Genomic DNA, 57671 nt, shown 5'->3' with positions numbered 1-57671 from the left:
GCGGGCTACACCCGCACGGTCCCGGTGCGGGACGATCTGCATTTCGGGAAGGGACCGGTTTCCGAGGGACCCGCGCGCCCCGGGCCGGATCCGGTTAGGCTCTGGATCTACGCGATCGCCGTCGTCCTCGGCCTGGGCGGCTTCGCCGCCGGCGCCGTGGCGCTCAGCCGACGGTGATCACATGTTGGCCGCCATTTGGCCGCGTTTCGGCTGCGGTCCCAGGGATGTTCCGGTTTCCTGTGACAGGACGGGGTCAAGTTTCGCTAAGGTCCCGCCTCATGGGGTACGAGCTGCGCGTAGAGCGGGAAGCACCGCTCGCCTACGCCGAACTCGCGAGCGTGGTTTCGGCGGAGGCCGGATTCGAGCTGCGCGGGTCGCACGAGGCCGGCGAGGTTGTCGCGCGGCACGGCGACTCCGTGCACCACGTCGCGACCTGGTCGGGACGGCTGATCGGTCAGCCGGGATCGGACTGGCAGGTGGCCCAGCTCGCCCGCCTCACCGATCTGATGGGCGCGCGGCTGGTCGGCGAGGACGGCGAGGCCTACGGGATCAGGAACGGCGTCGTCGAGCAGATAAACGGCTCGGCGAGCTACGAGTTCGGCAAGCTGGAAGAGATCATCGAGGCCGGGCCCTCCGAGTGGAGCACCTGAGAGCCACGCCGTTCGCGCGCGGATCTGAGAGCCACGTCCCGAATGGACACGCCTGAATGGGGCAGCGCGCCCATCGCGAGCCGACGCCGTATGCCGAGCGGGTGCTCGGCGTGGTCGAGCGCATCCCGCCGGGCAGGGTCATGTCCTACGGGGACGTGGCGGAGTACCTCGGCGAGGGCGGCCCCCGGCAGGTCGGCCGGGTGATGTCCCTGTGGGGCGGCGGCGTGCCCTGGTGGCGCGTGATCCGGGCCGACGGAAGTCCCGCACCTGGCCTGGAAACCGAGTGTCTCGCCAGGTGGCGCCAGGAAGGAACCCCCGTGAAAAGGGGCCGGGCGGACATGCGTGCGGCTCGATGGGACGGGCGGACCCTGTGACCGGCATTACCATTTCTAGAACACCGGTCTCCGAAGGGTGGTGCCTCCCTTATGACACCCGCACGCACGAGCGACGCCGTCGCCGACCGATTGCGGGCTGTCCAGGAGCTTTATGACCGGGGCGAGCCCATCGAAGCCCTGGTCGCACTGGTCCGCGAAGGCGGCCTGACCGGGGCGGAGCGTCGCGAGGTCGACCGGGAGGCGCTCGCCGGATCGCTCGGGCTCCGGCTCGACGCGGCGGCCAAGCGCGGCCCCGGGCGGCGCCGCCAGGCGATCGACTCCCTCCGGCCGTATCTCGCGGAAGTGGATCCCAAGGTCAAGCGCGACCTCCCGGTCGGCCGCCGGGTCGCCTTCCACCTGATCGAGACCCGTGATCCCGAGGAGCTCGCCGAAAGCGACGTGCTGGCCAAGCTGGCCGCCGCCGCCGCGGAGCCGTCCCGCCGGGTGCGCAAGGGCCTGCGGTGGTATGCCGACCTGCCCGTGGAGGTGGAGCCCGAGCTGCTGCGCCTCCGGGCGGCCGACCTCGTGCCGGTCACCCAGATCGACGACATCACGTGGGCGGACGGCCGCCTGCGGATCACGGGCCATGCCTACCTCGCCGGGCTGTCCGTCCGGAGCGGCCGCTTCAACCGCGCCACGGTCGTGCTGCGCGGCCCCCGGTGGCTGCCCCCGGTGACGCTCAAGACCAAGCGAATCTATCGGCCCGAGGCGACGCACGACGCCAAGGAGCCTGGCTGCAACTACGACTGGGCCGGGTTCACCGCCGAGCTGAACCCGCTCTCGCTCCGCTGGCGCGCCGGGCTGCGGGCCGTCGTGCGTGGAGGGAAGCGGCTGCTCCGGCGCCGCCACACCGTCCAGGACACCACGACCTGGCGGGCCGAGATCGTCATCTGGAGCCGTGCCGCGCGGGCCAGGGGTCCCCTCCGGGGTCCCGCGATCGGCCGCACGGAGCGCCCGGCCGGGCTGCGGGTCCGGTCGCGGTGGTGGGTGCGTCCTGTGTGGACCTCCGACAAGGCCCTCCAGGTGGTGCTCCAGCCGACCCGGGCCGAGCTGACCGGTGTCCGGCTGGACGGCCCCATGGTCGAGCTGACCGGATTCCTCCCCGGCAGACCCGTCACAAAGGGCAAGGCCCGGGTGGGCGGCCACCGCATGTCGGCGGACTTCACCCCGGCCGACGGCGGCACCCGCTTCTCGCTGGCCGTCGCCGTGCAGACCATGCTGACCTGGGATGCCCGGCGGCTGTGGGTCGAGCCCAAGGGCGACCCCGCCGCGGCGGTGATGCTGGAGGGCGCCGACGAGACGCGGCTGATCGTCGGCGACCGCGAGATCACCGTCCAGGGCGACCGCCGCGACCGGGTGGTGATCTCCGGCCACAAGATCCTGCCGGTCATCACCTCGGCCGAGTGGCGCGACGACTCCCTGACGCTCACCGGGCGGTACCCCGACGCCGACCCCGGGCCGCGTGACCTCGTGCTGCGGCACCGCGGCGGGCTCACGATCCGGGTGCCCGCCGAGCGTGACGGCGACCGGTTCTCCGTACGGCTCTCGCCCGGCGCGATGCCGCGCTTCGGGTCGAGCGTGCCGCTCTCCGAGGGCACCTGGAACCTGTCCGTGGCGCCTCCGGATCGGTACGGCCCGGCCATGGTGCCGGTCCGGTTCGACCACGCCGCGCTGGACGGGCTCGACGAGAGCCCCCGGACGATCTCGGGCCGGGTGTACCGGTTCGTCGCCACCCGGTTCGACGTGCCCGTGCTCGTGGCGGCCGAGGACCGGCCCGGCGACGAGCGGAGCGCGGCGGGCGTCTGGGCGCTCAGCCGCACCTTCTACCCGGCGGAGCGGGCCCGCCCGCTGCGCGAGGCCACCGTCTACGCCTCCTTCGACGGCCGGTCCTACTCCGACAATCCGCGTGCGATCTACGAGGAGCGCCTGCGGCGCGGCGACGAGGGCGAGCACATCTGGGTCGTCCGCGACGGAGCCTTCGTGCCGCCGGGCTCGCGGGAGCTCGGCCTTGGCGACGGCATCGTCCCGACGGTCGTCCGCGACGGCAGCCGCGAGCACTACGAGGCGCTCGCCCGCTCGCGCTACGTCGTGACCAACGGCTTCCTCCCGGCGTGGTTCCGCACCCGGGACGACCAGGTCTGCGTGCAGACCTGGCACGGCACGCCGGTCAAGCACATCGGGCGCGACCAGGCGCACATGAAGCGGGAGCCGCGGCCGCCCGTCTGGCACCGGCAGGCCGCCGAGGTGCGCGGCTGGGACGTGCTGCTCTCCCAGAGCGGCTGGGCCTCCGACGTGCTGCGGAAGGCGTTCGGCTACGAGGGCCAGATCCTGGAGTTCGGCTATCCCCGCAACGACGTGCTGGCCGCGGCCGAGCGCGGGCCGGCGGCCGCCGAGATCAGGCGGCGCGTCGGCGTTCCGGAGGGCAAGCGCGTCGTCCTCTACGCGCCGACCTTCCGCGACTACGACCGCAGGAACGCCTCGGTCCGGCTCGACCTGGTGGACGCCAAGCGGGTCCTCGGCGAGGATCACGTCGTGCTGGTGCGCGGCCACGCCATGCAGGCGTTCCCGCACGTGTTGCCTCATGAGGGCTTCGCCATCGACGTCACGACATATCCGGACATGGCCGATCTGCTGCTGATCGCCGACGTGCTGGTCACCGACTACTCGTCCTCGCTATTCGACTTCGTGGCGACGGGACGGCCGGTCGTGCTGTTCACTCCGGACCTCGCGAAATACCGCTCCACCCGCGGGTTGTACCTCGATCTGGAGTCGCAGCGGCCCGGCCCGCGGCTGGAGACCTCGGCCGAGGTGGTCGAGGTCCTGCGGACGATCGACACGGTCGCGGCGAAGCTGGCCGACCGCTACGCCGCGTTCGCCCGGACCTACGCCCCCCACGACAACGGCAAGGCCGCGGCACGCCTGGTGGATCACGTCTTCTCGTCCTGAGCCGTGCCCCATCCGGATTGCCCGCGATTACACCGAGGTCAGACCAGATCCGCTGGTGATGGCTCGGCGTGTCGTGCCGTTTGTTGAGACCACAGCACGCTGTACTGGTCATTCGGGCACGATCTACCCCAGGGTTCTGGTGGAATTCTGAGTTGTGAGTGGTCAGAACTACCGGCTGGTGCGCCGGGGCGGCGTGGGACGGCGTGCCGTTCCCGTGCTGGACGAGCACCAACGCGCCGTCGTCGAGCACGAGAGCGGTCCCCTGCTCGTGCTGGCGGGACCCGGCACGGGCAAGACCACCACGATCGTGGAGACCGTGGTCGACCGGATCGAGCGGCGCGGCGTCGATCCGGAGCGGGTCCTCGTGCTCACCTTCAGCCGCAAGGCCGCGGGCGAGTTGCGCGAGCGCATCACGGGACGGATGCGCAGGACTACCAGGACGCCTCTCGCCCTCACCTTCCACAGCTACGCGTACGCGCTGCTGCGCCGCGAGGCCGTACAGGCCGGAGAGCCGCCGCCCAGGCTGCTGACCGGCCCCGAGCAGCTTCTGGAGATCCGGCGGCTGCTCCACGGCGAGCTGGAGGACGGCGCGCGGCACTGGCCCGACCGGATGCGCGAGGTGCTGAAGACGCGCGGGTTCGCCGAGGAACTGCGCGACTTCCTGTCCCGGGCGGCCGAGCGCGGGCTGGACGGCGACGCGCTCGTCCATCTGGGCCGTGAGCACGGCCGGCCCGACTGGGAGGCCGCCGGGCTGTTCTCCGGCCGCTACCAGGACCGCTTCGACCTCGACCCGGTGCCCTCGCTCGACTACGCCGAGCTGATCCGCGAGGCCGCCGGGCTGCTGACCGACGGCGACATACGGCGGCGCGAGCGGGACGCCTACGACGTCGTGCTCGTGGACGAGTATCAGGACACCGATCCGGCCCAGGAGTTCCTGCTCCAGCAGCTCGCGGGGGAGGGCCGCGACCTGATCGCCGTGGGGGACCCCGACCAGTCGATCTACGGCTTCCGCGGCGCGGACGTGCAGGGGATCCTGCGGTTTCCCGACAGGTTCCGGACGCTGGACGGGCGGGAGGCCCCGGTCGTCGCCCTGCGCGTCTGCCGCCGCAGCGGCCCGGAGCTGCTCGAAGCCTCCCGCCGCGTCGCGTCCCGCCTGCCCGTGGCCCCTTCCCCGGGCGGCGGGGGCCGGTCGGCGCGCGGCGGCCACCGGGATCTGATGCCGGCCGATGACGCCGAACCGGGCGAGGTCAGGGTGCTGCTGGCCGACAGCGAGAGCCAGGAGGCCGCCGTCGTGGCGGACACCCTGCGCCGGGCCCACCTGCTCGACGGCGTGCCCTGGTCGCGGATGGCCGTGCTGGTGCGCAGCGCCACGCGGCAGGTGCCCCTGCTGCGAAGGGCCCTCATCACGGCAGGGGTGCCGGTCGTGGTCGCGGGCGACGAGGTGCCGCTGGTGCAGGAGCCCGGCGTCCGCCCGCTGATCACCCTGCTCAAGGCCGCCGCCCGGCCGTCCACCCTCGACGTCCCGACGGCGGAGGAACTGCTGACCGGCCCGCTGGGCGGCACGGACATGATCGGAGTGCGCCGCCTGCGCCGCGCGCTCCGGGTCGCCGAGCACGAGGCCGCGGCGGCGTCGAACGCCGCGGACGCGTCCGGCCCAGGCGAGCAGCCGGCCCTGCCGTTCACTCCGCGGTCGTCCGACGAGATGCTGGTGGCCGCTCTCCGCGACGCCCGCGAGCTCATCCCCGTCGAGCCGCACGTGGCCGCCCCCGCCGAACGGGTGGCCCGGCTACTGAAGCTCGCCCGCGCCGCCGTACGGCACGGCCGTGGCGCCGAGGACGTGCTGTGGGAGATCTGGCAGGCCAGCGGCCTCGCCGAGCGGTGGGCCGACGCCAGCCTGTCCGGCGGGTCCAGGGGAGCGCAGGCCGACCGCGACATGGACGGGGTCGTGGCGCTGTTCGACCACGCTGCCCGCTTCGCCGACCGGCTGCCCAAGGCGGGCGTGGAGGTCTTCCTCGACGACCTGACCTCCCAGGAGATCGCGGGCGACTCCCTCGCGGAGCACGCGCCCGAGGGCGACGCCGTACGGATCCTGACGGCCCACCGGTCCAAGGGGCTGGAATGGGACGTCGTCGTGGTCGCGGGCGTCCAGGAGGGCGTCTGGCCCGACCTGCGGCTCCGGGGATCGCTGCTCGGCGCGGAGGCGCTCGTCGAGCTCTCCGCGGGGACGGCGCTGGACACGACCCAGGTGGCGACGGCCGCACTGGCGTCCAAGCTCCTCGCCGAGGAACGGCGGCTGTTCTACGTCGCCGCGACCCGGGCCCGCCGCAGTCTGGTGGTGACCGCCGTCGGCGGCGAGGACACCGACGAGCGGCCGTCGCGGTTCCTCACCGAGCTGCTGCCCGGCGGGGTCGAGGGGGCCACTGTGGACGACCGGGCGCGGTGGCTCAGCATGCCCGCGCTCGTGGCGGACCTGCGGGCGGCCGTGTGCGACACGACCCGGCCCGAGTCTCTGCGCCGCGAGGCGGCCGGCCACCTCGCCCGGCTCGCCAGGGCCGGAGTGCCCGGCGCCGGCCCGCGCGAGTGGTACGCCATGACGCCCATCTCCGACGACCGGCCCCTCGGCTGGCCCGACGACATCGTGCGGATCTCCCCCTCGGCCGTGGAGAGCTTCACCAAGTGCGGGCTCCGCTGGGTGCTGGAGACGGCGGTCGGCGCGGGCGGCACCAGCGTCACCCAGAGCCTCGGCACGGTCATCCACGCGATAGCCGTACTGGCCACGGAGGACGGCGCCGACCTTGGGCGCCGGCTCGACGACATCTGGGACCAGCTCGACTTCGGCGGCATCTGGTTCAACCGCAAGCAGCGCAAGGTCGCCGAGCAGATGGTCGAGCGGTTCGTACGGTGGCACCAGGAGAACCCGCGCGAGCTCGTGGCGCTGGAGGAGGCGTTCACGGCGGTGGTCGCCGACGGCGTGCACATCAAGGGCCGGGTGGACCGGGTCGAGCGCGACGGCGACGGCAGGGCCGTGATCATCGACATCAAGACCGGCAGCTCCAAGCCGAAGGACGACGAACTCGACCGGCACCCGCAGCTCGGGGTGTATCAGCTCGCCACGCTGCTCGGCGCGTTCAAGCGGCATGGCCTGGTGGAGCCGGGAGGCGCGTCGCTCGTCCAGGTCGGCAAGGCGGCGGGCACGTCCGGAGGGGCCAAGGAGCAGGCCCAGCGCGCGCTCGGCGAGGACTCGGAGCCCGAATGGGCGCAGGAGCTCGTCGAGACCGTCGCCGCCGGGATGTCGGCGAAGGTCTTCGTGGCGAAGGTGAACGACGGCTGCCGCACGTGCGCGGCCAAGGTAGCCTGCCCGGTCAACGACAACGGAGGCCAGGTGTGCTGACCCCGCGCGAACCAGCGGACCCGTCCATGCGAACCATCGGAACCATGCGAACCATCGGAACCACGCGGGCCGTCCGCGTACCGCTGGGCCGGGCCGTCCGTGCGGGGATGGCGTCATGGTGAGCCCCGCGTTGAACCCGGTGGACCTCGCCGGCAAGCTCGGCGTCCTTCCGCCCACGCCGGAGCAGGCGGCGGTCATCGAGGCGCCGCTGGAGCCGGCCGTCGTCGTGGCCGGCGCGGGATCGGGCAAGAGCGAGACGATGGCGGGGCGGGTCGTCTGGCTGGTGGCCAACGGCCTCGCCCGGCCCGAGCAGATCCTCGGCCTCACCTTCACCCGGAAGGCCGCCGCCGAGCTGGCCGAGCGCGTGCGCAAGCGGCTGGCCGGGCTGGCGGCCGCCGGCCTGGTCGAGGCCGAACTGCTCGACACGGAGCCGGCCATCTCCACCTATCACGCGTACGCCGCCCGGCTGGTCACCGATCACGCGCTCCGCGAGGGGCTGGAGCCGACCATGCGGCTGGTGACGCCCGCCGTCGCCTGGCAGATGGCGGCCCGGGTCGTGGGGCAGTACGACGGCCCGATGGACAAGGTGGATCTCGGGCCGCCGAGCGTCACCGCCGCCGTGCTGGAGCTGGCCGGGGAGATGGCCGAGCATCTGCGCGGCCCCGATGAGGTGCGCGAGGTCGGCGACTGGCTGCGGGACCGCCTGGCCGCGCTCCCCGGACGGACGATCCTGGCCCAGCAGAAACCGGTCAAGACCCAGGCCGTCAGGGAGCAGTTCCTCCCGCTGGTCGAGGCGTACGAGCGCCTGAAGCGGAGCAGGGAGGTCATCGACTACGGCGACCAGATGGCCCTGGCCGCGCGGATCGCGTCCCGGCACCCCGAGGTGGGCATGTCGGAGCGGTCCAGGTTCTCGGTCGTGCTGCTCGACGAGTATCAGGACACCAGCCACGCCCAGCTCGTGCTGCTCCGGGCTCTCTACAGCGGAGGCCATCCCGTCACGGCCGTGGGCGACCCCTGCCAGTCGATCTACGGCTGGCGCGGCGCGTCGGCGGGCAACCTGTCGCGGTTCCCGCAGGACTTCCCGACGGCGACGGGCGATCCGGCGCCCGTGCGTCAACTCTCGGTGAGCTTCCGCAACGGGGAGCGGGTGCTGGGGGTCGCGGCCGCCCTGCAGGGCCCGCTGCGACGGGAGGCCCGTCAGGTGCCGGTGCTGGTACCCGGCGACAACCGGGCCGGGCGGGGGCGCGTGGTGTGCGCCTTCCACGAAACGGCCGAGGACGAGGCCGAGTGGATCGCCGAGGGCGTCGCGAGGACACTCGGCCTCGACAGCGCTCCCGACGGGCTCCCCTGGGGCGAAGGGGAGCGTGGCGGCAAACGGGGGAATGCCCTGCAACCGCAAGACGTGGCCATCCTCGCCCGCAAGCGGTCGCAGTTCCCGGCACTGAGGCGGGCGCTCGAGGCCAGGGACGTCCCGGTCGAGGTGGTGGGCCTCGGCGGCCTGCTCACGGTGCCCGAGGTGGCCGACATCGTGGCGACGTTGCGGACGCTGTACGACCCGACGGCGGGGGACGCGCTGGTGCGTCTGCTCGCCGGACCGCGCTGGCGGATCGGCCCGGCCGATCTGAAGATCCTGGGCGACTACGCCCGTGAGCTCAACCGCGAGACTCGGCGAGGGCCGAAGGAAGAGGACCCCCTCGAACAGGTCGTGGCCGACTTGGCCGAGGAGCGCGGCAGCCTGGTCGACGCGCTCGACGAGGTTCCGGATCGGCCGGAATGGCTGGAAGCCTTCTCACCGCTGGCCCGTGTCCGGCTGCCCGCACTCGCCCTGGAGTTGCGCCTGCTTCGCTCCCATTCCGGGCAGCCCCTGCCGGATCTGATCAGCGAGGTGGAGCGGCGGCTCGGGCTCGACGTCGAGGTGGCGGCCCGGGGCGGCAGCCCGCTCGCCGCCCGTGCCGACCTCGACGCGTTCCTCGACGCGGCCTCCCGGTTCGCCGGCGACTCGGAGGACCCCACGCTGGGCGCGTTCCTCGCCTACCTCAAGGCCGCCGAGACCGAGGAGTTCGGGCTGGAGGCCGGGCGGGTCGGCGACACCAACAGCGTCAAGCTGATGACGGTCCACGCGTCCAAGGGGCTGGAATGGCCGGTCGTCGTCGTTCCGGGCCTCTCCCAGCTCACCACCCAGAAGGGCGGGCTGGCCAAGGGCAGCGTGTTCCCCGCCACCCCTGTGACGAACTCGCGCTGGACGGAGAACCCGCGCAAGCTGCCCTACCCCCTTCGTGGTGACAAGGCCGACCTGCCGGTGCTGGCGGGGCTGGACAAGGAGGCCCTGGCCGACTTCGACGAGCGCTGCCGCGACCGCGATCTCCTGGAGGAACGGCGGCTGGCCTACGTCGCCGTGACGAGGGCCCACTACCTGCTGATCGCCTCGGGCTACCGGTGGGGCACGGCATCGAAGGCGCTGGAGCCGTCGGACTTCCTCACCGAGATCCGCGACGCGGGTGCCCAGGTCGCCAAGTGGGAGCTGGGCGAGAGCGAGGAGAACCCGCTCCTCGCCGATCCCCCCGAGGCGCTGTGGCCGTCGGTGTCGGTGCGCGAGTCCGTGCTGGACGGCGCCCGACTGGTTGAGGACGCCCTGGCGGGCTTCGCCGACGCTGGTCCGGTCGGGTCCGATGTTGCTGGTCCGGTCGGCTACGCCGAGGGGGCTGCGGGGGGCGAGAGCCGTACGGACCTGAAGGACTGGGAGCTGGAGCGGATGCGGGCCTGGGCGCGGGACACCGACCTGCTGCTCAGGGAGCGCGAGGCGAACCGGCATCGGGCCGGGGCCGTCGTGGAGCTGCCCGCGCGCCTCACGGTGTCGTCCCTCGTGACGCTGGCCACCGATCCGTCGGCGTTCGCGCGGCAGGTGCGGCGCCCGGTGCCGAGAAAGCCCGCGCCGCTTGCCCGCCGGGGCACGGCGTTCCACCGCTGGCTGGAGTCACGCTGGGGCCAGCAGCGGCTCATCGACGATCTGGAGCTGCCGGGGGCCTCCGACGAGCTCTCGGAGGCCGATGTGCACCTCGCGGAGCTGCAGGAGCGGTTCGAGGAGAGCGAGTGGGCCGGGCTGGAGCCGGTCGATCTCGAGGTGCCGTTCGAGACGATGATCGCTGACCGGCTGCTGCGGGGCCGGATGGACGCGGTGTTCCGTGAGGGAGACGGCTACGTCGTGGTCGACTGGAAGACGGGCGAGCGGCCCACCGGCAAAGCGGCCGACACCGCCTCGATCCAGCTCGCGGCCTACCGGATGGCCTGGGCGGCCCTGGCCGGGGTGCCGCTGGAGAAGGTGGGGGCGGCGTTCCACTACGTCCGGTCGAACGACACCGTCCGCCCCGTCGACCTCCTCGACGCCGACGGCCTCACCGCCCTGATCCACCAGATCCCATCAGTCGAATAGCTCTCCGGTGTCGAGTTTGATTCATCCAGGGGCTCACGACGACCTGGCCCCAGGAGATCTCCGCGGTGTAGCCGGCGTCGTTGAGCTCCTGGCAGAGCTGCTGGATCTCGTCCTCCTCGTCGAGCGGCTCGGGCTCGATGTCCGGTGGTCGGGGAGCGGGGGTGTGCTGGTGCCTTCCGTGCCGGGTGGGCTTTGTGAGCGCCATGTCGCCGCCATCCTCTCGGGCTCCCTACATGTCCGATGGTACGTGCTGTCGCTGAGGCGCAACGGAACGTAACAGCAAGTGGAAGGCGGGCCGTACCGGCGGCGAAACGGCCAGGGTGGAGGGAACCCGGCCCTCGGGTGCGGAGTTCTGCTCCCGGAGAGCAAAAGACCTGACCCTGAACCTGATCGGAGATGACGACGTGACCGTCGCGACGCCCGCGCAAGCGTCCATCTGGGAGCCGGCTCACGCCGCTGGCCTGCCCGCCTACGTGTACGACCTGGTGGGTCTGGACGCCCACGCGGCGGCCGTACGGGAGGCCCTGGGTGACGTGGAGCTCTACTACGCGGTCAAGGCCAACCCCGACCCGGAGCTGCTGCGGGCGCTGGCCCCGCACGTCGACGGCTTCGAGGTCTCCTCCGGAGGGGAGTTGGCGCACGTGCGGGGCCTGTTCCCAGGTGTCGCGGTCGCGCTCGGCGGGCCGGGGAAGACGGACGGCGAGCTCTTCGCGGACGTCACCCGGCTGCACATCGAGAGCCCCACGGAGCTGCGCCGCCTGCTCGCGCCCGGGCGCCCGGCCGACGTGCTGCTCCGGGTCAATCTGGACGTCCCGATTGACGGGGCTTCCCTGGCCATGGGCGGCGGCGCGACGCCGTTCGGCATGGATCCGCAGGGGATCGCCGAGTGCGTCCGGCTGCTTGAGAAGCAGGACGTCGTACGGCTGCGTGGCGTCCACGCCCACCTGGCCAGCGGGCTCGACGCGCCGCGGCTGCTGGAGCTGGCCGCCGTGGTGCTCGACTACGCGAGGGGCCTGGGCGCCACCGAGATCAATCTCGGCGGGGGCATGGCGGTGTCCTATGCCGACCCGGAGGCGCTGTTCGACTGGCGGTCGTACGGCGAGGGCCTGGCGAGGCTCCGCCGTCCCGGCGAGGTGCTCCGAATCGAGCCGGGACGGGCGCTGACGGTCTACTGCGGGCGGTACGTCACCCGGGTGATCGACGTGAAGCGCGTGCACGGCGAGCTGTTCGCGGTGGTCGCCGGGGGCACCCACCACCTGCGGACCCCGGCGACCAAAGGCCACGACCAGCCGCTGGCAGGGCGCGGACGGGTCGCCGGTGAGCCCGTCACCATCGTCGGCCAGCTCTGCACGCCGAAGGACGTGCTCGCCCGCGACGTGCCCGTGCGCCTCGAAGTGGGCGACGTGATCGAGTTCGCGATGGCCGGGGCGTACGCCTGGAACATCTCCCACCACGACTTCCTGATGCACCCGAAACCCGCCTTCCACTACATCCGCGAGGCGGTGTAGCGGTCCAACACGCGGGCGGCGTCACGGCTGCGTGTCAAATGTGTTGACTTCGGTTGACGGTTTGTGTCCAGGCCCCTATGTTCTCCAATACATCCGATCTCTTGGATGAAAGCGATGCGGGAGCGGCCCTCAATTACGCGACGGAACTGGGTAATCGACGTCCCACAGTCCCGACCGTTGCGGTAAACACCCAAGGTCTGTCCGCTCCTCCCCCCAACCGGCAGCTCACTAGGAGGCAGCCGTGAACGACATGTCCCCATCAGAAGTCGGACGCCGGAGAGTGCTGGCGATGGGAGCGGGCGCGCTCGGCGCGCTCGCGGCCGGAGCCCTGCCCGCCGCCCTGCCCGCCGCCGCACAGCCGGCCGTCGCTGGCACGCGGTCGAAACTGATCGCCGCCGCCCCGTCCTGGGTGCTCAAGTGGAGCCCGAGCCCGTCGTCGGACGGGTTGAACGCCTTCGAGGGACTAGAGGACGACCGGTCGGACTCGCATCCCGGCGTCAAGCACATCTACGTCGAGGGCGACCACTGGCGGTTCGACATGCACACCCGCGACCGCGACGGCTCCGACCGCCAGCGCAACGAGGTCAAGGGGATGCGCACGGGAAGCACCCTGCACAAGATCGAAAAAGACACCACCTGGCGGATCACCTACCAGGCCTACTGGCCGTCCTCGCTCACCGCCACGAGCAAGTTCACGCACATCATGCAGATGAAGGTGCAGGACGTCGGCGGTCCGCTGTGGACCCTGACCCCGCGCCTCAGGAGCGGCAAGCCCACGCTCACCGTGCTGACCCTCAAGGACGACGACTCCAACACCGAGCACGTCCTGACGGCGTACGCGCCGCTGCAGAACAAGTGGATCGACGTCGAGTGGGAGTTCAAGGCGTCCAACAGCGGCGGCTACCTGGCCTGGACGCTGCGCGACGGCTCCACAGTGGTCGCGAGCGGGCGGACCACCGCCGTCGACCTGTGGCGGGACAAGAACTACCTGCGTCCCAAGTGGGGCATCTACCGCAGCATCGAGAGCAGCGGGCTGCAGAACACCTACCAGCTCATCCGCGATTTCAAGGCCTACCAGCTCCAGTAGCCCGCGAGGGGGTTGGCGACCGGGACGTATCCCGCCGCGCTGTCCGCTGAACGGGCCCACCTCACGGCGAGGTTGGCCTTGGCGGGGAGGGGCGCGCCGGCGAGCAGGCCCGCCAGGGGAACCGGCCGGCCGTGCTCGCCGGCGTAGCCCGCCAGCACTTCCCTCGCCACCTCCCACAGCCGATCGAGAAGCGAGGCTGGTTTCGCGGCCGGCTCGGCGACGGTCGCCGCGACCTCGGCCAGGTGGTTGACCACGAGGCAGTAGACGACCCGGTCCCAGCCGTGTCCGGCCTCGTAGGTCACCGCCTCAGCCACCCGTCCGGGCAATCCGGACAGGTCGTGGCGGCCGGCGACCAGCTTGGTGCCCTCCAGGTCACGAAATATCGCCTCAACGGGGAGTCCGTCGTCGTCGACCCCGATGAGGACGTTCTGCACGTGGGGTTCGAGCACCACCCCATGGGTGAAGTAGGCGTCCAGCACCGGAGGCGCGACCCGTTCGACGTAGGCCTTCCACCAGGTCAGCGGGTCTCCCGCCCGGCGCGCGCGGACAGCGTCCGGCACCCCGGCCGCCGTCGCCGCGTCCCCCTCCGCCATGCCGTACGGCGGGGCCGCGAGCGCCGCGGCGAGGATGGGGGTGACGCCGGGGCCGCACACCGCCCAGGGGCCCGATCGAACGATGACTCCGAGTCCCTCAAGCAGCCGGGTGCCGAGGGCCGCCGAACGATAACCGGGCTCGGGGAGCCAACGAGTGCCGGGGAAGGCGTCGGCCAGCCGTTCGAAGACCGGGTGCAGGCGCTCGGTCAGCTCGACCGCCCCGGTCAGCTCGTACCACGCGTTCTTCCGGACGCAGTTGGTGATCCGGACGTCCAGGCTGAACTTCAGGCAGGTCCCCGTGCCGGGCTCGTACACCGTCCGCACCGACGAGGTCGGGATCACGGGGCGGGAGCCGTACCCGAGATCGATCAGCCGCCCGTCGCCGAGCGGTTCGCGCAGCTCGCCGGCCAGCAGGTCGAGCTGCCACGGGTGCGCCGGGAGGAGCGCGTAGCCGGGCGGCGCCGTGCCCAGCCGGTCGAGCGCGCCGGCGTCACCCTGCCCCGCCACGAGATTTGACCGGACGCCGAGCAGCCGCAGCGGGAACTCGGCGTGCGCCTCGGGCGCGTAGAGGGGCCACTGTGAGCCGGTCCGCGCCTTCGGGGAGGGATGGAACGGATGCCCGTACACAAGGGCCTGCTCGGACGCCAGCCAGGGATCCTGTGGCGGACGGGAGGCCCGTGCGGTGCCTTCGGCGGCTTCGGCACGGGCCGAGAGAATCGTCGCGATCGCGTCCCGGCTGGAGACCACCTGCGCCGCGAACTCGTCGTTGACACCCTCAAGCCCGCGTCCGACGACCTCACGTTGGTCCGCCACGCGTTGATCCAGCCCGCGTGTGGCGCGCTGCGGTCGGACGGGCCGCTGTTGAAGGGGCTGCTGGGCGAACTCCTGTTGAGCGAGTTCCCTCTGGAGGAGGTCGAGGAGCAGGCCGGAGGTCAGCGGGAGCCAGGATCCGTCCGCCAGCCATTCCGGCGGGCCGTCGAAGCGCAGCGCGATCCCCCCTTGGGCGCGGACGCGGAGAAGCGTCCCCGCGACGCGCAGCATGACGTACGGCTCGGCCGCCCAGACCTGGCCGCGCGGGCCGCACACCTCGCGGGCGCAGCAGCGCAGCAGTGCGGCGAGCGTCGCCCCCTCGGCCAGGGCGGTGTGCGGGTCGAGCAGGAGGCGGTCCATATGCGAAATGCCCTTTGCATGGTCACGGATGGAAAAAGGCCAGGTCGGGCGGGGGTTCGGGGAAGCCATGCATGATCGCGCGCGAGGTTGTGGCAGGTCGGAGGGGATGCGCGGGAAGCTGTGCATGATCACGGCGAGGGGTGGGGGCGGAGGTAGTTGGGGCCCGTCGTGCCGTAGAACTTGTTGATGTCGCGGGCCCCGGACCGTCGCTTGTCCACCAAGGTCCCGGCGATGACCATCGACTTGCCGGCCAGCCGATCGGCGTCCAGGGTGCGGGCGCGGAGCAGCCTCGCCATCGGGTCGTCGCCGAAGGGCTCCAGGGCCGCCGACAGCTCCTCACGGAGGAGATTCGCCGCCGTGCCGTCCCGCACGACGTCGCGCAGCGCGGGGAAGGTGATCGCGGCGGCGGCCAGGTGGAGGGTGATCGTCACGAAGACGTCGGCCAGCGCATGGGGGTCGTTCGTGAGCATGCGGTCGTCACCGAAGTCCGGCACGCCGAGCCCGGCCGCGCGCAGCCGGTCGGGAGAGGCGAGCAGGCCGTCGTTGTCCTTGACGAGCAGCCGCATCGGCCCGTCGCCGAACACGAGGGCCAGGTTCTGCTGATGGGCCTCCAGGGCGATGCCGTACCGGACGAACAGCCTCACGTTCCACGCGAACAACGTCGCGAGATAGTCCCGCAGCAGAGCTTTCACGTCGCCGCCGGAGAAGCGATCCGCGAGCTCGTGCAGCACCAGCCAGGTCTCCCGCTCCGGAGCGGCATCCTCCGGCCACGGGCCCAAGTCCTGGAGCCGCCGGGTCCAACCCTCCGGCCGCCGGGACAACTGCTCAGAGTGTCGGATGGCGTGCTCCGGCCACGGGGCGAGAAGCGCCGCGACGGGGACGATTTCGCCCTCGGGGACGCGGCGGATCAGCCAGCCCAGATACTCGTGCCCGGCGTGCCCGTAGGACTGCTCGTCCGCCAGCGACACCCGCATCCGGGGTTCCCGTTCGAGCACCTCCCGCAGGAGCGACTCGGCGAGCGCGCCGTCCCGCAGCGTGCCCGGCTTGATCGATCTCCGGTTGCGCAGGCCGAGCGTGCTCGTCGCGAGGGGCAGCTTGAGGTGCGTCCGCTCCTCGACCTCCACTGTCCGCATGGAGAGCGTCGGACGGACCATCAGGTACGGCTTCCGCCCCACGATCACGCCGGGCACCTCGGCAAGCTGCGGCACGGTGAGCGGGTGGACGGGGAACAAGACGTGCGTTCCGGCGAGCCGGTGCGACAGTCCGACGTCGCCCGGCCGCGGCCACCACGAGGGCTGCCAGGACGCCCCGGCCCCGACCTCCGCACCCACGTCGGCATTGGCCCCGGCGTCGGCGTCCGCGCGGTCGCCGGCTTCCGTCCCGGCGACCACTTCCGCGCCGGCGTCTGCTCCGGCCCCGGCTTCCGCCGCGGCTTCGGCCGGGGGCCGCGTGACGTGTGCCAGGGGGACGGCTGCCCAGGCCAGTTCGAAGCTCGGGGCGAACTCCGGAGCGTGTGCCAGCAGTTCGTCGGCCGAGACCCCGAGGCGGCAGCGGGCCGTCGGATAAAGCGGGTGATCGACCCCCGCCGCCAGCGTCTCATAGAAGATCAGGCTGAACCCCGAACCCATGCGAGCTTCCCCGTCTTCGTCGGCCAGGCCGCCCGCCTCGGCTCCCTGGGCTATGCGCTCCTGGCGGAGGAGGCGGGCGATGGCCTCCTCGTGGTGGCGCTCGTGGAGATCCAGGGCGGCGAGGGTTTCGTGGCACTCGGTCGTGAAGGCGGCCACTCCCTCGGCGTCCGCCAGGTCGGCGACCGCTTCCAGCGTCCGGAGGACCTCCACCAGGCCGAAGTCCGCCGATGCCGCTCTCCCTCGCTTCGCGGCGTTTGGTGCGGCCACGGCGAAATCCTGGAACGGGGAGCCGGGGCAGAGCCGTACTCTCCTGCCGGAGGCCAGGACCAGGGCGACGCCGTCCTTGTCGCTGGTCAGGCGCGAGGAGATGCCGGCGTAGTCCTCGCGGAGCAGCGCGTTGAGCACCCTCACCGCCAGATAGCGCTCCTGGGTGGACACGTCGGTCACGCGATCACCCAGGGGTGGAGCTCGCGGAAGGACTCGATGGCGGCGTCGACGCTGAGGCGGTCCGGCCCGATCGCGCGGACGATGCCGAGATAGTCGCGGTTCGTGTGGGTCAGCTCTATCCGGTCGCCGACCGCTCGTAGCGGCCGATGCCAGAGGCGGACGCCGTCGGCCGCGACCGCTGACAGGTCCGCCGGAGCGGCAGTGATCACGCCCGAAGCCCCGGCGACGAGGCTCACCGCCGCCCCGAAGCGTCTCGCGCTCTCATCCGAAACGCCCAGGCCGGAGACGCTTTCACCCGACACGACTCCGCCAGAGGTGCTCTCGCCGGCGACGCTCGCGACAGACCCGGAGCCGAGCGCGTCGAGAGGCTCTCCCGCGTGCACCCGGAGGATCCACGCGAACAGCGGCGCACCGATCAGATCGGCCAGCAGGAAGTCGCAGTTGTCGCCGATCAGCCGGTAGTTCGTCTCGATGATCCGTGGCCCGTCCCGGGTGACGACGAACTCGGTGTGGCAGACCCCGAAGCCCACTCCGAGCGCGTCGAGAGCGGCGGTCACGTGGCGCAGGTGCTCCTCGGGCGGTTCGGGGTTCCAGTCCAGGCGTTCCTCGACGAAGTGCGGGAGCGGGCCCAGTGTGGTGCGGAATCCGCCGAGGACGCGGGTCGTCCGGCCGTCGCCCAGCGTCTCCAGCGTGTGGAGCGGCCCGACGAGGAACTCCTCCACGACCAGCACGTCGCTGGGCCGCCGCGTTCTGATCCCGGCGACGGCCTCGGCCAGCTCTCCGGCGCCCGCCGCCAGCATGACGTCCTCGCTCGCCACCCCCGCCGCCGGTTTCACCACGACGGGGTACGGCAAGCCCGGCGGAAGGTCCGCCCCGGGCGGGAGCCGTACGGACCGGACGGACTCCACGGGAGCGAGGCGGCGGCGCATGAGGGCCTTGTTCTTGGCGGTCACGCAGGCGCGCCAGTCCTTGGCCGGCAGCCCGAAGTATCCGGCCGCCAGGGCGGTCTCGGCCTGGAGGTGGTCGGAGTTCGAGAAGACGACGTCCGGCCGGTGGTGCCCGGCGATGGCGTCGATCATCGCTCGCGTGTCGCGCACGTCTGTCTCGATGACCTCGTGGCCGGGGTAGCCGTCCGGTTGGTTCGTGAGGACGGTGACGTCCCAGCCCAGTGACGCGGCCGCGGGGAGGAAGCCGCCCATGACGGAGTCCGTCGGGTTGAGCGCCGTGAGGTAGAGCCGCACGCGGAGCCTCCATAGGTAAGGCTTACCTAACCTACGACATCCTAGCCTCCTGGACATCGGTCCGCGCGCCGGAATCCCCACGGGCGGCCACGTGTTGCCGGAAGAACTCCCCGAAGAACTCCCGGAAGAACTCCCGGAAGAACTCCCGGAAGAACTCATGGAAGGATGACGCCGTGGAAATCTCGGAAGGTCTGCTCGGGCCCCTGCTCCTGGCGCGGAGCGCCATCGACCGTTCGGCGGCGCTCAGGGGCGACGGGGAGTGGCTGGAGCGGGCCTGGGCCGACGAGAAGACGCGGGTCCTGATCGTGAACGACGGCCAGACCCTGATTCGCCGGTTCAGCGAGGACGCGGCCCTCGTGCTCATGTCCCCGCTGGAGGCTCCCGAGGGCCCCCGCTACCTGCTCGGGGTGGACGCGGACGGCGTGCCGTACTTCGCGGTCAAGGCCCCGCTCCCGCCCGGCGAGGCGGCGGGGCTGCGGCAGGCCGGGGCGCTGCTCGACGACCGTGACGCGGGGCTGCTCGTCTACGCCGTCGCCCTTGAGGCATGGCACGACACCCACGAGTTCTGCCCGCGCTGCGGGAGCCGTACGGACATCACCGCCTCGGGCCACATGCGGATCTGCCCGAAGGACGGCAGCCAGCATTTCCCTCGGGTCGATCCAGCGGTGATCATGCTGGTCCTCGACGACGACGACCGCGTCCTGCTCGCCCGCGGCCCGGAATGGCCGGAAGGCCGGATGTCGGTCCTGGCGGGTTTCGTCGAGCCGGGGGAGTCGCTGGAGCACGCGGTGATGCGCGAGGTCCTGGAGGAGGTCGGCGTCACCGTCACCGCTCCCCGCTACATGGGGAGCCAGCCGTGGCCGTTCCCGCGCAGCCTGATGCTCGGCTTCGTCGCCCGCGCCACCACGACGGAGCTCCGGCCCGACCGCGAGGAGATCGCCGAGGCGCGCTGGCTGTCCAGGGCGGAGCTGGCCGCCCAGGTCGAGTCGGGAGAGCTGGCCCTGCCGGGCCAGGTCTCGATCGCGCGGAGGCTCATCGAGACCTGGTACGGCTCGGCCATCCCGGGCGAGTGGTGAGCCGGGGGACGACCGCTCAGCAGGCGCTCAGCAGGCGCCCTGGAGGTGCCGCTTGACTTCCGAGACGGACGGGTTGGTCATCGTGTGGCAGTCGGCCACCACCGTCGGGACGACCTGGTTGCCGTTGTTGACACTCATGACGAACTGGGCGGCGTCGGGGTGCCGCTCGATGTCGACCTCGCTGTAGGCGATGCCCTCGCGGGTCAGCTGGCTCTTGAGCCGCTTACAGGGGCCGCACCAACTCGTGGTGTAGACCGTGAGCGCCATGATCGTCCCTTCCGGTGCGCGAACGCGAGCGTCATTGGCAACACGGCCCGCCATCGTCCTGTTCCCGCTCAAACCGGGCTTTCAGCGCCTTCCTGAAGGGACTTCTAGCGAGCGAGCCTCGCGGCGATCCACGCCTGGACGGTCTCAGCGACTCCGGGCTCCCGGTAGAGCGGCGCGCTGTGCTCGGTGCCCGGCATGGTCTTGATGGTCATGGGCACGCCCACCGCGCCCAGCGCCTGCCTGAGCATCTCGCTCTGGTACGGCGGGACGAACTCGTCCGCGGAGTGCACGGTCAGGACGGGGGCGTCCCCGGCCGTCGCGTGGAACGGAACCTCCATGCTCGACCAGGTCTTCGGGCACTCGGCCGGGTCACAGCCACCGGCCAGGACGATGGCCGCCCGGCGGAGCTTGCGCTGCTCGGCGTCGCCGCCCTTGTCCCCGTCGGTGTACGCCGTGAGCGGCGAGACGACGGGGGAGACGCCGACGACCCCGCGGAGCCCGGGAAGGCCGTCGCCGTACGTGCCGATCGCGGCGGCGATGTGGCCGCCTGCGGAGAAGCCGACGATGACGTAGCGGTCCGGGTCGGTGTTGAACAGGGCGGCGTGCCTGCGCACGGTCGCGATCACGTCGATCGCGTCGGTCCGCTGCGCCGGCCAGACCGCGTCCCCCGAGAGCCGGTAGTCGAGGTTGACGACGGTGTAGCCGAGCTGGGCATAGCTGCGGCTGACCTCAGTCATGTACTTCTTGTCGCCGCCAGACCACCAGCCGCCGTGGATGACGAAGACCGCGGGACGCCGCGCGCCGGTCGTGTGCCACCAGACGTCCATCCGCTGCCGGACGTGCGGGCCGTACGAGAAGGTCCGGATCTTGATATCGGAGGGCGCCGAGGCCGTCGGGGTCGGGGTCGGGGTCGGGGTCGGGGTCGGCGTGGAAGTGGGGCTGGGGCTGGGCGTCGGAGTGACGGTGGGAGCCGGCTCCGCCCTGGTTCCCGCTGTGGTTCCCGCTGTGGTTCCCGCTGTGGCGTTCGCCACCGTCGAGGCCCCGGCATGGGTCGGTGCGAGCAGAACGGCGGCGAGGGCGAGCGCTCCGGCACCTACTACCGCTGTTCCCACCCTTGTCCTCACGGCTGTGTCCTCCCCGCTGCGGCCGTCGTAGTGCCGCCGTAACGCATTGGTACGCCTTGGTGTCGCCGTCTTGCCGACCCGGTCCGGGGACACGCCCGGTCCGCTGCTGGAAGGATGATGCCAGTACATCCGTCCGCATCGCATGTTGGGAGCCCTACTTGGACATCCTGGAGGGTCTGGACCCCGAGCAGCGCGAGGTCGCCCAGGCGGTGCGCGGTCCTGTGTGCGTTCTCGCGGGGGCCGGCACGGGAAAGACGCGGGCCATCACGCACCGGATCGCCTACGCGGTGCAGAGCGGGGTCGTGGAGCCGCAGGGCGTGCTCGCGGTGACGTTCACCACTCGGGCGGCGGCCGAGCTGAAGCAGCGGCTGCGCCGCCTCGGGGCGTCCGGCGTCCAGGCGCGCACGTTCCACGCCGCCGCGCTGCGCCAGCTCACCTACTTCTGGCCGCGTGTGATCGGCGGCGACCCGCCGCGAGTGGTGGAGTCGAAGCTGCCGTTGCTGATCGAGGCCTGCCGGCACCTCCGGAGGAACCCCGACCGCGGCGAGCTGAGGGACGTCGCCAGTGAGATCGAATGGGCCAAGGTCACCCAGATCGGCCCGGAGGACTACCCGGCCGCGGCGGCGAAGGCCCGGCGCACCCCGCCGATCGCGCCGGAGGAGGTCGCGCGGCTCTACGACGCCTACGAGGGCCTCCGCCGCCAGCGCAACCTGATCGACTTCGAGACGATCCTGGAGCTGACGGCAGCCGTCATGACGGAGCACCACGAGGTGGCCGGCCAGATCCGCCAGCAGTACCGCTACTTCGTGGTCGACGAGTTCCAGGACGTCAACCCCCTGCAGAAGCTGCTGCTCGACACCTGGCTCGGCGGGCGTGACGATCTTTGCGTGGTCGGCGATCCGAACCAGACGATCTACTCCTTCACGGGGGCGACTCCGCACTACCTGACCAACTTCGCCGTCGAGCACCCCTCGGCCAACGTGATCAGGCTCGTCCGTGACTACCGCTCGACCCCGCAGGTCGTGTCGCTGGCCAACCGGGTGATCGCCCGGTCGGTCCACCGGCTGGAGCTGGTCGCCCAGCGGCCCGACGGCCCCGAGCCGGTCTTCACCGAATACGACGACGAGCCCGCCGAGGCGATGGGCGTCGCGCTGACGGTCAAAAAGCTCATGGCCGACGGCGTGCCCACCCGGGAGATCGCCGTGCTCTTCCGGATCAACGCCCAGTCGGAGGCCTACGAGCAGGCCTTCACCGAGGCCGGCGTGCCCTACCTGCTGCGCGGCGCGGAGCGGTTCTTCGAGCGGCCCGAGGTGCGGCAGGCCGTCGTCCTGCTGCGGGGGGCCGCCCGCTCGGCCAACGACGAGGAGCCGCTCGCCCCCGAAGTCCACGCGATCCTGTCCGGCATCGGGCTCACCCCCGAGCCGCCGGGCGGCGGCAAGGCCAGGGAGAAGTGGGAGTCGCTGAAGGCGCTCGCCGATCTCGCCGAGGACATGGCGACAGAGGGCGCCAACCTGGCGGGCTTCGTCACCGAGCTGGAGCGACGGGCGATGGAGCAGCACGCGCCGCCCGTCGAGGGTGTGACGCTCGCCTCGCTGCACGCGGCCAAGGGCCTGGAGTGGGACGCCGTCTTCCTCATCGGCCTCACAGAGGGCATGCTTCCGATCATCTACGCCGAGACCCCCGACCAGGTCGAGGAGGAGCGCCGGCTGCTGTACGTCGGCATCACGCGGGCCCGCGAGCACCTCCACCTGTCGTGGGCGCTGGCCCGCTCTCCCGGCGGCCGCCGGTCACGCCGTCCGTCACGGTTCCTCGACGGGCTCTCGCCGCGCACCGCGAGCGTGAGCCGTACGGAACGGCCCGCCGGAGGCGGCAAGAAGCCCGCGGCGCCGTTGCACTGCCGGATCTGCGGCAGGACGCTGGCCGCGGCCGCCGAGCAGAAGCTGGGCCGCTGCTCGACCTGTCCCGCCGACTACGACGAGGAACTGCTGGAGAAGCTCAAGTCCTGGCGTACGGCCGTCGCCAAGGAGGCGAAGGTCCCCGCTTACGTGGTCTTCACCGACGTGACCCTCCAGGCCATCGCGGAGCGCGTGCCGACCTCCGAGGAGGGCCTTCTCGCCATCGCCGGAATCGGACGCGTCAAACTTGACCGGTACGGCGAAGCGGTGCTCGACCTGTGCCGCGCCGCGACTAGTGTTACTGGTCAGTAATAACCCCCGCTTGATGGAGGCCCCCGTGAACTCGGCTCTCAAGGAGCTGCTGGATCTGCTCGACCTGGAGCAGATCGAGCTCGACATCTTCCGGGGACGCAGCCCCGAGGAGCGCTTCCAGCGGGTGTTCGGCGGCCAGGTCGCGGCGCAGGCCCTCGTGGCAGCGGGCCGCACGGTGCCGTCCGACCGTATGGTCCACTCCCTGCACGCCTACTTCATCAGGCCGGGCGACCCGGCGATCCCGATCGTCTTCAACGTCGAGCGGGTCCGGGACGGGCGCTCGTTCACGACCCGGCGGGTGGTGGCCATCCAGCACGGCAGGGCCATCTTCACGATGTCGGCGTCGTTCCACATCACGGAGGAGGGTGTCTCCCACCAGGCGGTGACGATGCCGTCGGTCCCGGCTCCGGAGGCGCTGCCCACCTTCCACGAGCGCATGTTAAGCGTCGTCGGCGACGACCCCATGTGGCGCGACTGGCTGTCCAAGCCGCGCCCCGTCGACTCCCGGTACGTGAACGCGCTGCCCTGGGAGGCCCAGAAGGACCCCAGCCTCATCAGCTCCGAGAACAGCGTGTGGTTCCGGTACGACGCGGACCTGCCCGACGACCCGTTGCTGCACGTCGTGCTGGCGGCCTACGCCTCGGACTTCACGCTCGTGGACACCGTGCTGCTCGCGCACGGGCTCGCGTGGGGCTCGTCCAACGTGACCGGCGCGTCCCTGGATCACGCCATGTGGTTCCACCGCCCCTTTCGCGCGGACGAGTGGCTGCTCTACGCCCAGGAGTCGCCGTGGTCGGGAGGCGCCCGCGGTCTCGCCCGCGGTGAGATGTTCACGCCCTCCGGCGAGCTCGTGGTCTCGGTGGTGCAGGAGTGCATGATCCGCGTCAGCAAAGATGTCACGAAGCCGTGAAAATCGCAGGTAGAAAATAGGTTGCCCGGTTCTGCGGATCAGTTTAGGGTCTTCATCAAGTCAGCCGGATGGTCCTGTCCGGCCATCGCATTCCGAGTGGAGGTGAGTCCTGTGGAGAGCACGATCATGTTTGCCACCCCGTGGCTCGCTTCCGCATGCCCGGCCGCCGCCTCCGTCGTCACGCAGTCGAAACTGCGGCGTGCGAAGGCCGCCCGCGCCCAGGCGCTGATCGTCAGTGAGCCTGGCGCGGCTGTCTTCGGCGTCCTCGCCGACGTGGCCAGCTACGGCATCCCCGCCTACCGACCGATCCTGACGGACCGGCCGATGGGCGATGAGCAGACCAACCACACCGCCAATGGTGGAGTGCGGGGTCCGCATTATGCCTGGAGAGAACCAGTCACAACCTGACCGGTCTCCATCTCCAGGCCGCGGATCCCCAACAGGATCCGCGGCCTTCTTGTTTCTCCGGCCACGAATCCGCCACCACGAGGACAAACCGACCAAACCCATTCGAAGAGGTGACGCAGATGGCGGCCCCGGTCATGGACCTGATCGAAGCCGAAATCCCCTGTCGTACCGAGCCCGACCTGTGGTTCGCCGAGTCTCCGGAGGACGTGGAGTTCGCCAAGGCGCTCTGCGGAGGCTGCCCGATCCAGAAGGCCTGCCTGGCCCGCGCGCTGGAGCGCGAGGAGCCCTGGGGCGTCTGGGGCGGCGAGCTCATCCTGCGGGGGGCCGTCGTTCCCCGGAAGCGTCCGCGTGGACGCCCCCGCAAGTCCCCTGTCGCTGCCTGAACCACCGCTTACGCACCACCTTGAAAGGACACCTGTAATGACCATCTCCCCGGCGACCTCCCTGTATCCGCATCACGAACTGGTCGACGAGCGAATACGGAACCTCCACCGAGAGGCGGAGCAGGAGCGACTCGCCAGCCGGATCAGGAGCGTGCGGAAAGCGCGCCGGCAGGTCGAGCGAGCCTCCGAGCGCCTCCGCTACGCGCTCTCGCGCGTATGACGAAACCGCGTGAATCGCCCATGACGGCAGCGTCATGAGCGAGTGACGACCCACCTGCGAAAGGCCCGGTCCCAACGGCCCGGGCCTTTCGTCGTACGCTCCCGGCGTCGCGTCAGCTCGGGCTCGGTGCCGGCAACCGCCGCAGCACCTCATTGAGTGTGGCGTTGATGTCCACCAGCCGTTTATCGACTCCGTCCAGCCGTTTATCGACTCCGTCCATTCGTTTCCCGACTCCGTCCAGTCGACCGCTTGTCTCGTTTGCGTCCTTTGTTAGGTTCGCGACGCTGACGGTGAGGCCCGCGACATAATCCGTCATTACATCGATGCTGGCTGTCGCCTGTGACATGTCCTGCTGGATGAGTGCGACATTGCGTTGCAGGCATGTTGATCCACAGGTCCTGGCGAGCGTGGATCTCCTCGGGGGTGACCATGATGGTTACTCTACGGGATCGGTCCGACACGCAAAGAAGTTTTCTACAGGGGGTCAGACTACGGCGAGGGGGGTGTCCTCGGGGTCGCCGGGGTCGTCGCCGAAGCCCGGGACCCAGCGGACGACCTCGTCGCGGAACCGGGCGGTGGTGCCGAGCTGGCACAGCACGCCGACCCCGGCGGCGTGGACACGGTGAATCAGCACGTATGACGCGGGCAGGTTGAGGTGGCGGACCACGTTGTTCGGCCGGAGGTCGGCGACGGTCGCCGCCTGGTGCCGCAGCCAGTCCCGGCTGAAGGTGAACTCCTCCACCCGGGTGGGCTCGACGTAGGGGGCGAGGAACGCGCGCAGCGCGTCGACGTCGACCTCGATGTGCGGCCGGATGAAGCCTTCCGCGCGCAGTCCCTGGACGACCGTCTCCATGTCTCCCTGGTTGAAGATCCTGGTCAGGGTGCCGAACACAGGGGGATAGCCGTCCGGCAGCCGGTTGACCGCCCCGAAGTCCAGCACGCCCAGCCGGCCGTCCTCCATGACCCGGAAGTTGCCGGGGTGAGGGTCGGCGTGCAGCAGGCCCACGCGGGCCGGGGAGCAGAAGAGGAAGCGGACGAGCTGGAGGCCGGCCCGGTCACGCTCCTCCTTGGCGCCGTCGGTGATGATCTTCGACAGCGGGGTGCCCGTCATCCACTCGGTGACCAGGATCTGCTCGTTGGCCGCGATGACATCGGGCACGAAGAAGTCTGGATCGTTCCTGAACTCCTGGGCGAACGCGTGCTGGGCCTCGGCCTCCTTGAAGTAGTCGAGCTCCTCGGCCACCCGCTCCTTCAGCTCGTTCAGGACCGGCTTGATGTCCAGTCCCGGCAGCAGCGCCCCGAAGAGTCTGCCCAGCCGGGAGAGCTGGTTGAAGTCCGAGATCAGCGCCTTTCCCGCGCCGGGGTACTGGATCTTCACGGCCACCACGCGTCCGTCGTGCCAGATCGCTCTGTGGACCTGCCCGATGGAGGCCGCCGCGGTGGGCCTGTCCTCGAACTCGACGAAGTTCTCCCGCCAGTCCTCGCCGAGTTGCTCTGCGAGGACCCTGTGAACGGCGGTCGCCGGAAGCGGCGGCGCGGCGTCCTGAAGCTTGGTCAGCGTCGCCCGGTACGGCCCCGCGATCTCGGGCGGAAGGGCCGCCTCGAAGATGGACAGCGCCTGGCCGAGCTTCATCGCCCCGCCCTTCAGCTCGCCGAGGACCTTGAAGATCTGCTCGGCGGTGCGCTGCTGTATCTCCTGCGCGACGATCTCCGCGGACGCGCCGCCGAGCCGTCTTCCCAGGCCAAGTGCGGTACGGCCGGCGAACCCGAGGGGGAGCGTGGCCAGCTTGGCCGAACGGGTCACCGCACGATGGGGAAGGTCGCTCACGTGACCATTGTTAGCGAAGTCAGGTCGTTTCGACTACAAGGACAGTGCGGATGGCGCTCCCAGGAGCGGTGACGCCAACGCCAGTCGGGCATCAGGTCGAGTGTGCCGTTCGTCACACCGCCTCCGTCGAGGTAGGTGAGCGCGTGTCCGGCCGTCTGCGCCGCGACCAGCGAAGACAGTGTCGTGTCGCACGCGATCTCCCCCACCGGGTAGCCGCCGAGCCGGGCGCTGACGGCCGGCCAGGAGGGGTCGCGATCGCGCCGGGTGAGATCCAGGCAGTGGAGGCACGGCGTCGCGCCTGGGATCACGAGGGGGCCGACCGAGCCGCAGCCCTCGAAGGCCGTCGCCAGCAGATGCGGGATCCGCTCCGTGCCGATCTCGTGGACCAGCACGGAGTCGAGCGGGCCCACCGGAGCCAGGACCACCAGATCAGGCCGGGACGCGCCGTCGCTCAGCCGCGACGCGGTCCGGCCCGTCCAGGCGTTGACGCTGGGGGCGATCACGCGGGCGGCGGCGACCGCCCCCTCCTCGCGGGCCGTACCCACATCCGCGTAGCCGAGCCCGCCCGGCACCACGTCTTCCGGCCGGGCCTCGCCGGGATCGACGACGCAGATGTGGCCGACGCCCGAGGCGGCCAGCAGGACGGCGACCTGGGCGCCCACCCGGCCCGCGCCGTAGATCCGGACCCGGGCGGCCCTCCTGCGCTCCAGCGTCCCCATGCCGCCGTCCGCCGAGGTCAGCGAGAGCCTGTCCAGGTCGGGGCGGAGCCGTTCCCGCTCCGCCATGGTGAGGTTCGCGAGCGGGCGCGGCCGGACCGCCGCGTCGTCGATCACGCCGCGCGCCACCAGGAGGGCGATCACCTCGCGTGCCGCCGAATCGTCGAGATCGCTCTCGGCCACGGCCTGCTCCAGGGTGCGGGTGCCGTCCAGGCTGTCGATCAGCCGGCGTACGGCCGGCTCCAGGCCGGTCAGCACCACGGCGCGGTGGGGGTGGACGCCGAGCTGCAGGGTCTGGCCGTCCCGCTCCACGCGGCGCAGGACGGGCTTCAGGCGTGGTCTCATAGCCGCCAGACCTTGGCACACATCGCCCCCCATGCGGGCCGGAATGCCGGGGGCTGTGGATAATTACCGGGGTGATTGGGGCTGCTGAACATGGGGGACGGCGGAGTTTCCATGCCCGCAAGGTCGCGTTTGCTCGATTGACCAGGGAGAACGCGTTCCACCCCCTGTGGAAATCCGCGCGTGTCGGCTACCTTTCATATGTGCCCCCCGAGACAGTCGAGGTTCGTCGGAGCGCACGTCGGCGGCGAACCGTTTCCGCGTACCGCGATGGCGACAAAACCATCGTGTTGCTCCCTGCCGGTCTCAGCACGACCGACGAGGAGCAGTGGGTGCGCCGCATGCTCGATCGGCTTGCCGCCAAGGAGCAACGGAGGCGCCCGAGCGACGACGACTTGCTCGATCGAGCGATGGACCTGTCGAACCGCTACCTGGACGGCAGGGCCACGCCCACGAGCGTGCGCTGGGTCGAGAACCAGCTTCACAGGTGGGGCTCCTGCACGCCCGACCACGGAACGATCAGGCTCTCCGCGCGGCTCCGGGGCATGCCCGCCTGGGTCGTAGACTATGTGATCATGCACGAGCTGGTCCACTTGCTCGTCCCGAGTCACGGCCCGAGGTTCTGGGCCCTGGTCGAGCGCTACCCGCGGGCGGAACGCGCCAGAGGCTTCCTCGAGGGCTTCTCCATGGCGGCCAGCGGCTCCCCGGAGGAGTGTTGACCCGGATCGCCGCGGTCCTGGTCACGCCCTCGATGGCCGACGCCGCGCCCCCGGGCGTCGATCCCGCCGAGTTCCTGCTGGCCATGGCGGAGGACACCTACGAGATGGCCGCCGGGCTGGAGCTGGTCGAGCCCGTGATCCTGTCCGCCGGGGTGCCGGGGCTCGACGCGATCGCCTGGCCCGGCACACCCGTGCTGTCCATCGGCTCCCCTTCCGCGGCATTCGCGGCCCTCCCGTACGGAACCGAGGGCGTGGTGATCAGCGCCGACGCGCCGGACCTGCCGCCTCTGCTGATCGGGAAGCTCTTCCGGGAGCTGGGCCGGGCCGAGATCACCGTCTGCCAGGCCGAAGGCGGGGGAGCGGTGGCCATCGCGGCGCGCCTGCCGTTCCCGGACTGGGCGGCTCCCGACTTCGACGAGCCCGACCTGGTCGCACGGCTGCGCCGTCAGGCCCCGGGGCCTCGCATGGTCGCCACCGGCCCCGGCTGGCACCGCCTCAGGAAACCGGCCGACATCTCCCGCCTCGATCCCGGCCTCGAAGGCTGGGACAACACCCGCGCCCTCCTCAGCTAGGGCTTCACGGCCAGGCGGAGCTCGGCGAACAGGGCGCGGTGGTCTGTTCGGGGCACGGCGTGCACGCTGGTGCTCAGGGCCGACGCCCGCTGGTCGTACAGCACGTGGTCGATGGTGATCAGCGGGGGGAGCCGCCTGTTGGCGGGCCAGGTCGTGTTCAGACCGGTCCCGGTCGCGTCGGCGGCGTCCGCGTATCCCCGAGAGAGCACGTCCCGGAGCGCGGAGTGGTCGAGGCTGGCGTTGAAGTCGCCCGCCAGGATCCGGATCACGCCGCCGGCCGGCGAAGGAAGCGACTTGAGGTCCGCCTGCCAGGTCGCGACGTCCGGCCCCAGAGGCGCGAGGGTGTGGACATCGACGATCTCGACGACCTGCCCGGTCGGCAGGGTGAACCGGGCAGACGGCATGTTGTGGCCTCCGCTGGGTGCGAAGTCCGGCAGCTCGGTGAGCGGATAACGCGAGAAGATCCCGCTGCCTGAGGGGCCTTCACCCGCCTCCACGTGCTCGTACGGCAGAAGCGTGCTCAGACCGGCCGCTTTCAGGGCCTCGACCTCGGCGGGAGTGAGCTCCTGGGTGGTGAGGACGTCCGGGCCGAGGCGCCGCACCAGGTCGACCACGGTCTGGGCGTCGCCGTTCCCGAAGAGCAGGTTGCTCGTGAGGATCTTCAGCGTCGGGCCGGTGGCCGTCGGCGTGGAGCCGAACGCCCGCGGCAGCACCACACAGGCCATGATGACGGACGTGACCACGGCCACGGCGATGGCGGCCCGGTTGCGAGACGCCACCGCGATCAGCGCCGCACCCAGTGAGGCGGCCGCGACGTAGGGCGTGCCGGTCATGAGCTCGACGATGACCGGCCAGCGGTCGAGCCCCGCCAGCCGTGCCACGGCCCACACCACGAACGGTGTGACGGCCACCCACGCGAGCGCGGCGGGCACCCGCCGACGCCGTCGCCGAGGAGTCGTGACCACCCCGCCTACGTCGACCTTCGTCATGGGGCCGACCCTAACCGGCGAAGATGAAAGGGGACGTAAGACATATGTGCAGATCATGTGCAGGCCCCGGCCCCCGGCCGTACGGTGACGATGGGGCCGAGGCGCCATGCGCGGTCAGCCGGCGTGCAGGCGTTCCCGGGCTCGCCGGGCAAGCCGGCGGGTCGCCTCGTCGCTCAGCTCGGGGATCTCCTCGATGGCGAACCAGCGCAGGTCGAGCGACTCGTCGCTGATCACGGCCTCGGCTCCGGCCGGGGCGACCGCGCCGTACTCGACGTCGAGGTGCCAGCTGTGCGGAGGGTGACACCAGACCTTGTGCCGGTCCAGGGCGAGCGGACCGTCCAGCAGCACGAGACCTGGGATGCCGGACTCCTCCGTCGCCTCCCGCAGGGCGGCCTGGAAAAGCGAGAGATCGTCACTCTCGCAATGGCCGCCCATCGGGAGCCACATGCCCGCCTTGGGATGCAGGGTCAGCAGCACCCGCGCGCCGTCGTGCGACAGCACGGCCGTCGTCGCCGTCAGATGGCCCGGCACGCATTCACGTGACATGGCGTCGTCATAGGCGTGCAGGTGGTCCAGGAACTCCTTGCGGAGCAGCTCCTCGTCGGCCGTCGGCGCCGACCACCCGGTCAGCACGGCTTGCGCGTCACGATGCAGGCTCACCGCGGCAGCCTACCCAACCCCCGCCGTCCCCTTGCCGTGATCATGCCCGGTTTCCCGCGGTGGCGCCTTGTCCTGCTCCAATGCAACCGCGTGATCGCACGGATTCCCGTACGTGCGTACTGAGCTGTACGGATGTCATCCGTGATCATGCATATTGCGCCAGTGCCAGATCGCGAACCGCGAAGTCGCACATCAGAGCCGCCATGCGGGAACCCGTGCATGATCACGACATGGAGATCCGCGATCACGACATGGAAAGCACGTGATCACGATATGGAAATCAAGGGCCTGTGTCGTCCTTGGGCTCCTGAAGGGCGGACAGGTCCAGCTCGGCCTCGCCCTTGACGAACGACTCCGGGTTGTTCAGGTCGTCCGCCGTCGGCATCAGGTCGGGGTGGTTCCACACGGCGTCCCTGCCGTCGATCCCGCGCTCGTCGCCGAGCGCCTTCCACAGCGCGGCGGCCTCGCGGAGCCTCCTTGGACGCAACTCCAGGCCGACCAGCGTGGCGAAGGTCCGCTCAGCGGGTCCACCCGTCGCGCGGCGGCGCCGTACGGTCTCGGCCAGGGCGGCGGAGGACGGCAGCTTGCCGTCGGCGGCCGAGTCGACCACCGTCGCGACCCAGCCCTCGACCAGCGCGAGCGCGGTCTCCAGACGGCTCAGCGCGGCCCTCTGCTGCTCGGTCTCCTCGGGCTTGAGCAGTTCGCCCCCGCCGAGGACCTCCTGGATCTGCGCCGGGTTGCCGATGTCCAGCCCCTGGAGCTTCTCCTCCAGGGCGGAGACGTCCACGGTGATCCCCCTGGCGTACTCCTCGACGGCGCCGAGCAGATGCGCCCGCAGCCACGGGACGTGCTGGAACAGCCGGTGGTGCGCCGCCTCGCGCAGAGCCAGGTAAAGCCTGATCTCCTCGGACGGCGTCTCCAGGCCCTCGCTGAACGTGGCGATCCCGCCGGGCAGCAGCGCGGCCGTGTCCGAGAGCGGCAGGCCGATGTCGGAGGAGCCGACCACCTCCCGCGCGAGCGAGCCGATGGCCTGGCCGATCTGCTGGCCGACCATCATGCCGCCCATCTGCTTCAGCATGCCCATGAGCGGCCCGGCCATGGCCTGCGCCTCGGGTGGCAGCCCGGCCGCGCCCAGCGTGCCGCCCATGGTCTCGACCATCTGGTTGGCGACCGGATCGCACAGCTGTTTCCAGACCGGGACGGTCTTCTCGATCCACTCCGACCGGCTCCACGCCTGCGGGTTCACCACGCCGCTCGGGAGCGCCGTCACCTCGTTCAGCCACAGATCGGCGAGGTTGAGCGCCTCGACGATCTGGCGTCGCTCGCCCTCCATGACGCTCGGGTCGCCCTCGGCGGCCACGGCGTGCCGGGCGATGTTCTTCGCCATGTCCCAGTTGACGGGTCCGGCGTCCGGCGAGGCGGACAGCATGTCCGCGAACTGCCGCATGGCCGCGGCTATCTGCTCCGGGCTGCCGAACATGGCGAACGGATTCTCGTTGGGGTCGTTTTCGCGACCTGGCAGGTCAGTCACCGCGCCACCTCGTGCAGGATGGAGGAGTCCACATCCGCCACGTTATCCGCCGTGGGGCGGGTCAGTGCAAAGTGAGGACCTCGTGCCTACCTCGAAACGCCTTCGTCCGCCCGTCGTCGCCGTCACCGGCGCCGCCTCTGGAATCGGCAGGGCGTTCCTCGCGAAAGTGGCCTCGTCTGCGGATTTCCGCCGAGTCGTGGCCATCGACGACCACCGCGGCGACGTCCCGGACGTCACCTGGCGCGTCCTTGACATCCGTGATCCGCTCTTGGCGAACCGGATCTCAGATGTGGATGTTCTGGTCCATCTTGGGACGAATGACTCGCTGAACTCCGACGCGGCCGAGCGCCGCCGCTACAACCTCCGGGCCGCCCAGACCGTCCTCACCGCCTGCGCGGCCGCGCGCGTCCGCCGGGTCGTGCTCGTCACCAGCGCGATGGTGTACGGCGCGGCCGCCGACAACGCGGTGCCGCTGCCCGAGGACGCGCCCGTCGCGGCGGAGCCCGACACCGGCGTGGTCGGGGACTACCTGGAGACCGAGGCGCTGGTCCGGCGCTCGCTGCGCTCGCACCCCGGTCTCGAAGTGACCGTCCTGCGCCCCGCCGCCCTGGTGGGGCAGGGCATCGACACCGTCGTCACCCGCCACTTCGAGGCTCCCCGGCTGCTCGTGGTCAAGGGCTGCCTGCCGCGATGGCAGTTCTGCCACGTGGAGGACCTGGTGTCCGCGCTGGAGCTCGCCGCGCTCGGCCAGGTGACGGGCGTGGTCGCCGTCGGCTCCGACGGCTGGCTGGAGATGGACCAGGTCGAGGAGATCTCCGGGCTGCGCCGCTTCGAGCTGCCCGCCGGGCTGACCTTCGGCACCGCGCAGCGCCTGCACCGGCTCGGCATCACCCCCGCCCCCGCGACCGACCTGCACTATGTCGTCTATCCATGGGTCGTCGACTGCGCCTCCCTCCGCGAGGCCGGCTGGAAACCGAGCTGGACGAACGCCGCCGCCCTGCAGGAGTTGCTGGAGCTGAGCGAGGGCAAGCACGCCGTCGTCGGCCGCCGCCTGTCCGGCAAGGAGGCCACGATCACCGCCGCGGGTGCCACCGTGGCCGTCATCGGCACCGCCGCCATCGTCCGCGTCGCCCGCCGCAAACGGCGTGTTTGATTCAGTCCAGACACGGCCGCGCCCCCTCGCACACCGGTTGGCCACAGAAGGGGCGATCTTCGGTAGGGCAATGTCGCGGAGTTGCGGGAAGGGCGCGCATATTACTCTCGGGGGGTGGATGTCATCCGGTTGCTGGGGATTCGGGACACTCCGCTGTCCGTGGACGAGGTGCTGGGCGCCGTCGGGGATCACGCGGCGGGGGGCACGGCCGTCTTCGTCGGGACCGTGCGCGAGCAGGATCACGGCAGACCGGTGACGCTCCTGTCCTATTCGGCCCATCCATCGGCCGGGGAGGTGCTCCGCCAGGTGGCGGAGAAGGTCGCGGGCGACTACCCGGTGACGGCGCTCGCGGCCGTGCACAGAGTCGGCGACCTTCGGCTGGGCGACATCGCGGTCGTCGTGGCGGTCGCGTGCCCCCATCGGGGCGAGGCGTTCGAGGCCTGCCGGAAGCTGATCGACGATCTCAAGGACGAGGTTCCGATCTGGAAGCACCAGGTGTTCGCCGACGGCGACGCCGAGTGGGTCGGCGCCTGCGGTTAGGGTCCCGGGGGACCGCATAGAGTTCCTTCATGTCCCGACGCGCTCTGACCCTGTTGGTGGCGGGTTTCCTCGCGCTCACGCTGGCGCTCATCAGCGCCGTGCTGCCCGTGCCGTACGTCGTGCTGAGCCCGGGGCCCACCGAGAACACGATCGGGGACGTCAAGGGCAAGCCGGTGATCAGCATCTCGGGACACCAGACCTACCCGACCGAGGGCAAGCTGAGCCTCGTAACCGTCGCCTACCAGGGCGGCCCGGACAACCGCCTCGACCTGCTGACCGCGCTGCGCGGCTGGGTGGACCCGACCGTCGCGGTCGTCCCCGAAGAGGCGATCTTCCCGAAGACCTCGACGTTAAAAGAGGTCGAGGAGCAGAACACCCAGGAGATGACCGACTCCCAGCAGTCGGCGACCGCCGCGGCGCTGAACGCGTTGAAGATCCCCATCCAGAAGGCGGTCTCCGTGGCGGAGACCGACAAGGGGCAGCCCGCCGACGGAAAGCTCAAACCGGGGGACGAGATCACGGCCGTCGACGGCACACCGGTCGCCGAGCTGGAATCGGTCGCGGCAGCCGTACAGAAGCACAAGCCGGGTGAGCCGGTCCGGTTCACAGTGAAGCGCGGGACGGCCTCCACCGACGTCACGATCACCACGGCCAGGTCCGACGAGGGCAAGGCCCTGGTGGGCGTGCGGATGCAGTCGGCGTACAAGTTCCCGTTCAAGGTCGACATCAGCGTGGGCCAGGTCGGCGGGCCGAGCGCCGGGCTGATGTTCTCTCTGGGGATCTACGACAAGCTGACGCCGGGCGGGATCACCGGAGGGAAGTCGGTCGCGGGCACGGGGACCATCGACCCCAACGGCAACGTCGGGCCCATCGGCGGAATCGAGCAGAAGATGGTCGGCGCGCGGAGCGCCGGGGCGACGATCTTCCTCACGCCCTCCGGCAACTGCGCGGACGCCGTGCGGGCCGTCCCCAAAGGGCTTCGCCTGGTCAAGGTCGAGACGCTCGAAGGCGCGGTCAAGGCGATGGACGCGCTGCGGACCGGCTCCGGCGACGTGCCCGCCTGCCCCGCGAGCTAGCCTGAGGGAGACCGGCTTCTGGATCACGACCGCGCTTTTCGCGGTGTAGGTTGCCAGGCACGGACCGTTGCTCTGAGACAAGGGGTTGGCGTTGAGCTTCCGGAGCCCCGGAGCCGGACGGGCGATGCGCTTGCCCCGAAGGCCGCGACTACTGATTCCCGTCACGATCGCCGTCGTGACGGTCGTGGTGTTACTTTTGATCTTCGCCGGGATCTTCACCGATTACCTTTGGTACGACTCGGTGGACTTCTCGTCGGTGTTCTCCAAGATGCTTGTCACCCAGGTGCTGCTGTTCCTGGTGGGCGCCCTTCTCATGGTGGGCATCGTGGGCGGCAACATGGTGCTGGCGCACCGGATGCGGCCGATGTTCGGCCCGGGGATGTTCGGCGGCCCGCAGGGCGCGGACCGCTACCGCGTCGCGGTCGACCCGCACCGGCGGCTGGTGTTCCTGATCGGCATGGGCATCCTGGCCCTGTTCACGGGATCGTCGGTCGCGGGACAGTGGAAGACCTGGCTGCTGTTCGCGAACGCCACGCCGTTCGGGCAGAAGGACCCGCAGTTCGGCATCGACGTGTCGTTCTTCATGTTCACCTTTCCGTTCATCCGGATGGTGCTGAACTTCCTGTTCACGGCCGTCATCCTGTCGATCATCGCGGCGGCGGTCGTCCATTACCTCTACGGCGGGTTCCGGATCCAGTCGCCGGGCGGGGTGCAGGCGTCGCGGGCGGCCCGCGCTCACCTTTCCGTGCTGCTGGGCGTGTTCGTCCTGCTCAAGGCGCTGGCCTACTGGCTCGACCGCTATGAGCTGGTGTTCTCCACCCGCGGCTTCGTGCACGGCGCCTCCTACACCGACGTCAGCGCGGTGCTCCCCGCGAAGGGCATCCTGGCGGTCATCGCGCTGATCTGCGCGCTGATCTTCTTCGCGGGCGTCATCCGGCCGGGCGGGATGTGGCCGGGTGTCGCGTTCGGGCTGCTGGTCCTCTCGGCGATCCTCATCGGCAGCGTCTATCCCGCTCTGGTCGAGCAGTTCCAGGTCAGGCCGAACCAGCAGGGCAAGGAAGAGCCGTACATCGCGCGGAACATCGCGGAGACCCGTAAGGCGTACGGCGTCGCGGACGCCGGGGTCGTGGCCTACCAGGCGCAGGGCACACCCCAGCAGGGCCAGGCGGCCAACGACGACACCGTCTCCGGCGTCCGCCTGCTCGATCCGGTGCTGGTGGCCAAGACCTTCCAGCAGAAGCAGCGCATCCGCGGCTTCTACGACTTCGCCGACCCGCTGGACGTCGACCGGTACAAGGCCCAGGACGGGAACGTCCGTGACCACATCGTGGCCGTGCGCGAGCTCACCGTGCCGCCCACCGAGCAGGACAACTGGATCAACCGGCACCTGGTCTACACCCACGGATACGGGTTCGTCGCCGCCCCCGGCAACGAGGTGGACACCGAGGGCCTGCCCAACTTCGATGCCAAGGACATGCCGGTCACCGGCCCTCTGGTGACGGCCACGGGACTCAAGGAGCCCCGCGTCTACTTCGGAGAGCGCGGCACCGATTACGTCATCGCCGGAGGCTCGCCCAACAAGCCGCAGGAGCTCGACTACCCCGAGAGCAGCGGGACGGGGCAGCAGAACACGACCTACACCGGCAAGGGCGGCGTGCCCCTCGCCTCCTTCTTCAACCGGCTGCTCTACGCCGTGAAGTACGGCGAGAAGAACCTGCTGCTGTCGGGCGACATCAACGACCAGTCCCGCATCCTGTACGACCGGGAGCCCGCGGAGCGGGTCGCCAAGGTGGCGCCCTTCCTCAACCTCGACTCCGACCCCTACCCCGCGATCGTGAACGGGCGGATCGTCTGGATCATCGACGCCTACACGACCGCGAACGAGTACCCCTACTCGCAGAGCAAGAGCTTCTCGGACATGATCCGGGACACCGCGACGGACCCCAGGGCGATCACGCCGCCGCCCCGGGACCAGATCAACTACATCCGCAACTCGGTCAAGGCCACGGTGGACGCCTACGACGGCACCGTGACGCTCTACGAGTGGGACTCCACCGACCCGATCCTGAAGGCATGGGAGAAGGCGTTCCCCGGCATCGTCCAGTCGAAGGACAAGATGAGCGCGGAGCTGAAGCAGCACCTGCGCTACCCCGAAGACCTGTTCAAGGTGCAGCGTGACGTCCTGTCCCGCTACCACATCACGGACGCGCGGTCGTTCTACAGCGGCCAGGACTTCTGGAACGTCCCGGACGACCCATCGTCGGGTGAGAAGAACGTCAAGCAGCCGCCGTACTTCCTGTCGGTCAAGATGCCCGGCGCGCAGTCGTCGTCGTTCTCGCTGACGACCACGTTCGTGCCGCGGCAGGGGCCGAACCTCGCGGCGTTCATGGCGGTCGACGCCACGCCTGGCGACGGGTACGGCAAGCTGCAGATCCTCCGCATGCCGGCGAGCACGACGATCTCCGGGCCCGGCCAGGTGCAGAACACCTTCACCAACCGGTTCTCCGGCGAGCTCAACATCCTCGGTCTCGGCAAGGCCCAGATCCTGTACGGCAACCTGCTGACCCTTCCGTTCGCCGGAGGGCTGGTCTACGTCGAGCCGGTGTACGTGCAGACGGCCGCCGGGGCGGGGCAGGAGCCGTACCCCATCCTCCGCCGCGTGCTGGTCATGTTCGGCGACAAGGTGGGCTCGGCCGACACCCTCAAGGACGCGCTGAGCCAGGTCTTCGGCACGGGACCGGCGCCTCCCGTCAGCCCGGTCAATCCCGGGCAGAATCCCCCCGCCAACGCCGCGCTGGCGGCGATCGTCGCGAAGGCCCAGAGCGCGTACGCGGACGCCCAGAAGGCGCTGGCGTCCAACCCGGTCGACTGGGGCGCGTACGGCAAGGCGCAGGCGGCGCTCAAGCAGGCGCTGGACGAGCTGAACAGGCTCCAGGGCCAGCAGCCGGCCACGTCCACGCCGCCTTCGGCCTCCGCGAGCCCGAGCGTGAGCCCGAGCCCGAGTCCCACGCCGACCGGCTGAATCGTCGCGGGAACGCCCCGGAACCCCGTGCTCGCCCGAGCGCGGGGTTCCCGCATCCGGTGGCTGATTTGCCTCCGGCGCGCATGCCGGATAACCTCTACACATACCGACGCGGGGTGGAGCAGCTCGGTAGCTCGCTGGGCTCATAACCCAGAGGTCGCAGGTTCAAATCCTGTCCCCGCTACTGAATGAAGGCCCTGGCCGTCCGGGAAACCGGAAGGCCGGGGCCTTCGTCGTTCCGGCAATCGATTTGCGGCTGATCCCCCGGAGCGGCTATGGTTAAGACATACACACCGACGCGGGGTGGAGCAGTTCGGTAGCTCGCTGGGCTCATAACCCAGAGGTCGCAGGTTCAAATCCTGTCCCCGCTACTCAGAGAAGGCCCTGATCAAAAGGCCCGGAGGATCTCCTCCGGGCCTTTTGATTTTCTCTGATTCGCCAGTTGTTCGGCTTTTGTCGTGGTACGACAACAAATGTCGGACATGTGTTGAAGGGTGACATTGAGCGCGCGCAGGTCAGTGGTGAAGGCTCTGGCCATGCAGGCCCGCATTTCACTGGATGACGTCTCCGCCCTGGCCCGAGGCTGCGCCGTGCTCGGGACCGGCGGCGGCGGAGACGTCCGCGCCGGAGCCCTGGCCGCGCGGCGGGCCATCCGGGAGCACGGCGAGGTTCCGGTCGTCGGCCTCCGGGACCTGCCAGGCGACGCCCTCGTCCTGCCGCTCTCCGGGATCGGCGCCCCGACGGTCAGCCACGAGATGATCCACTCCGAGGACGAGCCCGTCCGGATCCGCGAGGAGATCGAGCGGATCTTCGGCCGGGCTCCGGCGGCCGTGATGTCGTCCGAGATCGGCGGGGCCAACGGCGTGGCGCCCGTGGCCTGGGCGGCCCGGCTCGGCCTGCCCCTGCTCGACGCCGACGCGATGGGCCGGGCGTTCCCCGAGGTCCAGATGGTGTCGATGTACGTCGCCGGAATCCCGGCGAACCTCGTCATCATGTCCGACGTCGCCGGCAACGTCGTGACGATCCGCCCGGTCGACGGGCTGTGGTCGGAGCAGATCGCCCGCGCCGTCTGCGTGGCCTCGGGATCGAGCGCGTTGATGGCCGACTACGTTCTCACGGCGCGCGAGTGCGAGGGCGCGGTGATCGAGGGCACCGTGACCCGGGCGATCGCCATCGGCCGGGCCACCGAGGGCGCGCAGGACCCGCTCGCGGCCCTCCAGGAGGAGGTCGGCGCCGTACGGCTGGTCACCGGGAAGCTCACGGACCTGGAGCGGCGGACCACGGGCGGCTTCGTCCGGGGGACCGTGACGATCGAGGGAACCGGTGACGACCGCGGCAGGACGCTCACCTTGGAAATTCAGAACGAGAACCTGGTCGCCGTCGAGGACGGCCGGGTGAGAGCGATGGTGCCGGATTTGATCACGGTGGTGGACACCCAGACGGCGACGGCCGTCCAGACCGAGGGCCTGCGCTACGGCCAGCGGGTGACCGTGCTCGCCTGGCCGTGCGACCCCCTGTGGCGTACGCCCAAGGGCCTGGAGACGGCCGGGCCGCGGGCCTTCGGCTACGACCTCGACTACCTCCCCGTCGAGAAGATCGCGTCATGAGCGACCGCCAAGGTGGTCTGCGCGTCGGCATCGACGTGGGCGGGACGAACACCGACGCCGTGGTGCTCGACGACGCCGACCGCGTCGTCGCCAAGGCCAAGCGGCCCACCAGCCCCGACGTGACGGAGGGCCTGCGGGCCGCGCTCGACGCCGTGCTGGCCGAGCTCGACGAGCCCGGCAGGGTTCGCCGGGTCATGCTCGGCACCACCCACGCGACCAACGCCATCCTGGAGCGCCGCGCGCTCGGCCGGGTCGCCGTGCTCCGGCTCGGCGCCCCGGCGACGACCTCCGTACCTCCGCTGAGCGAGTGGCCGGACGACCTGAAGAAGGCCGTGGCGGCGGGGGCGGCCATCGTGCGCGGCGGCCACTTCGTCGACGGCCGCGAGATCGCCCCGCTCGACGTGGACGCCGTCAAGCGGTTCCTCTCCGGCGTCGAGGCCGACGCCGTCGCCGTCACCGGGGTGTTCAGCCCGGCGAGCGCGGACCAGGAGAACCGGGTCGCCGAGATCGTCCGCGGCGAGCTCGGGGACGTGGCGGTGAGCCTCAGCCACGAGATCGGCTCGCTCGGACTGCTGGAGCGGGAGAACGCCACGGTCCTCAACGCCGCCCTGTACGGCGTGGCCCGCGACGTCACCACGGCTCTCCGGAGCGCCCTCGAATCGAGGGGCCTCAAGGTCGAGACGTTCTTCGCCCAGAACGACGGCACGCTGATGGCCGTGGACTACGCCGCCCGCTATCCCGTCCTCACGATCGGCTCGGGACCGGCCAACTCCCTGCGGGGCGCGGCGTACCTGTCCGGCGTGGAGGACGCCATCGTCGCCGACGTGGGCGGCACCTCCACGGACCTCGGCGTGCTCGTGGGCGGGTTCCCCCGGGAGTCGGCCGCGGCCGTGGAGATCGGCGGCGTGACGACCAACTTCCGGATGCCCGACATCCTGTCCATCGCCCTCGGCGGCGGAACGGTGGTGGGCGAGGAGCCGCGGTCGGTCGGTTACCGGATCGGCCGGGAGGCCCTGGTCTTCGGCGGCTCGACGCCCACCATGACCGACGCCGCCGTGGCCGCCGGGAGGGGGTCCGTGGGCGCCCACGGCGTGCCGGACGAATGGCGCGAGCGGCTGGCGCGAGCCGTACGAAACGCCGACGAGCAGGTCGCCGACGCGGTGGACCGGGTGGCGCTCGGCAAGGCGGACCGGCCCCTCATCGCCGTGGGCGGCGGCGCGTTCCTCCTGGCGGGAGACATCCCCGGGGCGGGCGAGGTCATCCGGCCCGCGCACGCGGAGGTCGCCAACGCGGTGGGCGCGGCGATCGCGTTCGCCAGCGGCAGGCTCGAAACGATCGTGCCAGCCGTCAACGGCGAAACCGGCAGGGCTACATTGATCGAAAGAGCCAAGGAGGAGGCGGCCGCCAGGGCCGTCGCCGCCGGGGCCGACCCCGCGTCGGTCCAGATCGTGGAGCTCAGCGAGATCCCTCTCAGCTACCTACCTGAGCCCGCTGTTCGCCTGCACGTCAAGGCCGCCGGTCCCCTCGCCCGGTAGGCCGGTGGATACGAAAGGAACCCCCCATACATGCGCTGGCACAAGCGTCTGCTCGCGGCGGGAGCCGTGACGGCCGTGGCCCTGACCGCCGCGGCGTGCGCGGGCGGAAAGGTTCGCGGCGCCGAAGGCTCCCCCCAACCGGGCACGTCCTCGGCGGGCACCACTGACGCGACCTTCGTCTACGTCCCCAACCTCGACGTCGTCACCGACTGGGACCCCGCGAGCTCGTACTCCAACGAGATCATCGCGATGCAGAACGTCTACGAGTCGCTGACCCGTTACAACCCGCAGACCAAGAAGGCCGAGCCCCGGCTGGCGACCTCCTGGACGTCCTCGCCCGACGGCAAGACCTGGACGTTCACCCTGCGCTCGGGGGCGAAGTTCCACACCGGCAAGCCCGTCGACGCCGCCGCGGCGAAGGCCTCCATCGAGCGGACCATGAAGATCGGCGAGGGGGCGGCGTACATCTGGGGTGCGGTCGACAAGATCGAGGCCAAGGACCCCGCGACACTGGTCTTCACGCTCAAGTATCCGACCGCGCTCGACCTGGTCGCGTCGGCCGGGTTCGCGTCGTACGTCTACGACACCTCGGCCACCTCCGACGACCTGAAGAAGTGGTTCGGTGAGGGCCACGACGCCGGCTCCGGGCCGTACACCATCGACACGTGGCAGAAGGGGCAGGAGACCGAGCTCACGCTGAAGGCCTTCGACGGCTACTGGGGCGGCTGGGACGGCGCCCACTACAAGAAGATCGCCTATCGGGTGACCCCGGAGCTCACGACCGCGTGGCAGCTCCTGCAGCGCGGCGAGGTGAGCTTCGTCGAGCGGCTCAACCCGCAGCTCTACGCCCAGGCGAGCGGCACCCCGAGCGTCCAGACCTCGCAAACGCCGTCGTTCCAGAACCTGCTCACGTTGTTCAACACGGCTAACGGCCCGCTGAAGGACGTGCGGCTCCGCCAGGCCGTGCAGAAGGCGATCGACTACGACGGCCTGGTCGCCGCGCTGAAGGGGGCCGGAGTCGCGGCCAGCGGCCTCGTTCCCGAGGGACTGCTCGGCTTCACCTCGGGGCAGACCCCCAAGCAGGACCTCGCGGGCGCGGAGGCGCTGCTCAAGGAGGCGGGCTACGGGCCGGGCGGCAAGCAGCTCGACCTGAGCCTCACCTACGCCCAGGGGGACGCCGACCAGGAGGTGCTGGTCACGCTGCTCAGCTCGGCGCTCGACAAGCTGAACGTCAAGCTGTCGGCCAAGCCCCTGCAGTGGACCACGCAGTGGGACCAGGGCAAGGCCAAGGACCCGGCCAAGCGCCAGGACATCTTCGTCATGTACTGGTATCCGGACTACGCCGACGCGTACTCCTGGTTCGTCAACGTGATCCACAGCGCCGATCCGGTGTCCTTCAACCTCTCCTATCTGAAGGACGACGCGATCGACAAGGAGATCGACTCGCTGCCCGAGCTGACGGCCACCGACAAGGCGGCGGCGGAGAAGGCGTACGCCGAGCTCCAGACCAAGATCATCGGCGAGAAGGCCGCCGTGGCCGTGCCGTACGTGCAGAACTACCAGCGCGCCTACGCCAAGTCGGTGCAGGGGTATGCCGACAACCCGGCCTACCCGAACGTCGTGTTCGTCTACGACCTCAAGCCCGGTGCCTGAGGCATGTCGCGGTACCTGATCCGCCGGCTCGGCCAGGCTCTCCTGGTCGTGGCCGGCGTGGTCACCCTCACGTTCGTCATCATGCGGCTGGTCCCCGGCGACCCCGCTGTGGCCTACGCGGGGCCCAGGGCGTCGCCGGCGGAGCTCGCCGCGGCGCGCCGGCAGTTCGGGCTGGACGACCCGGTGCCGGTGCAGCTCTGGAACTACGTCCGCGACCTGCTCGGGGGCGACTGGGGCGTGAGCCTGCACACCCGGCGGCCGGTCCGTGACGACCTCTTCCAGGCGTTCCCCGCCTCGCTGGAGCTGGTGGGCGCCGCGCTCGTCATCGCGGTCGTCGCCGGGATCCCGCTGGGGATCGCCGCCGCCCGCTATAAGGGTAGATTTCCGGATCTGTCGATCCGGCTCTCCTCCATGCTGGCGGTCTCCGTGCCGGTGTTCTGGCTGGCTCTGGCGCTGCAGACGATCTTCGCCAGCGCGCTCGGCTGGTTCCCGGTCGCGGGGGAGTACGACACCGGCCTCGACCGGACCAGCCCGCTGCACGTCTACACCAACATCACGGCCGTGGACGCTCTCTTCACCGGCAACTGGCCGATCCTGGGCAGCACCATCTCGCACCTCGTGCTGCCCGCCCTGGTCATCGCGGCCTACCCGGCGGGTGTGGTCGCCCAGATGACGAGGGCCGCCCTCATCGAGGAGTCGGCCCGCGACCACGCCCGGCTTGAGCGGGCCCTCGGCTTCGGCGAGACCGCCGTGCTGACCCGGTTCGCCCTGCGCCTGGCGCTCAACCCGGTGCTGTCGCTCATCGCGCTCGTCTTCGCGTACTCCATCGTGAACGGCTTCCTGGTGGAGGCGGTGTTCAACTGGCCGGGCCTCGGCCGCTACGCCGCCGACTCCATCCGGTCCCTGGACACCCCCGCGATCGCCGGGGTCACGCTGCTCGTCGCGGTGCTCTACGTCCTTGCCAACCTCGCCGTGGACCTGCTCCAGGGCGTGATCGACCCGAGAGTGAGGGCGCGATGACGGCCCCCGGCCCGGCCGGCGCTCCCGTCGCCCCCCTCCCGCTCCGCCGTACGGCACTGCGTCGTCTCGTGGGGGGCCTGCCCGGGGTGGACCGGCTCGCGATGGCGGGCGCGGTGCTGCTCGGGCTGATTCTGCTCGCGGCACTGCTCGCCCCGTGGATCGCCCCCTATCCCGACGACGGCGGCTCGGCCACCCATCCGCTGGAGGCGCTGCTCCCGCCGGGCGGCGCGCACTGGTTCGGCACCGACCAGGTCGGGCGCGACGTGCTCAGCCGGGTCCTGTACGGCGCGCGGACCTCGCTCGTGATCGCCGTGGCGGTGCTGGCTTTGTCCGGGATCGCAGGCGTGGTGCTCGGGGTCGTCGCGGGATACGCCGGCGGCTGGGCCCGAGATGTGATCATGCGGGTGACCGACGTCTTCCTGGCGTTCCCCGCGCTGCTCCTCTCGCTCGCGCTCGCCGTGGTGCTCCAGCCCAGCGTTACCACCGTGATCGTGGCCATCGCCGTCACCTGGTGGCCGTGGTACGCCAGGCTCACGGCGTCGGTCGCCGCGTCGGTCTCCACCCGGGGGTTCGTCGACTCCGCCCGCTGCCTCGGAGTGCCCGCTCCGCTGATCGTCTTCCGGCACGTGTTGCCGAACTCGCTGACCCCCGTGCTGGTGCAGCTCTCGCTCGACGGCGGCGGCGTCATCCTCACCGCGGCGGCGCTGTCCTATCTGGGCCTGGGCGCCCACGAGCCGACCGCCGAGTGGGGGCTCATGGTGCAGCAGGGCCAGTCGCTGTTCACCACGGACTGGTGGGTCGTGACCTTCCCCGGCCTGGCGATCCTCGTCACGGCGTTCGCGTTCAACGTGCTCGGCGAGGGTCTGAGGGCGAGGCTGGCCAGATGAGTGGCACGATGATCAGGATCAGGGACCTCGCGGTCCGGATCGGTGACCGCGTGATCGCCTCCGTTCCGGAGCTCGACGTCGTCGCGGGGGAGTGCGTCGCGATCGTCGGCGAGAGCGGGTCGGGCAAGACGACGACGCTGCTCGCGACCCTCGGCCTCATCGAGGGCGCCGACATCTCCGGAAAAATCGCCATTGATGGCGTGGACGTGCTCTCGGCCCCGGTCGCGGAGCTGAGGCGGATCCGCGGCTCCCGGGTCGCCCTGGTCATGCAGAGCCCCCAGGCCGCGCTCAACCCCACGATGCGGCTCGGCACGCTGATGCGCCGCGCGCTCGCCCGCCACGGCGTCAGGGGCGCGGAGGCGCGGAGCCGGGCCGCCGACGCGGTCACCGCCGTGCTGCTCGACCCCGCCATCCTGCGGCGCTACCCGCACCAGGTGTCCGGCGGCCAGGCGCAGCGGTTCGCCATCGCGCTGGCCATCGCCCTCGGGGCCGAGGTCGTCCTGGCGGACGAGCCCACCAGCGCCCTCGACGTGACCGTGCAGGCGGAGGTCGTCGCCGTGCTGCGGCGCCTGCGGGACGAGCGCGGCCTGGCCGTGCTGCTCGTCTCCCACGACCTCGCCCTCGTGTCCACCATCGCCGACCGGGTCCTGGTGATGAAGGACGGCGCCGTCGTGGAGAGCGGCCCCGCCACCGACGTCTTCGCCCGGCCGGGCGACCCCTACACCCGCGAGCTGATCGCCGCCGTCCCCCAACTCCCCGACCGCCCCACCATCGAGCCCGCGCAGGAGCCGGCGGAGGAGACGGAATGACTCGGCACGACGGTTCCGCCGCCCCTCGCGAGCCCCGCCTCAGCCCATCCCCATCCCCATCCCCCGCGCCGCGCGAGGCCGAGGCCGAGGCCGGCCCCGTCGAGCCGGATGCCGCCGGGCGGGGCGCCGCGTTGCCTCGCGGTGCCGTGCTGCGGGCCGACGGGGTGACGCTCGCGTACGGCTCGACGGTGGTGGTCCACGACGTCAGCCTGGCCGTCGGCGACGGCGGGGTGGGCCTGATCGGGGAGAGTGGCTCGGGCAAGACCACGCTCGCCCGCGCCCTGCTCGGGCTCCTGCGCCCCCGCTCCGGCACGATCCGGTACGGCTCCCGCGACCTGGCCTCCTTTGACCGGAAGGGGCGCGCGGAGTTCCGGCGTGCCGTACAGCCGGTCTTCCAGGACGGCAGCGAGGCGCTCGATCCCCGCATGACCGTGGAGGCCTCGATCACCGAGGCGCTCACCACGCATCACCGGATGGATCGAGCCGCCCGGCTGGCACGGGTCGTCCGGCTCCTGGAGGACGTGGGGCTCGACCCGGCCGTCGCGGGGCGCAAACCGCACCAGATGTCCGGCGGTCAGCGGCAGCGCGTGGCCATCGCGAGAGCCCTGGCCGTGGAGCCCCGCCTGCTGGTGCTCGACGAGCCGACCAGCGCGCTCGACGTCACCGTGCAGGCGAGGATCCTCGACCTGCTGGAGAGGCTGGCCGCCGAGCACGGGCTCGGCTACCTGCTGATCACGCACAACCTCGGGGTCGTGGACCGGCTCTGTGACACCTCGCATGTGCTGTTCGCGGGCCGCGTGGTCGAATCGGGCCCCACGCGGGACCTGCTGACGCGCCCGGCTCACCCCTACACGCTGGCGCTGCGCGACGCCGTGCCGCGCCTCGGCGGCGAACCGCCGCGCCCGTCCGGGCGGACCGAGGCCGCACCCGCCGCGCCGGGCTGCCCGTTCCGGCTCCGCTGCCCGCTCGCCCTGGATGTCTGCCGAGACCAGCCGCCCGCCGCCCGTGAAGTGGAGGGGCGTAAGGTGGCGTGTCATCGCGCGGAGGAGGTGCTGGCCGGTGTCCCCAACCGGCCGGTCTCCCGCTGACTCCAGCTGTGACCCACCTGCTGCGCGCCTTGCCGAACGGCCCGCTGAACGACAGGTGAGACCCCCATGCGCCATGTGAGTGATCTGCTCCGGACGTCTGCGGGCCGCCGGCTCACCCTTGTCGCGGGTCCCTGGGACGCCCGGCCGGTGGAGGGCGTGGTCCTGGTGGACGAGATGCGCGAGCTGGAGTCGGCCCCGCCGGGAGCTCTGGCGATCCTCTCCCGTCACGCCATTCAGGCGTCGAGCGTGCTCGACGCGCTGCGAGTCGCCGGACGCGGGGGCCTGGCGGCCATCGTGCTTCCCGGCCCGTCCGGCACCTCGCCGGACGTCGTCGGGCTCGCCCGCCAGGTGGGTGTGGCGCTGCTCGCAGGGGCGTCGGACCACTCGCTGTCGGACACCGTCCTGGGGCTCAGCGCCGCGCTCCGAGCCGATCCCAGCCTGCTGCTCCGCCGTACCCGCGAGGCGATCGAGGGGCTGGGCGCGATCGAGGGCGCGGGGGAGGAGGACATCCTGCGGGCGGCGTCCCGGTCCATAGGCGTGGAGTACGGCGTGGCCGAGGTCGCGGAACCGGCCGTCAACTCGGCCGTGATCCGCGTCGACGGGCGGCCCGACGGCTACGTGTGCTGGGACGGCGAGGACCCCGCCGCGGCCATCGTCGCCGGGGTGGTGGCCACGACTCTCGGCCGCGTGCGGGCGGCGGCCCGCGCCGCCGAGCGGGCGCGCGAGCAGGCCTTGCTGGCCCTGCTTCGGGCCGGGGCCAAGGACCTGGCAGGGGCGGCCCGCCGGGCGCGGCACGAGGGCGTCCCGGTGGACGGCTGGCACATCGCCGTCTTCCTCCGCGACCCCGCTCCGTCAGGGCCGGGCGAGGCGACCCTGCGACACGTGCGGCGCATGGTCGCGGGCGTGCCGGGGTCCGATGACCTGGCCGGGCCTCCGGTCGTCACGCGCTGGCAGGACGGCATCCTCGTCGTCGTGACGACGGACGAGCGGGTCGGGTCCTGGCCCCTCTCCGGCCAGTGGGGCGCCATGCAGGCCGGGGTGGGGACCTGCCACGCGGGGGCGGAGGGGCTGCGCCGTACGGCGTCGCAGGCGCGGGCGGCGGCGAGCCGGGCGGGCGGCGGCGAGGTCGTGCGGTTCGACCAGCTGGGGGTCAACGCGATCCTCGCCGAGCTGAGTGGCAGCGACAGCGCCCTGATGGCCGCCCGCGACATGCTGGCCCCGCTCGACGGGCTGGGCGCGCTGGCCGCGCCTGCCGTACCGACCCTCAGGGCGTACCTGGACAGCTGGGGCTCGCGGACCCGGGCCGCCGAGCTGCTCAGCCTGCATCCCAACGCGGTCGCCCACCGGATCCGGCGCATCGCCGACGTGCTCGGCGTGGACCTGTCCGATCCGCAGACCCGGTTCGCCCTTCAGCTCGCCTGCCATGTCGTCCTCGATCGGGAATGTCTCCCGGGCACAACAGGCGCCGCCGCGTCGTTGTGAGGCCACATCGACGGCGCCCTGCCCCCGCTTTACCTTGCGAGGCATGACAACGGTCATCGGAGTCGACGTCGGCGGGACCTTCACCGACCTCGTCCTCCACGACGCCGCGACGGGCGAGATCAGGGTCGCCAAGCAGCCCACCACTCCGGCCGCGCCGGAGCTGGGGGTCCTCGCCGCGGTGGACGCGGCGGTCCCTGCGGAGCTGCTGGCCCGCTGCGATCACTTCGTCCACGGCACCACCGTGGGGCTGAACGCGCTGCTCGAACGCCCCCTCAGCCGGGAGAAGAGGGGCGCCACCGTCGGGCTGATCACCACGGCGGGCTTCCGCGACGTCCTGGAGATCCGGCGCGGCGACCGCGACGACCCCTACGACCTGTTCTGGACCCCGCCGCCGCCGCTCGTCCCGAGACGGCTGCGCGCCGAGGTGGCCGAGCGGGTCGCCGCCGACGGCTCGGTGGTCCGGGAGCTCGACCCCGAGACCGTACGGCAGGCGGCCCGGCTGTTCGCGGACGACGGCGTCGACGCCGTCGCGATCGTGCTGGTCAACTCGTACGCCAACCCGGCCCACGAGACGCTGGCGGCCGGACTGCTCCGCGAGGCGGGGTTCGACGGCCCGATCTCGCTGTCCCACGAGGTGTCGGGGGAGTACCGGGAGTACGAGCGCACCTGCACCACGGTCGTGGACGCCTTCGTCCGCCACCGCATGGGCCCCTACCTGCGCAATCTCGACCGTGAGCTGCGCGCCCGGGGCTTCGGGGGCGGCCTGCTGGTGACCCGGTCCGGAGGCGGCGCGCTGACCCTCTCCGAGGCGGCGGCCCGGCCGTTCGAGACGATCTTGTCGGGGCCCGTGGCCGGGGCGGTCGCCACCGTGCGGCTCTCGGCGACCCTCGGACTGCGTACGGCCGTCGCCGCCGACGTCGGCGGGACGAGCTTCGACACGGCCCTCATCGAGGACGGCAGGCTGCCCCTGCTGTTCCAGGGAGAGGTCGTCGGCCTTCCGCTGCAGAGCCCGTGGGTGGACGTGCGGTCGGTCGGCGCCGGCGGCGGCTCGATCGCGTACGCCGACTCCGGCGGCCTGCTCCGCGTCGGGCCGCGCAGCGCGGGCGCGGAGCCCGGCCCGGCGAGCTACCGGCGCGGCGGCACCGAGGCCACGGTCACCGACGCCGCGCTGCACCTCGGCATGATCCCCGCAGGCCACATCTCGGGCGGGATCTCGCTCTCCCCGGAGAAGGCGGCCGAAGTGCTCGCGCCGCTGGCCGGGCCGACCGGGATCGACGGCACGGACGCCGTCGCCGAGGGCGTCATCAGGATCGCCGCCGCCCACATGGCCCAGGCGGTGCGGGGAGTCACGGTCGAGCGGGGAGTGGACCCGCGCGGCGCGGCCATCGTCGCCTTCGGCGGCGCTGGGCCGCTGTTCGGCTGCCTGCTGGCCGACGAGCTCGACATCGACACCGTGGTGATCCCGCCCAACGCGGGCAATTTCTCCGCCGTGGGGCTCGTGCAGGCCGACATCGTGCGCTCGGCCGCCCGGACGCTGGTCCGCGCCCTCGACGAGGAGGCTCTGCCGGTGATCGAGCGCCTGGCGGCCTCACTGTTCGAGCGCCTGGCGGATTCGGACGCGCCTCCGGGGGCGGGAGCCGTACGGGAGGTCGATCTGGACCTGCGCCATCGCGGGCAGGAGCACACGCTGACGATCCCGCTGCGGCTCGGTGACGACGACGTGGCGGCGGTCAAGGCGCGTTTCTCCGAGGCGTACCACCGGACGTTCGGCCACGAGCTGCCCGACCCGCTGGAAGTGGTCACGGTCCGGGCGACGAGCAGGGTGGTGCTCGACGACGAGCACCCGCTGGTGCCCGCGCCCCCCGCGACCGCGACCCCGCTGGGCACGACGAGGCTCTGGTCGTTCCGCGAGCGTGCCCATGCCGACGCCCCGGTGGTGCCGAGGGAGGGGCTAGCAGGCCCGATGGAGGGCCCGCTGCTCGTGATCGAGCCGACCTCGACGACCTATGTGGACGCGGGCTTCGCCGTGGAGGCGCACCCGAGCGGGTGCCTGATCATCACACGGAAGGACGGCGACCGATGACGAGGATCGTCCGGACCCGCTACGCGGAGGTCAATCCCGGGCTCGCCGACGGGGCCGACCCGGTCACCACGGAGATCATCCGGCAGGGCCTCAACGCCGCCGCCGACCAGATGAAGCAGTCGCTGATCCGCACGGCGTTCTCGCCGATCATCTATGAGGCGCTCGACTTCGCGGTGGCGTTCTACGACGCCGACCTGTGCATGCTGGCGCAGGCGCCGACGCTGCCGGCGTTCATGGGCACGCTCGGCTTCTGCGTCCGGGAGGCCGTGGAGGGCGTGGGCGGCCAGGGGGCGCTCTCCCCGGGCGACGTGATCCTCTACAACGACCCGTACGGCACCGGCTCGCACCCCCAGGACGCCGCCATGGTCGTGCCGATCTTCTACGACGACCTGCTGGTCGGGTATTCGGTGATCAAGGCGCACTGGCTGGACATCGGCGGCAAGGACCCCTACTGCACGGACACGGTAGACGTCTTCCAAGAGGGCACGATCTTCCCCGGTGTCAAGCTCTACGACGCCGGGCGCCTGGTGAGCGACATCTACCGGATGATCCTGTCCAACAGCCGGATGCCGGAGATGGTCATCGGCGACATCAACGCCATGGTCGCCGGGGCGCGGACGGGGGCCGAGGCGCTCACCGCGCTCGTCCGCAGATACGGCCCGGAGGTGTTCCGCCGGTCCGTCGCCCGGATGTACGCCCATGGCGAGGCGCTCGTCCGGAGCTGGTTCGAACGGCTGCCGGACGGCGTCTACACGGCCGAGAGCGTGATCGACTCCGACGGGGTGAACGGCCTGCCGATTCCCTTCGGCGTCGAGGTGCGCGTCAGCGGGTCGTCGGTCACCGTCGACCTCACCAACTGCCCCGACCAGGTGGGCGGGCCGGTCAACTGTCCTCTCCCATCGACCGTGGCGGCCGTCCGGATCGCCGTCGCCTTCCTCGCGGGAGCGGGCGAGCAGCCCAACGAGGGCCACTTCCGGCCGCTCGAACTGGTCACGCGGGAGGGCTCCCTCTTCCATCCCGTACGGCCGGCCCCCTGCTTCATGTACGGGATCCCGTCCGATCACGCCATCGAGCTGATCATCCGGGCGCTGGCGGACGCCGTGCCCGACTCGGTCCCGGCGGCGAGCGGCGGCGACATCAACGCCCTGGTGTGGTGGGGGAACCGGGAGGCGACGGGCGAGCCCTGGGCCGACGGTGCGCCCCACCCCGTCGGGCAGGGCGCGTCCAGGTCCGGGGACGGCGCGAGCGCGCTGATGTACATCTCGGAGTCGGCCACCCGGTTCACCCCCGCCGAGGTGTGGGAGTCGCGCAATCCCTGGCGGATCGAGCGGATGGCCCTGGCCGAGGACTCCGGCGGCCCCGGACGGCACCGCGGCGGCCTCGGCCTCGACCTGTCCTTCCGCGTGATGGAGGACCAGTACCTGACGGCCGGGCTGGCGCGGACCGCCCTCGACCCGTGGGGCATGTCCGGCGGCCTCCCCGGCCGGCCGAACCGGCTCACGGTGGAGTACCCCGACGGCCGCGCCGAGGACTTCTCGCTGAAGACGCGGATCTTCCTGCCGAAGGGCTCGGTCGTGCACCTGCGCACCGGGTCGGGCGGCGGATACGGCCCGCCGTCCGAGCGGGACGCGGAAGCCGTACGGGCGGATCTGCGCGAGGGCTACATCACGCCGGAGCACGCCAGGAGGCACTACCCCCACGCGTTCCGACGTGAATTGGGATGCGGTTAGATCAGGTTGACGATGTTCACTGCCCCCCGAGATCTGGGAGAACACGATGAGCAAGCTCAACGACGACGCGAAGGCGCTGTTCAGCCAGCCGAACTATGCCTGGGCGACGACAGTCCGCGCCGATGGATCGCTGCACAACACGGTCGTATGGGTCGACGTCGACGGAGACGACGTCATCTTCAACACCGCCGTCGGACGGGCGAAGGAGCGGCAGCTCCGCAACAACCCCCAGGTGTCGGTCAGCGTGCTCGACCCCAATGACGGCTTCCACCTCGTCAGCGTCTCCGGAACGGCGACTCTGGAGCTCGAGGGAGCCGACGCCGTGATCGACGGCCTGGCCAAGAAGTACCTGGGCGTGGACTCCTACCCCTACCGGCAGGAGGGCGAGCAGCGGATCACCGTCCGGATCACTCCCGAGAAGGTCATCTACAACCCGGGCGGCTGACGCCCCTTTGAGCGCCGGGGTTGATCTCGCACCGGCCGGCCGTACCACCGGCCAGGTGAGATCAACCCCCCATCAACCCACGCGGCGCGACGGCGTCAGAGCGCGCGAAGGCCGCTGATCACCTCGGAGAGGATGGTCACGTTGGGCAGCTGCGCCACGTTGGCCGGCGGCCGCACCTGCACCAGCCCCTGCTCGTGGAGATCGCCCACGAGCACCCGCACGACGCCGAGTGGAAGGTCGATCGCCGCGGCGATGTCCGCCAGGGGAGTCGCCCGGGCGCAGAGGCTGAGGATCATCCACTGCTCCGGCCCGAGGCTGACCGGAGTCGGCCCTCCCGTGGCCATCACGATCGCCACCAGGTCGATCGCCTTGCTGGACGGCCGGACCCGCCCCTTGGTCAGGGCGTAGGCGGGGACGACCGGACCGGCCTCCTCGTCCAGCCACTGGTCGTGGATCCGATCGGTCATGCCTCCTCCTCACCCGGCTGCTTGTTGTCCTTGCTCATCCGGCTGTCCGATCGGCTGACGTCCGACCGGCTGACGTCCGATCGGCTCAGTGAGGCGAGGATGATGTCCTCCGGCGTGACCTCCTCGTCCGCCAGGCGGGCGAGATCCGGGTCCTTGGGGCCCACGACGAGGGCGGATGGGATCAGCACGATGGCGGTGGTTCCTCCGTAGGGCGAGGGCCGCAGCGTCACCCGGATATCCCGGCGGGCGGCCAGCCGGGCGACGACGAACAGTCCCATGCGGTCGGTGTCGGCCAGGTCGAACTCCGGGGGGCTGACCAGGCGGTCGTTGAGCTCCGCCAGCCGTTCCGGGGTCATGCCCAGCCCGCGGTCCTCGATCTCGACGACGAAGCCGTTCCCCACGATCTCGCCCCTGACGGACACGGTCGTGTGCGGCGGGGAGAAGATCGTCGCGTTCTCGATCAGCTCGGCGACGAGGTGGATGACGTCGGCCACCGCGGCGCCGTCCAGGCTGTTCTCCTCCATGGGGAGCACGGTCACCCGCTTGTAGTCCTCCACCTCGGCGGCGGCTCCGCGCACGACGTCGTAGAGAGCGACCGGCTTGCGCCATGCCCGGCCCGGCGCCGCGCCGGAGAGGATGATGAGGCCTTCGGCGTGGCGGCGCATGCGGGTCGTCAGGTGGTCGAGGCGGAACAGGTCCTCCAGCGTGTCCGGCTCGGTCGTACGGCGCTGCATGCCGTCGAGCTGGGTGCGCTGCCGGTGCAGCAGCGTCTGGCTCCGCCTCGCCAGGTTGAGGAAGACCTGGCTGACGCCCCGCTGGAGGCGTGCCTGGCCGATCGCGGCCTCGACGGCGGTCTGCTGCACGGTCGAGAAGGCCCGGCCGACGTCCTGGATCTCGGTGGTCCCGCCGGCCGTCTGGATCGCGGGCGCCTCGGTGGCGAGGTCGACGTCGTCGCCCTTCTTGAGCTTCTCCAGCACGCGCGGCAGCCGTACGTTGGCGAGGTCGAGCGCGGCCTGCCGCAGACCTGCCAGCTCGCGGGCGAGGCGGGAGCCGACGCGGAGCGAGATGAGGATCGAGGCGAGCACCGCGAGCAGACCGGCGCCGCCCGCGAGGACGGCCCGCCTGAGGATCGTGTCGGCGATGGGGGCCGCCCGCTCGGCGAGCCGTGACCCCGCGTCCGTCTGGGCCGTCTGGAACGACTCGGCGATGTCGTCGGAGGTGGCCTGCCAGACCCGCTGAGTCCTGGAGGACAGCCGAGCACCGGCGATGATCTTCTCTTCCTGCAGCCGGAGCCGCTGGTAGAGCGGAGTGGTGATCAGGTTGACGTGCATCTGCCGGAGGCCCGTGTCCAGCTCGGGAAGGGCCTGGTCGATGAGGAAGCGGCGGTTGCCGACGAGTTGGGTGAAGAGCTTGCGCTCCTCTTCCGTCATCGTGCCGGACGCCGCGGCGCCCGCCTCGATCGCCTGCTCCCGGGTCAGCAGCTCCTTGGCGTACCCGAGCGAGATCACCACGCGGGACTGCTGATAGATCGGGATGTCGTCGATCAGCGCCAGGCTGTAGTGCATCCGGTAGATGGCGTCGGAGATCAGGTTGTAGGTCTCGATCGCCCGCAGCCGGTTGGAGAGGCCCTCGTCGATCTCGGCCCGGATCTCGTCTAGGTGGCTGAGCCCGGCCAGCATCTCGTCCACCTGCGCGCGCATGGCGGGCGTGGTGGCGGCGCGGGAGGGCTCGGAGAGGGCCAGCCGCCGGACGGAGTCGCGGGCGGCGTTGGTCCGCAGCCGCTGCACCCCCATCTCGGAACGGCCCTCGTGGTCGGCGGACCCGAGATACTGCGCGGAGGCAAGGCGCTCGCCCTGGAGTTCGACGATGAGCAGATCGGCGGGCTGGCGCAGGGTGGACCAGAGGGTGTTGTACGTGCGCAGGCGGAGGCTGTCGCCGATCGTCACACCGGCGGTGACCGCCCAGAGGCCGATCAGCGAGAAGAGCGGCACGAGCAGCAGGCCGATGAGCCTGAACCTGATCGGCCGATCGCGCCTACGGGGACTCATCGCACCTCGTCCCGTTGAGGGTGGCGAGCTTCCGAAAAGCTCTTGTGAGACAGGGAGAGAGGTTAGCAGTGGTGTGTGCCAAATGAGAGTTCTGAGGTGAGATATCGGAAAATATCGTCCGTTTCCTGATCTTGCAGTAGCTTGATCATGGTAGTTCATGGTGGAAAGGACCCCGCAGCCGCATGCGCCGTTCCCTCGTCCTGCGAGTCCTTGGAGTGGTTGGAGTCGTGGCCGTGCTGGCCCTCGCCGGCTGCGGCGGCGGCGCCGTCCGCGACACCACCGTGGAGAGCTCCCCGAGCTCCTTCAAGGACGCCACGTTCGTCTATCTCTCGAACCTCGACGTCGTCACCGACTGGGACCCCGGGACGTCATACTCGAACGAGATCATCGCGATGCAGAACATCTACGACTCGCTCACCGTCTACAACCCCGTGACGAAGAGGGCGAGCGCGCGTCTGGCGGCTCGGTGGCAGGCGTCCTCCGACGGCAAGACCTGGACGTTCACGCTTCGCGACGGCGCACGGTTCCACACCGGCAGGCCGGTGGACGCCGCCGCCGTCAAGGCGTCCATCGAGCGCACCAAGCGGCTGTCCACGGGAGCGGCCTACATCTGGGACTGCGTGCGGCAGATCACGGTCAAGGATCCGCTCACGGTGGAGTTCACCCTGAGGTATCCGGCGCCGCTCGACCTCATCGCCTCCGCCGACTACGCCGCCTACATCTACGACACCGCGGCCGCCGGCTCGGGCGACCTCGCCAAGTGGTTCCAGCAGGGCAAGGACGCCGGCTCAGGGCCGTACACGGTGGCGAACTGGAGGAAGGGCTCCCGCGACGAGCTCATGCTCAAGGCCTTCGACGGCTACTGGGGCGGCTGGGACGGCGCGCACTACAAGAACGTCGAGTTCCGGGTCACGCCCAACCTCACCACTGCCTGGCAGCTCCTGCTGCGGGGCGAGGCCAGCTTCGTCGAGCGGCTCAACCCGTCGCTGTTCCACAAGGCGAGGACGACCGCCGGGGTCCGCACGCTCCAGGTCCCCTCGTTCCAGAACATGCTCGTGCTCTTTAACTCCGCCTCGGGCCCGCTCAAGGACGTACGGCTCAGGCAGGCCGTGCAGAAGGCGATCGACTACGACGGCGTCGTGGCGGCGCTCAGGGGGTCGGGCACCAAGGCCAACGGCCTGGTCCCCGAAGGGCTCCTCGGTCACACCCCCGACATCGTCCCGCACCAGGATCTCGCCGGAGCCGCCGAGCTGCTCAGGCAGGCGGGGTACGGCCCGGGCGGCAAGCCGCTCGAACTCACGCTGACCTACGCCCAGGGCGACGACGACGAGCGGCTCCTCGTCACCCTGCTGACCTCCGCGCTGAGCCGGCTCAACGTGCAGGTGCACGCCTGGGCGATGCAGTGGAACGCCCAGTGGGACCAGGGCAAGGCCAAGGACCCGGCCAAGCGCCAGGACATCTTCGTCATGTACTGGTGGCCCGACTACGCCGACGCGTACTCCTGGTTCCTCAACGTCTTTCACAGCGCCGATCCGGTGTCCTTCAACCTCACCTACCTGAAGGACAGGGACCTCGACGGCCAGATCGACAGGCTGCCGTCACTCGTCGCGACCAACCGCGCCGCCGCGCAGAAGATGTACGCCGATCTCCAGTCGACCCTCATCGACAAGCAGGCCGTCGTGGCCGTGCCATGGGTGTCCAACTACCAGCGCGCCTACCTCGGCAACGTTCAGGGGTACACCGACAACCCGGCATACCCCAACGTGGTCTTCGTGCACGACCTCATCCCCGGGGGATGAGGTCCGGGACCGCTTTCAGCCCCTGAGCGTACGGCTGACGCCGCCGCAGCGGCGGGCACGGCTGCCGGGCGAGGAACGACGGGGCGCCTGCTCCTCCATGTAGGCGAGCAGGGCCTGCGCGGTCCGGGCGTCCGACAGGATGCGCTGGACCTGCTCCCCCTCCGGCAGTTGCCCGTGCTTGGCCAGCTCGTGCACCAGGAACGTCAGGGGCTCGGCGTCTCCCGCGATGTCCGCGGCCACCGTCGCGCGGGCCGCCGTGAGGAGCCCCAGGTAGTAGGAGCGCAGAGTCGCCTCGCGGATGCGGACCTGCTCCAGGTCGTCGAGCAACTCCTGTGCGATCTGAAACAGGTCGCCCGCGTGCCCGGCCTCGGCCGCGATGTGTGCGCGGATGTCGTCGAACTCCGACCGCGTCATGATGGCCACCTCCACCGGCGAGAGTCCGGGCGGCCGGGTTGGCGCCGAGCGGGGACTCTCACACCTTGTTCGTAACGCGGGGCGATTGCGGACGACTGTACGTTCGGTTGCGCGAGGGGACTGGCCACCTCCGGAGTCGCCGCCGCGATGGGAATATCCCTCGTCGCGGGCGTGATCACCACCATGCCGATCCTTCCCCGATCCTCCGCGCGTCGCCGGCGTGATCGCCGTAGCGCTACTTAGATGCTTGAGAGTCGGATCTGGTTGACCTGTCCCCGTCGGGCGTTTACCCGGCCTGGCTGCCTGGTGTTACGACTTTCCGGGTCAAGGCAGTCGATCGTGCTGCTAATCTTTTGGTGTCGGCGCGGTTCGGCGCATCCCTTTCTGATCACTGTG

At 71.0% G+C, this 57671-nt stretch carries 47 protein-coding genes and 2 tRNA genes (1 of these 49 running past the window's edge); 34 read left to right on the top strand and 15 right to left on the bottom strand.

The genetic code is table 11. The features are described from left to right. The 6 genes from ABH927_RS30215 to ABH927_RS30190 form a co-directional block, all read left to right on the top strand. Positions 1 to 177, top strand: the 3' end of a protein-coding gene (locus ABH927_RS30215) for a S8 family serine peptidase (RefSeq protein ID WP_370027170.1). The gene continues 987 nt to the left of window position 1, outside the view; 177 of the gene's 1164 nt are visible here — the last part of the coding sequence; the start codon falls outside the window, past its left edge; it ends in the stop codon at positions 175 to 177. A gap of 101 nt (positions 178 to 278) precedes the next feature. Beyond that, the gene (locus tag ABH927_RS30210; protein ID WP_370027168.1) at positions 279 to 650 is read left to right on the top strand and encodes a hypothetical protein; all 372 of its coding nucleotides are present in this window, start codon (positions 279 to 281) and stop codon (positions 648 to 650) included. A 56-nt stretch (positions 651 to 706) separates the two neighbouring features. Continuing rightward, entirely contained in the window at positions 707 to 1024 is a 318-nt protein-coding gene (locus tag ABH927_RS30205; RefSeq protein ID WP_370027167.1) for an MGMT family protein, read from the top strand. Positions 1025 to 1075: 51 nt separating this feature from the next. Beyond that, complete coding sequence (locus ABH927_RS30200) at positions 1076 to 3970, top strand: CDP-glycerol glycerophosphotransferase family protein (RefSeq protein WP_370027165.1); 2895 nt, start codon at positions 1076 to 1078, stop codon at positions 3968 to 3970. Between the two features lie 154 nt (positions 3971 to 4124). After that, positions 4125 to 7361 (top strand): ATP-dependent helicase, encoded by a 3237-nt coding sequence (locus ABH927_RS30195; RefSeq protein ID WP_370027163.1) that lies wholly within the window; start codon positions 4125 to 4127, stop codon positions 7359 to 7361. A 115-nt stretch (positions 7362 to 7476) separates the two neighbouring features. After that, complete coding sequence (locus ABH927_RS30190; RefSeq protein ID WP_370027162.1) at positions 7477 to 10791, top strand: ATP-dependent helicase; 3315 nt, start codon at positions 7477 to 7479, stop codon at positions 10789 to 10791. On the opposite strand, the gene ABH927_RS30185 is transcribed toward ABH927_RS30190, so the two are convergent. Beyond that, positions 10754 to 10996 (bottom strand): hypothetical protein, encoded by a 243-nt coding sequence (locus ABH927_RS30185; protein ID WP_370027161.1) that lies wholly within the window; start codon positions 10994 to 10996, stop codon positions 10754 to 10756. The two genes, ABH927_RS30190 and ABH927_RS30185, sit on opposite strands and share 38 nt — an antisense overlap. Positions 10997 to 11195: 199 nt before the next feature. Between ABH927_RS30185 and ABH927_RS30180 the strand changes: the two genes are divergently transcribed. Beyond that, on the top strand, positions 11196 to 12299 hold the full coding sequence (locus ABH927_RS30180; RefSeq protein WP_370027159.1) for a type III PLP-dependent enzyme: 1104 nt from the start codon (positions 11196 to 11198) through the stop codon (positions 12297 to 12299). 241 nt (positions 12300 to 12540) lie between these two features. Beyond that, entirely contained in the window at positions 12541 to 13386 is an 846-nt protein-coding gene (locus ABH927_RS30175) for a hypothetical protein (protein WP_370027158.1), read from the top strand. Here ABH927_RS30175 and ABH927_RS30170 read toward each other — a convergent pair. The 3 genes from ABH927_RS30170 to ABH927_RS30160 form a co-directional block, all read right to left on the bottom strand. Continuing rightward, positions 13371 to 15149, bottom strand: a complete 1779-nt coding sequence (locus ABH927_RS30170) for an IucA/IucC family siderophore biosynthesis protein (RefSeq protein ID WP_370027157.1) — start codon at positions 15147 to 15149, stop codon at positions 13371 to 13373. The two genes, ABH927_RS30175 and ABH927_RS30170, sit on opposite strands and share 16 nt — an antisense overlap. A 128-nt stretch (positions 15150 to 15277) precedes the next feature. Further along, on the bottom strand, positions 15278 to 17224 hold the full coding sequence (locus tag ABH927_RS30165; RefSeq protein ID WP_370027155.1) for an IucA/IucC family protein: 1947 nt from the start codon (positions 17222 to 17224) through the stop codon (positions 15278 to 15280). Continuing rightward, on the bottom strand, positions 17221 to 18465 hold the full coding sequence (locus ABH927_RS30160; RefSeq protein WP_370027153.1) for a siderophore biosynthesis protein: 1245 nt from the start codon (positions 18463 to 18465) through the stop codon (positions 17221 to 17223). Before ABH927_RS30160 ends, ABH927_RS30165 begins: the two co-directional genes overlap by 4 nt. Positions 18466 to 18638: 173 nt before the next feature. Here ABH927_RS30160 and nudC point away from each other — a divergent pair, with 173 nt between their 5' ends. Then, positions 18639 to 19541, top strand: coding sequence for an NAD(+) diphosphatase (nudC, locus tag ABH927_RS30155; protein WP_370027151.1), 903 nt, complete (start codon positions 18639 to 18641; stop codon positions 19539 to 19541). Positions 19542 to 19568: 27 nt separating this feature from the next. Here nudC and ABH927_RS30150 read toward each other — a convergent pair whose 3' ends face one another. Both ABH927_RS30150 and ABH927_RS30145 read right to left on the bottom strand, forming a co-directional pair. Next, complete coding sequence (locus ABH927_RS30150) at positions 19569 to 19808, bottom strand: mycoredoxin (protein WP_370027150.1); 240 nt, start codon at positions 19806 to 19808, stop codon at positions 19569 to 19571. A 104-nt stretch (positions 19809 to 19912) separates the two neighbouring features. After that, complete coding sequence (locus ABH927_RS30145) at positions 19913 to 20932, bottom strand: alpha/beta hydrolase (RefSeq protein WP_370027148.1); 1020 nt, start codon at positions 20930 to 20932, stop codon at positions 19913 to 19915. 158 nt (positions 20933 to 21090) lie between these two features. Here ABH927_RS30145 and ABH927_RS30140 point away from each other — a divergent pair, with 158 nt between their 5' ends. The 5 genes from ABH927_RS30140 to ABH927_RS30120 all read left to right on the top strand — a co-directional run bounded on the left by ABH927_RS30140 (position 21091) and on the right by ABH927_RS30120 (position 25060). Further along, a complete protein-coding gene (locus ABH927_RS30140) occupies positions 21091 to 23139 on the top strand; it encodes an ATP-dependent DNA helicase UvrD2 (RefSeq protein WP_370027147.1) in 2049 nt (682 codons plus the stop codon). Between the two features lie 25 nt (positions 23140 to 23164). Then, entirely contained in the window at positions 23165 to 24049 is an 885-nt protein-coding gene (locus ABH927_RS30135) for an acyl-CoA thioesterase (RefSeq protein ID WP_370027145.1), read from the top strand. 111 nt (positions 24050 to 24160) lie between these two features. Further along, positions 24161 to 24457: a hypothetical protein gene (locus ABH927_RS30130; protein WP_370027143.1), complete on the top strand. Its 297-nt coding sequence runs from the start codon at positions 24161 to 24163 to the stop codon at positions 24455 to 24457. 119 nt (positions 24458 to 24576) lie between these two features. Then, positions 24577 to 24840, top strand: coding sequence for a WhiB family transcriptional regulator (locus ABH927_RS30125; protein WP_370027142.1), 264 nt, complete (start codon positions 24577 to 24579; stop codon positions 24838 to 24840). Positions 24841 to 24877: 37 nt separating this feature from the next. Beyond that, entirely contained in the window at positions 24878 to 25060 is a 183-nt protein-coding gene (locus ABH927_RS30120; RefSeq protein ID WP_370027140.1) for a hypothetical protein, read from the top strand. 112 nt (positions 25061 to 25172) lie between these two features. Here ABH927_RS30120 and ABH927_RS30115 read toward each other — a convergent pair whose 3' ends face one another. The 3 genes from ABH927_RS30115 to ABH927_RS30105 all read right to left on the bottom strand — a co-directional run bounded on the left by ABH927_RS30115 (position 25173) and on the right by ABH927_RS30105 (position 27949). Beyond that, positions 25173 to 25376, bottom strand: a complete 204-nt coding sequence (locus tag ABH927_RS30115; protein ID WP_370027138.1) for a hypothetical protein — start codon at positions 25374 to 25376, stop codon at positions 25173 to 25175. 168 nt (positions 25377 to 25544) lie between these two features. After that, positions 25545 to 26888 (bottom strand): ABC1 kinase family protein, encoded by a 1344-nt coding sequence (locus ABH927_RS30110; RefSeq protein WP_370027137.1) that lies wholly within the window; start codon positions 26886 to 26888, stop codon positions 25545 to 25547. Next, complete coding sequence (locus ABH927_RS30105; RefSeq protein WP_370027135.1) at positions 26885 to 27949, bottom strand: ThiF family adenylyltransferase; 1065 nt, start codon at positions 27947 to 27949, stop codon at positions 26885 to 26887. Before ABH927_RS30105 ends, ABH927_RS30110 begins: the two co-directional genes overlap by 4 nt. A 200-nt stretch (positions 27950 to 28149) precedes the next feature. Here ABH927_RS30105 and ABH927_RS30100 point away from each other — a divergent pair, with 200 nt between their 5' ends. Then, a complete protein-coding gene (locus ABH927_RS30100; protein WP_370027133.1) occupies positions 28150 to 28665 on the top strand; it encodes a M48 family metallopeptidase in 516 nt (171 codons plus the stop codon). Next, positions 28662 to 29237 carry a hypothetical protein gene (locus tag ABH927_RS30095; protein WP_370027131.1) on the top strand — a complete coding sequence of 192 codons (576 nt, stop codon included), beginning with the start codon at positions 28662 to 28664 and terminating at the stop codon, positions 29235 to 29237. Before ABH927_RS30100 ends, ABH927_RS30095 begins: the two co-directional genes overlap by 4 nt. Here ABH927_RS30095 and ABH927_RS30090 read toward each other — a convergent pair. From ABH927_RS30090 to ABH927_RS30080, 3 genes are all read right to left on the bottom strand, one after another. Further along, positions 29234 to 30226 (bottom strand): endonuclease/exonuclease/phosphatase family protein, encoded by a 993-nt coding sequence (locus ABH927_RS30090; RefSeq protein WP_370027129.1) that lies wholly within the window; start codon positions 30224 to 30226, stop codon positions 29234 to 29236. The genes ABH927_RS30095 and ABH927_RS30090 overlap by 4 nt on opposite strands. Positions 30227 to 30340: 114 nt before the next feature. Then, a complete protein-coding gene (locus ABH927_RS30085) occupies positions 30341 to 30886 on the bottom strand; it encodes an NUDIX hydrolase (protein ID WP_370027127.1) in 546 nt (181 codons plus the stop codon). Positions 30887 to 31166: 280 nt separating this feature from the next. Beyond that, positions 31167 to 32417 (bottom strand): zinc-dependent metalloprotease, encoded by a 1251-nt coding sequence (locus tag ABH927_RS30080; protein ID WP_370027125.1) that lies wholly within the window; start codon positions 32415 to 32417, stop codon positions 31167 to 31169. Between the two features lie 82 nt (positions 32418 to 32499). On the opposite strand from ABH927_RS30080, the gene ABH927_RS30075 reads away from it, so the two are divergent. The 17 genes from ABH927_RS30075 (at position 32500) to ABH927_RS29995 (ending at position 52547) form a co-directional block, all read left to right on the top strand. Next, a complete protein-coding gene (locus tag ABH927_RS30075; protein ID WP_370027124.1) occupies positions 32500 to 33570 on the top strand; it encodes an NAD-dependent epimerase/dehydratase family protein in 1071 nt (356 codons plus the stop codon). Positions 33571 to 33684: 114 nt separating this feature from the next. Further along, complete coding sequence (locus tag ABH927_RS30070) at positions 33685 to 34110, top strand: molybdenum cofactor biosynthesis protein MoaE (protein ID WP_370027122.1); 426 nt, start codon at positions 33685 to 33687, stop codon at positions 34108 to 34110. A gap of 29 nt (positions 34111 to 34139) precedes the next feature. Continuing rightward, positions 34140 to 35186, top strand: a complete 1047-nt coding sequence (locus ABH927_RS30065; RefSeq protein WP_370027121.1) for a PDZ domain-containing protein — start codon at positions 34140 to 34142, stop codon at positions 35184 to 35186. Between the two features lie 124 nt (positions 35187 to 35310). Next, positions 35311 to 38208: a UPF0182 family protein gene (locus tag ABH927_RS30060; protein WP_370027119.1), complete on the top strand. Its 2898-nt coding sequence runs from the start codon at positions 35311 to 35313 to the stop codon at positions 38206 to 38208. Between the two features lie 110 nt (positions 38209 to 38318). After that, positions 38319 to 38392 (top strand) — tRNA-Met (locus ABH927_RS30055). Between the two features lie 113 nt (positions 38393 to 38505). After that, positions 38506 to 38579: transfer RNA gene (locus ABH927_RS30050), tRNA-Met, on the top strand. Positions 38580 to 38744: 165 nt separating this feature from the next. Further along, positions 38745 to 39815: a DUF917 domain-containing protein gene (locus tag ABH927_RS30045; RefSeq protein WP_370027117.1), complete on the top strand. Its 1071-nt coding sequence runs from the start codon at positions 38745 to 38747 to the stop codon at positions 39813 to 39815. Next, positions 39812 to 41350 (top strand): hydantoinase/oxoprolinase N-terminal domain-containing protein, encoded by a 1539-nt coding sequence (locus ABH927_RS30040; RefSeq protein WP_370027115.1) that lies wholly within the window; start codon positions 39812 to 39814, stop codon positions 41348 to 41350. The genes ABH927_RS30045 and ABH927_RS30040 overlap by 4 nt, the downstream gene beginning before the upstream one ends. A 30-nt stretch (positions 41351 to 41380) precedes the next feature. Next, the gene (locus ABH927_RS30035; RefSeq protein WP_370027113.1) at positions 41381 to 43003 is read left to right on the top strand and encodes an ABC transporter substrate-binding protein; all 1623 of its coding nucleotides are present in this window, start codon (positions 41381 to 41383) and stop codon (positions 43001 to 43003) included. A gap of 3 nt (positions 43004 to 43006) precedes the next feature. Continuing rightward, the gene (locus ABH927_RS30030) at positions 43007 to 44023 is read left to right on the top strand and encodes an ABC transporter permease (protein ID WP_370027112.1); all 1017 of its coding nucleotides are present in this window, start codon (positions 43007 to 43009) and stop codon (positions 44021 to 44023) included. Continuing rightward, positions 44020 to 44910: an ABC transporter permease gene (locus tag ABH927_RS30025; protein WP_370027110.1), complete on the top strand. Its 891-nt coding sequence runs from the start codon at positions 44020 to 44022 to the stop codon at positions 44908 to 44910. Before ABH927_RS30030 ends, ABH927_RS30025 begins: the two co-directional genes overlap by 4 nt. Continuing rightward, positions 44907 to 45719, top strand: a complete 813-nt coding sequence (locus tag ABH927_RS30020; protein ID WP_370027108.1) for an ATP-binding cassette domain-containing protein — start codon at positions 44907 to 44909, stop codon at positions 45717 to 45719. The genes ABH927_RS30025 and ABH927_RS30020 overlap by 4 nt, the downstream gene beginning before the upstream one ends. Further along, entirely contained in the window at positions 45716 to 46807 is a 1092-nt protein-coding gene (locus ABH927_RS30015) for an ABC transporter ATP-binding protein (protein WP_370027107.1), read from the top strand. The genes ABH927_RS30020 and ABH927_RS30015 overlap by 4 nt, the downstream gene beginning before the upstream one ends. Before the next feature lie 75 nt (positions 46808 to 46882). Continuing rightward, the gene (locus ABH927_RS30010; RefSeq protein WP_370027105.1) at positions 46883 to 48289 is read left to right on the top strand and encodes a PucR family transcriptional regulator; all 1407 of its coding nucleotides are present in this window, start codon (positions 46883 to 46885) and stop codon (positions 48287 to 48289) included. 43 nt (positions 48290 to 48332) lie between these two features. Then, entirely contained in the window at positions 48333 to 50372 is a 2040-nt protein-coding gene (locus ABH927_RS30005) for a hydantoinase/oxoprolinase family protein (protein WP_370027104.1), read from the top strand. Continuing rightward, positions 50369 to 52102 (top strand): hydantoinase B/oxoprolinase family protein, encoded by a 1734-nt coding sequence (locus ABH927_RS30000; protein WP_370027102.1) that lies wholly within the window; start codon positions 50369 to 50371, stop codon positions 52100 to 52102. The genes ABH927_RS30005 and ABH927_RS30000 overlap by 4 nt, the downstream gene beginning before the upstream one ends. 46 nt (positions 52103 to 52148) lie before the next feature. Next, a complete protein-coding gene (locus tag ABH927_RS29995) occupies positions 52149 to 52547 on the top strand; it encodes a TIGR03618 family F420-dependent PPOX class oxidoreductase (protein WP_370027100.1) in 399 nt (132 codons plus the stop codon). A gap of 95 nt (positions 52548 to 52642) precedes the next feature. On the opposite strand, the gene ABH927_RS29990 is transcribed toward ABH927_RS29995, so the two are convergent. Together ABH927_RS29990 and ABH927_RS29985 are read right to left on the bottom strand one after the other, a co-directional pair. After that, entirely contained in the window at positions 52643 to 53014 is a 372-nt protein-coding gene (locus ABH927_RS29990) for a DUF742 domain-containing protein (protein WP_370027098.1), read from the bottom strand. Continuing rightward, positions 53011 to 55062 (bottom strand): nitrate- and nitrite sensing domain-containing protein, encoded by a 2052-nt coding sequence (locus ABH927_RS29985; protein ID WP_370027096.1) that lies wholly within the window; start codon positions 55060 to 55062, stop codon positions 53011 to 53013. Before ABH927_RS29985 ends, ABH927_RS29990 begins: the two co-directional genes overlap by 4 nt. Before the next feature lie 182 nt (positions 55063 to 55244). Here ABH927_RS29985 and ABH927_RS29980 point away from each other — a divergent pair, with 182 nt between their 5' ends. Further along, positions 55245 to 56861 (top strand): ABC transporter substrate-binding protein, encoded by a 1617-nt coding sequence (locus ABH927_RS29980; protein ID WP_370027094.1) that lies wholly within the window; start codon positions 55245 to 55247, stop codon positions 56859 to 56861. A 15-nt stretch (positions 56862 to 56876) separates the two neighbouring features. On the opposite strand, the gene ABH927_RS29975 is transcribed toward ABH927_RS29980, so the two are convergent. Then, entirely contained in the window at positions 56877 to 57275 is a 399-nt protein-coding gene (locus tag ABH927_RS29975) for a hypothetical protein (RefSeq protein WP_370027093.1), read from the bottom strand. Positions 57276 to 57671 lie beyond the last annotated feature (396 nt).

Source organism: Planotetraspora sp. GP83 (genome assembly GCF_041262585.1).
Lineage (GTDB): Bacteria > Actinomycetota > Actinomycetes > Streptosporangiales > Streptosporangiaceae > JAOEGB01.
This window is presented reverse-complemented; position numbering and strand designations above follow the sequence as displayed.

Coding starts and splice junctions, on each gene's coding strand:
- ABH927_RS30210 (WP_370027168.1), top strand. CDS start 279: ATGGGGTACGAGCTGCGCGTAGAGCGGGAAGCACCGCTCGCCTACGCC.
- ABH927_RS30205 (WP_370027167.1), top strand. CDS start 707: ATGGGGCAGCGCGCCCATCGCGAGCCGACGCCGTATGCCGAGCGGGTG.
- ABH927_RS30200 (WP_370027165.1), top strand. CDS start 1,076: ATGACACCCGCACGCACGAGCGACGCCGTCGCCGACCGATTGCGGGCT.
- ABH927_RS30190 (WP_370027162.1), top strand. CDS start 7,477: ATGGTGAGCCCCGCGTTGAACCCGGTGGACCTCGCCGGCAAGCTCGGC.
- ABH927_RS30185 (WP_370027161.1), bottom strand. CDS start 10,996: ATGGCGCTCACAAAGCCCACCCGGCACGGAAGGCACCAGCACACCCCC.
- ABH927_RS30170 (WP_370027157.1), bottom strand. CDS start 15,149: ATGGACCGCCTCCTGCTCGACCCGCACACCGCCCTGGCCGAGGGGGCG.
- ABH927_RS30150 (WP_370027150.1), bottom strand. CDS start 19,808: ATGGCGCTCACGGTCTACACCACGAGTTGGTGCGGCCCCTGTAAGCGG.
- ABH927_RS30125 (WP_370027142.1), top strand. CDS start 24,577: ATGGCGGCCCCGGTCATGGACCTGATCGAAGCCGAAATCCCCTGTCGT.
- ABH927_RS30120 (WP_370027140.1), top strand. CDS start 24,878: ATGACCATCTCCCCGGCGACCTCCCTGTATCCGCATCACGAACTGGTC.
- ABH927_RS30115 (WP_370027138.1), bottom strand. CDS start 25,376: ATGACGGATTATGTCGCGGGCCTCACCGTCAGCGTCGCGAACCTAACA.
- ABH927_RS30105 (WP_370027135.1), bottom strand. CDS start 27,949: ATGAGACCACGCCTGAAGCCCGTCCTGCGCCGCGTGGAGCGGGACGGC.
- ABH927_RS30090 (WP_370027129.1), bottom strand. CDS start 30,226: ATGACGAAGGTCGACGTAGGCGGGGTGGTCACGACTCCTCGGCGACGG.
- ABH927_RS30065 (WP_370027121.1), top strand. CDS start 34,140: ATGTCCCGACGCGCTCTGACCCTGTTGGTGGCGGGTTTCCTCGCGCTC.
- ABH927_RS30060 (WP_370027119.1), top strand. CDS start 35,311: ATGCGCTTGCCCCGAAGGCCGCGACTACTGATTCCCGTCACGATCGCC.
- ABH927_RS30045 (WP_370027117.1), top strand. CDS start 38,745: ATGCAGGCCCGCATTTCACTGGATGACGTCTCCGCCCTGGCCCGAGGC.
- ABH927_RS30040 (WP_370027115.1), top strand. CDS start 39,812: ATGAGCGACCGCCAAGGTGGTCTGCGCGTCGGCATCGACGTGGGCGGG.
- ABH927_RS30035 (WP_370027113.1), top strand. CDS start 41,381: ATGCGCTGGCACAAGCGTCTGCTCGCGGCGGGAGCCGTGACGGCCGTG.
- ABH927_RS30030 (WP_370027112.1), top strand. CDS start 43,007: ATGTCGCGGTACCTGATCCGCCGGCTCGGCCAGGCTCTCCTGGTCGTG.
- ABH927_RS30025 (WP_370027110.1), top strand. CDS start 44,020: ATGACGGCCCCCGGCCCGGCCGGCGCTCCCGTCGCCCCCCTCCCGCTC.
- ABH927_RS30020 (WP_370027108.1), top strand. CDS start 44,907: ATGAGTGGCACGATGATCAGGATCAGGGACCTCGCGGTCCGGATCGGT.
- ABH927_RS30015 (WP_370027107.1), top strand. CDS start 45,716: ATGACTCGGCACGACGGTTCCGCCGCCCCTCGCGAGCCCCGCCTCAGC.
- ABH927_RS30005 (WP_370027104.1), top strand. CDS start 48,333: ATGACAACGGTCATCGGAGTCGACGTCGGCGGGACCTTCACCGACCTC.
- ABH927_RS30000 (WP_370027102.1), top strand. CDS start 50,369: ATGACGAGGATCGTCCGGACCCGCTACGCGGAGGTCAATCCCGGGCTC.
- ABH927_RS29995 (WP_370027100.1), top strand. CDS start 52,149: ATGAGCAAGCTCAACGACGACGCGAAGGCGCTGTTCAGCCAGCCGAAC.
- ABH927_RS29990 (WP_370027098.1), bottom strand. CDS start 53,014: ATGACCGATCGGATCCACGACCAGTGGCTGGACGAGGAGGCCGGTCCG.
- ABH927_RS29985 (WP_370027096.1), bottom strand. CDS start 55,062: ATGAGTCCCCGTAGGCGCGATCGGCCGATCAGGTTCAGGCTCATCGGC.
- ABH927_RS29980 (WP_370027094.1), top strand. CDS start 55,245: ATGCGCCGTTCCCTCGTCCTGCGAGTCCTTGGAGTGGTTGGAGTCGTG.
- ABH927_RS29975 (WP_370027093.1), bottom strand. CDS start 57,275: ATGACGCGGTCGGAGTTCGACGACATCCGCGCACACATCGCGGCCGAG.